Origin of the sequence: Pseudomonas laurentiana (assembly GCF_014648275.1) — a bacterium.
In the GTDB taxonomy this organism is placed as follows: Bacteria; Pseudomonadota; Gammaproteobacteria; order Pseudomonadales; family Pseudomonadaceae; genus Aquipseudomonas; species Aquipseudomonas laurentiana.
The window spans coordinates 115,088-172,758 of sequence record NZ_BMQU01000006.1; the positions used below are offsets into that span (position 1 = coordinate 115,088).

Annotated in this window: 51 protein-coding genes, 2 tRNA genes and 1 riboswitch (1 of these 54 cut by a window edge); of the genes, 16 read left to right on the top strand and 37 right to left on the bottom strand. The window is 60.5% G+C overall.

Annotated features, from left to right (window positions below; genetic code table 11):
* Positions 1-90: 90 nt before the first annotated feature.
* From dnaB to rnr, 7 genes are all read right to left on the bottom strand, one after another.
* A complete protein-coding gene (dnaB, locus tag IE038_RS08335) occupies positions 91-1,488 on the bottom strand; it encodes a replicative DNA helicase (RefSeq protein ID WP_065757973.1) in 1,398 nt (465 codons plus the stop codon).
* A 110-nt stretch (positions 1,489-1,598) separates the two neighbouring features.
* Positions 1,599-2,045, bottom strand: coding sequence for a 50S ribosomal protein L9 (gene rplI, locus IE038_RS08340; protein WP_065757894.1), 447 nt, complete (start codon positions 2,043-2,045; stop codon positions 1,599-1,601).
* A gap of 21 nt (positions 2,046-2,066) precedes the next feature.
* Complete coding sequence (locus IE038_RS08345) at positions 2,067-2,966, bottom strand: hypothetical protein (protein ID WP_163935992.1); 900 nt, start codon at positions 2,964-2,966, stop codon at positions 2,067-2,069.
* A 36-nt stretch (positions 2,967-3,002) separates the two neighbouring features.
* Positions 3,003-3,233, bottom strand: a complete 231-nt coding sequence (gene rpsR, locus IE038_RS08350) for a 30S ribosomal protein S18 (protein WP_065757892.1) — start codon at positions 3,231-3,233, stop codon at positions 3,003-3,005.
* A gap of 28 nt (positions 3,234-3,261) precedes the next feature.
* The gene (gene rpsF, locus IE038_RS08355; protein WP_065757891.1) at positions 3,262-3,687 is read right to left on the bottom strand and encodes a 30S ribosomal protein S6; all 426 of its coding nucleotides are present in this window, start codon (positions 3,685-3,687) and stop codon (positions 3,262-3,264) included.
* Between the two features lie 262 nt (positions 3,688-3,949).
* Positions 3,950-4,690, bottom strand: a complete 741-nt coding sequence (gene rlmB / locus IE038_RS08360) for a 23S rRNA (guanosine(2251)-2'-O)-methyltransferase RlmB (RefSeq protein ID WP_163935989.1) — start codon at positions 4,688-4,690, stop codon at positions 3,950-3,952.
* On the bottom strand, positions 4,687-7,257 hold the full coding sequence (rnr, locus tag IE038_RS08365; protein WP_189395452.1) for a ribonuclease R: 2,571 nt from the start codon (positions 7,255-7,257) through the stop codon (positions 4,687-4,689). Before rnr ends, rlmB begins: the two co-directional genes overlap by 4 nt.
* A gap of 266 nt (positions 7,258-7,523) precedes the next feature.
* Here rnr and IE038_RS08370 point away from each other — a divergent pair.
* From IE038_RS08370 to IE038_RS08385, 4 genes are all read left to right on the top strand, one after another.
* A tRNA-Leu gene (locus tag IE038_RS08370) sits at positions 7,524-7,610 on the top strand.
* 81 nt (positions 7,611-7,691) lie between these two features.
* A tRNA-Leu gene (locus tag IE038_RS08375) sits at positions 7,692-7,778 on the top strand.
* A gap of 204 nt (positions 7,779-7,982) precedes the next feature.
* Positions 7,983-8,996 carry an extracellular solute-binding protein gene (locus IE038_RS08380; RefSeq protein ID WP_163935986.1) on the top strand — a complete coding sequence of 338 codons (1,014 nt, stop codon included), beginning with the start codon at positions 7,983-7,985 and terminating at the stop codon, positions 8,994-8,996.
* Positions 8,996-10,561 (top strand): ABC transporter permease, encoded by a 1,566-nt coding sequence (locus tag IE038_RS08385; RefSeq protein ID WP_189395453.1) that lies wholly within the window; start codon positions 8,996-8,998, stop codon positions 10,559-10,561. Before IE038_RS08380 ends, IE038_RS08385 begins: the two co-directional genes overlap by 1 nt.
* A gap of 48 nt (positions 10,562-10,609) precedes the next feature.
* Here the strand turns inward: IE038_RS08385 and IE038_RS08390 are convergent, their stop codons facing one another.
* From IE038_RS08390 to IE038_RS08445, 12 genes are all read right to left on the bottom strand, one after another.
* Positions 10,610-12,544 (bottom strand): methyl-accepting chemotaxis protein, encoded by a 1,935-nt coding sequence (locus IE038_RS08390; RefSeq protein WP_163935984.1) that lies wholly within the window; start codon positions 12,542-12,544, stop codon positions 10,610-10,612.
* Between the two features lie 138 nt (positions 12,545-12,682).
* Positions 12,683-13,975 (bottom strand): adenylosuccinate synthase, encoded by a 1,293-nt coding sequence (locus tag IE038_RS08395; protein WP_163935982.1) that lies wholly within the window; start codon positions 13,973-13,975, stop codon positions 12,683-12,685.
* A gap of 54 nt (positions 13,976-14,029) precedes the next feature.
* Positions 14,030-15,217, bottom strand: coding sequence for an ATP phosphoribosyltransferase regulatory subunit (locus IE038_RS08400; RefSeq protein ID WP_163935980.1), 1,188 nt, complete (start codon positions 15,215-15,217; stop codon positions 14,030-14,032).
* 242 nt (positions 15,218-15,459) lie between these two features.
* Positions 15,460-16,329, bottom strand: a complete 870-nt coding sequence (gene hflC / locus IE038_RS08405) for a protease modulator HflC (RefSeq protein WP_163935977.1) — start codon at positions 16,327-16,329, stop codon at positions 15,460-15,462.
* The gene (gene hflK / locus IE038_RS08410) at positions 16,329-17,489 is read right to left on the bottom strand and encodes an FtsH protease activity modulator HflK (RefSeq protein WP_189395454.1); all 1,161 of its coding nucleotides are present in this window, start codon (positions 17,487-17,489) and stop codon (positions 16,329-16,331) included. Before hflK ends, hflC begins: the two co-directional genes overlap by 1 nt.
* Positions 17,490-17,585: 96 nt before the next feature.
* A complete protein-coding gene (gene hflX, locus IE038_RS08415) occupies positions 17,586-18,887 on the bottom strand; it encodes a ribosome rescue GTPase HflX (RefSeq protein ID WP_189395455.1) in 1,302 nt (433 codons plus the stop codon).
* 12 nt (positions 18,888-18,899) lie between these two features.
* Positions 18,900-19,160 (bottom strand): RNA chaperone Hfq, encoded by a 261-nt coding sequence (hfq, locus tag IE038_RS08420; RefSeq protein ID WP_065758756.1) that lies wholly within the window; start codon positions 19,158-19,160, stop codon positions 18,900-18,902.
* A 97-nt stretch (positions 19,161-19,257) separates the two neighbouring features.
* On the bottom strand, positions 19,258-20,232 hold the full coding sequence (gene miaA / locus IE038_RS08425) for a tRNA (adenosine(37)-N6)-dimethylallyltransferase MiaA (protein WP_163936845.1): 975 nt from the start codon (positions 20,230-20,232) through the stop codon (positions 19,258-19,260).
* 1 nt (position 20,233) lies between these two features.
* Entirely contained in the window at positions 20,234-22,129 is a 1,896-nt protein-coding gene (mutL, locus tag IE038_RS08430; RefSeq protein WP_189395456.1) for a DNA mismatch repair endonuclease MutL, read from the bottom strand.
* Positions 22,126-23,556 (bottom strand): N-acetylmuramoyl-L-alanine amidase, encoded by a 1,431-nt coding sequence (locus tag IE038_RS08435; RefSeq protein WP_229775642.1) that lies wholly within the window; start codon positions 23,554-23,556, stop codon positions 22,126-22,128. The genes mutL and IE038_RS08435 overlap by 4 nt, the downstream gene beginning before the upstream one ends.
* A 3-nt stretch (positions 23,557-23,559) precedes the next feature.
* Positions 23,560-24,030 carry a tRNA (adenosine(37)-N6)-threonylcarbamoyltransferase complex ATPase subunit type 1 TsaE gene (gene tsaE / locus IE038_RS08440; protein ID WP_163936840.1) on the bottom strand — a complete coding sequence of 157 codons (471 nt, stop codon included), beginning with the start codon at positions 24,028-24,030 and terminating at the stop codon, positions 23,560-23,562.
* Positions 24,018-24,878 (bottom strand): NAD(P)H-hydrate dehydratase, encoded by an 861-nt coding sequence (locus IE038_RS08445; RefSeq protein WP_189395457.1) that lies wholly within the window; start codon positions 24,876-24,878, stop codon positions 24,018-24,020. Before IE038_RS08445 ends, tsaE begins: the two co-directional genes overlap by 13 nt.
* A 63-nt stretch (positions 24,879-24,941) precedes the next feature.
* Here IE038_RS08445 and queG point away from each other — a divergent pair, with 63 nt between their 5' ends.
* Positions 24,942-26,018, top strand: coding sequence for a tRNA epoxyqueuosine(34) reductase QueG (queG, locus tag IE038_RS08450; RefSeq protein ID WP_189395458.1), 1,077 nt, complete (start codon positions 24,942-24,944; stop codon positions 26,016-26,018).
* Between the two features lie 8 nt (positions 26,019-26,026).
* Here queG and IE038_RS08455 read toward each other — a convergent pair whose 3' ends face one another.
* Entirely contained in the window at positions 26,027-26,638 is a 612-nt protein-coding gene (locus IE038_RS08455) for a trimeric intracellular cation channel family protein (protein ID WP_163936838.1), read from the bottom strand.
* Positions 26,639-26,739: 101 nt separating this feature from the next.
* A complete protein-coding gene (gene orn, locus IE038_RS08460; protein ID WP_163936836.1) occupies positions 26,740-27,282 on the bottom strand; it encodes an oligoribonuclease in 543 nt (180 codons plus the stop codon).
* Positions 27,283-27,375: 93 nt separating this feature from the next.
* Here orn and rsgA point away from each other — a divergent pair, with 93 nt between their 5' ends.
* Positions 27,376-28,407 carry a small ribosomal subunit biogenesis GTPase RsgA gene (gene rsgA / locus IE038_RS08465; RefSeq protein WP_189395459.1) on the top strand — a complete coding sequence of 344 codons (1,032 nt, stop codon included), beginning with the start codon at positions 27,376-27,378 and terminating at the stop codon, positions 28,405-28,407.
* 100 nt (positions 28,408-28,507) lie between these two features.
* On the opposite strand, the gene motB is transcribed toward rsgA, so the two are convergent.
* Together motB and motA are read right to left on the bottom strand one after the other, a co-directional pair.
* Positions 28,508-29,527 carry a flagellar motor protein MotB gene (motB, locus tag IE038_RS08470; RefSeq protein ID WP_163936834.1) on the bottom strand — a complete coding sequence of 340 codons (1,020 nt, stop codon included), beginning with the start codon at positions 29,525-29,527 and terminating at the stop codon, positions 28,508-28,510.
* A 3-nt stretch (positions 29,528-29,530) separates the two neighbouring features.
* Positions 29,531-30,382, bottom strand: coding sequence for a flagellar motor stator protein MotA (gene motA, locus IE038_RS08475; RefSeq protein ID WP_163936832.1), 852 nt, complete (start codon positions 30,380-30,382; stop codon positions 29,531-29,533).
* A 131-nt stretch (positions 30,383-30,513) separates the two neighbouring features.
* On the opposite strand from motA, the gene IE038_RS08480 reads away from it, so the two are divergent.
* From IE038_RS08480 to asd, 3 genes are read left to right on the top strand one after another with little or no spacing between them, the layout of a single operon-like run.
* Positions 30,514-32,049, top strand: coding sequence for an HDOD domain-containing protein (locus IE038_RS08480; RefSeq protein WP_163936829.1), 1,536 nt, complete (start codon positions 30,514-30,516; stop codon positions 32,047-32,049).
* A 46-nt stretch (positions 32,050-32,095) separates the two neighbouring features.
* Positions 32,096-32,911, top strand: a complete 816-nt coding sequence (locus IE038_RS08485) for a rhodanese-like domain-containing protein (RefSeq protein WP_163936828.1) — start codon at positions 32,096-32,098, stop codon at positions 32,909-32,911.
* Between the two features lie 9 nt (positions 32,912-32,920).
* Positions 32,921-33,784 (top strand): archaetidylserine decarboxylase, encoded by an 864-nt coding sequence (asd, locus tag IE038_RS08490; RefSeq protein ID WP_163936826.1) that lies wholly within the window; start codon positions 32,921-32,923, stop codon positions 33,782-33,784.
* Between the two features lie 67 nt (positions 33,785-33,851).
* Here the strand turns inward: asd and serB are convergent, their stop codons facing one another.
* Positions 33,852-35,066, bottom strand: coding sequence for a phosphoserine phosphatase SerB (gene serB / locus IE038_RS08495; RefSeq protein WP_163936824.1), 1,215 nt, complete (start codon positions 35,064-35,066; stop codon positions 33,852-33,854).
* Positions 35,067-35,201: 135 nt separating this feature from the next.
* Here serB and IE038_RS08500 point away from each other — a divergent pair, with 135 nt between their 5' ends.
* Entirely contained in the window at positions 35,202-36,707 is a 1,506-nt protein-coding gene (locus tag IE038_RS08500) for a histidine kinase (protein WP_163936822.1), read from the top strand.
* Between the two features lie 354 nt (positions 36,708-37,061).
* On the opposite strand, the gene IE038_RS08505 is transcribed toward IE038_RS08500, so the two are convergent.
* From IE038_RS08505 to IE038_RS08545, 9 genes are all read right to left on the bottom strand, one after another.
* Positions 37,062-37,772 carry a PqiC family protein gene (locus IE038_RS08505; protein ID WP_189395460.1) on the bottom strand — a complete coding sequence of 237 codons (711 nt, stop codon included), beginning with the start codon at positions 37,770-37,772 and terminating at the stop codon, positions 37,062-37,064.
* Positions 37,773-37,946: 174 nt separating this feature from the next.
* Complete coding sequence (gene parC / locus IE038_RS08510; RefSeq protein WP_189395461.1) at positions 37,947-40,205, bottom strand: DNA topoisomerase IV subunit A; 2,259 nt, start codon at positions 40,203-40,205, stop codon at positions 37,947-37,949.
* A gap of 10 nt (positions 40,206-40,215) precedes the next feature.
* Positions 40,216-40,734 (bottom strand): retropepsin-like aspartic protease family protein, encoded by a 519-nt coding sequence (locus IE038_RS08515; protein WP_163939637.1) that lies wholly within the window; start codon positions 40,732-40,734, stop codon positions 40,216-40,218.
* Entirely contained in the window at positions 40,731-41,717 is a 987-nt protein-coding gene (locus tag IE038_RS08520) for an esterase-like activity of phytase family protein (protein WP_189395462.1), read from the bottom strand. The genes IE038_RS08515 and IE038_RS08520 overlap by 4 nt, the downstream gene beginning before the upstream one ends.
* Positions 41,714-43,618: a DNA topoisomerase IV subunit B gene (parE, locus tag IE038_RS08525; protein ID WP_163939639.1), complete on the bottom strand. Its 1,905-nt coding sequence runs from the start codon at positions 43,616-43,618 to the stop codon at positions 41,714-41,716. The genes IE038_RS08520 and parE overlap by 4 nt, the downstream gene beginning before the upstream one ends.
* Before the next feature lie 36 nt (positions 43,619-43,654).
* Positions 43,655-44,263 (bottom strand): YqiA/YcfP family alpha/beta fold hydrolase, encoded by a 609-nt coding sequence (locus tag IE038_RS08530; RefSeq protein WP_163939641.1) that lies wholly within the window; start codon positions 44,261-44,263, stop codon positions 43,655-43,657.
* A 108-nt stretch (positions 44,264-44,371) separates the two neighbouring features.
* Positions 44,372-45,187, bottom strand: a complete 816-nt coding sequence (gene cpdA / locus IE038_RS08535) for a 3',5'-cyclic-AMP phosphodiesterase (protein WP_163939643.1) — start codon at positions 45,185-45,187, stop codon at positions 44,372-44,374.
* Between the two features lie 84 nt (positions 45,188-45,271).
* Positions 45,272-45,724 (bottom strand): DUF1249 domain-containing protein, encoded by a 453-nt coding sequence (locus tag IE038_RS08540; RefSeq protein WP_163939645.1) that lies wholly within the window; start codon positions 45,722-45,724, stop codon positions 45,272-45,274.
* Complete coding sequence (locus tag IE038_RS08545; RefSeq protein ID WP_163939647.1) at positions 45,715-46,332, bottom strand: NUDIX domain-containing protein; 618 nt, start codon at positions 46,330-46,332, stop codon at positions 45,715-45,717. Before IE038_RS08545 ends, IE038_RS08540 begins: the two co-directional genes overlap by 10 nt.
* 187 nt (positions 46,333-46,519) lie before the next feature.
* Between IE038_RS08545 and IE038_RS08550 the strand changes: the two genes are divergently transcribed.
* Complete coding sequence (locus tag IE038_RS08550) at positions 46,520-47,266, top strand: RsiV family protein (protein ID WP_163939649.1); 747 nt, start codon at positions 46,520-46,522, stop codon at positions 47,264-47,266.
* Here the strand turns inward: IE038_RS08550 and cytX are convergent.
* Together cytX and thiC are read right to left on the bottom strand one after the other, a co-directional pair.
* Entirely contained in the window at positions 47,235-48,524 is a 1,290-nt protein-coding gene (gene cytX / locus IE038_RS08555; protein WP_163939651.1) for a putative hydroxymethylpyrimidine transporter CytX, read from the bottom strand. The two genes, IE038_RS08550 and cytX, sit on opposite strands and share 32 nt — an antisense overlap.
* 148 nt (positions 48,525-48,672) lie before the next feature.
* Positions 48,673-50,559: a phosphomethylpyrimidine synthase ThiC gene (gene thiC, locus IE038_RS08560; protein ID WP_189395463.1), complete on the bottom strand. Its 1,887-nt coding sequence runs from the start codon at positions 50,557-50,559 to the stop codon at positions 48,673-48,675.
* Between the two features lie 154 nt (positions 50,560-50,713).
* Positions 50,714-50,819: riboswitch (TPP riboswitch) on the bottom strand.
* Between the two features lie 153 nt (positions 50,820-50,972).
* On the opposite strand from thiC, the gene IE038_RS08565 reads away from it, so the two are divergent.
* Entirely contained in the window at positions 50,973-52,403 is a 1,431-nt protein-coding gene (locus IE038_RS08565; protein ID WP_189395464.1) for a TolC family outer membrane protein, read from the top strand.
* A 65-nt stretch (positions 52,404-52,468) separates the two neighbouring features.
* Here IE038_RS08565 and waaA read toward each other — a convergent pair whose 3' ends face one another.
* Together waaA and IE038_RS08575 are read right to left on the bottom strand one after the other, a co-directional pair.
* A complete protein-coding gene (gene waaA, locus IE038_RS08570) occupies positions 52,469-53,737 on the bottom strand; it encodes a lipid IV(A) 3-deoxy-D-manno-octulosonic acid transferase (protein ID WP_189395465.1) in 1,269 nt (422 codons plus the stop codon).
* A 14-nt stretch (positions 53,738-53,751) separates the two neighbouring features.
* A complete protein-coding gene (locus IE038_RS08575; RefSeq protein ID WP_163935164.1) occupies positions 53,752-54,642 on the bottom strand; it encodes a LysR family transcriptional regulator in 891 nt (296 codons plus the stop codon).
* An 88-nt stretch (positions 54,643-54,730) separates the two neighbouring features.
* On the opposite strand from IE038_RS08575, the gene IE038_RS08580 reads away from it, so the two are divergent.
* The 4 genes from IE038_RS08580 to IE038_RS08595 all read left to right on the top strand — a co-directional run.
* A complete protein-coding gene (locus tag IE038_RS08580) occupies positions 54,731-55,063 on the top strand; it encodes a DMT family transporter (RefSeq protein WP_163935166.1) in 333 nt (110 codons plus the stop codon).
* Positions 55,064-55,131: 68 nt separating this feature from the next.
* Positions 55,132-56,307 carry an NAD(P)/FAD-dependent oxidoreductase gene (locus IE038_RS08585; RefSeq protein ID WP_189395466.1) on the top strand — a complete coding sequence of 392 codons (1,176 nt, stop codon included), beginning with the start codon at positions 55,132-55,134 and terminating at the stop codon, positions 56,305-56,307.
* Complete coding sequence (locus tag IE038_RS08590; protein ID WP_163935169.1) at positions 56,304-57,116, top strand: aldo/keto reductase; 813 nt, start codon at positions 56,304-56,306, stop codon at positions 57,114-57,116. Before IE038_RS08585 ends, IE038_RS08590 begins: the two co-directional genes overlap by 4 nt.
* 40 nt (positions 57,117-57,156) lie before the next feature.
* Positions 57,157-57,671: the 5' portion of a metal ABC transporter ATPase gene (locus IE038_RS08595; RefSeq protein WP_163935171.1), read on the top strand. 448 nt of this gene lie beyond the right edge of the window; the window shows 515 of its 963 coding nt (coding positions 1-515); its start codon is at positions 57,157-57,159; its stop codon lies off the right edge, out of view.

A 57,671-nucleotide genomic window follows, 5' to 3' on the forward strand; every position in this document is an offset into this window, starting at 1 on the left:
GTTCTGAAGTACAGGAAAATCGCGGGCGCGGACTATAGCACAAATTTTGACCAATTCCGACGCTGCAGCTCGGAATTGGCGCGGCGGAAATTACTCGTCGTCGTCGAAGTTGTAGCTACCTGGCGCCAGGTTCTCGAAGCGCGTGTATTTACCGATGAATGCAAGCCGGACAAAGCCGATAGGACCGTTCCGCTGCTTGCCGATAATGATTTCGGCGATGCCTTTGTGCTCGGTTTCCGGATGATAGACCTCATCGCGGTACACGAACATGATGACGTCGGCATCCTGCTCGATCGCTCCGGATTCCCGCAAGTCGGAGTTCACCGGGCGCTTGTTCGGCCGTTGCTCAAGGGAGCGGTTGAGCTGCGACAGGGCGATGACCGGGCAGTTGAACTCTTTGGCCAGTGCCTTGAGCGAGCGTGAGATCTCGGAAATTTCGTTGGTGCGGTTGTCACCACTGGAGCCCGGGATCTGCATCAACTGCAGGTAGTCGATCATGATCATGCCGATCTCGCCATGCTCACGCACCAGGCGACGGGTACGGGCACGCATTTCCGACGGGCTGATACCGGCCGTATCGTCGATGAACAGCTTGCGATCATTGAGCAGGTTGACTGCCGAGGTCAGGCGCGGCCAGTCATCGTCATCGAGCTGGCCGGAACGGATCTTGGTCTGGTCGATACGCCCGAGCGACGAGAGCATACGCATGATCAGCGATTCGCCTGGCATCTCGAGGGAATACACCAGTACCGCCTTGTCACTGCGCAGTACCGCGTTCTCCACCAGGTTCATGGCGAAGGTGGTCTTACCCATCGACGGACGGCCGGCGACGATGATCAGGTCAGCCGGCTGCAGACCGCTGGTCTTCTCGTCCAGGTCGGTATAGCCGGTTGAAATACCGGTGATATCGCTGTCGGAGTTGAACAGGGTGTCAATACGGTCAATGGCCTTGGTCAGCAGCTCGTTGACCCCAACCGGGCCACCGGTCTTCGGACGCGCTTCGGCGATCTGGAAGATCTGCCGTTCGGCTTCGTCAAGAATCTCTGCCGCGTTACGACCCTGCGGGTTGAAGGCGCTGTCGGCAATCTCGCTGCTGATACTGATCAGCTGACGCAGGGTCGCCCGCTCACGGATGATCTGGGCATAGGCCTTGATGTTGGCGACCGATGGCGTGTTCTTGGCCAGCTCGCCGAGGTAACCCAACCCACCCACTTGGGAGCTGAGACCTTCACGGTCCAGTTGCTCGTGCAGCGTCACCACATCGAACGGGGTGTTCTGATCGGCCAGCTTGTAGATTGCACGGAAGATCAGGCGGTGGTCATGCCGGTAGAAATCGCCATCCGAAACCTGATCCAGCACGCGCTCCCAGGCGTTGTTGTCCAGCATCAAGCCACCGAGCACGGCCTGTTCGGCCTCGATGGAATGTGGCGGCACCTTCAGGGCAGCGGTTTGCAGATCATATTGTTCGGGAGCGGATATCTCGTTCATGGCCACACGGAAATCAGGGGGACGAAAAAGACAAAGGGCACGACCTGCCTAGCAGGATCGTGCCCGATGTTAACCGGCTGACACGCGAGGTGCCAGCCGATTGGTACAGCTTAGGCTGCGACAACAACCACGCGAACGGTGGCTTCAACGTCGCTGTGCAGGTGCACGGCAACGTCGTATTCGCCAACATTACGGATGGTGCCGTTCGGCAGACGAACTTCAGCTTTAGCCACTTCAACGCCGGAGGCGGTCAGGGCGTCAGCGATGTCGTGGGTGCCGATCGAACCGAACAGCTTGCCTTCGTCGCCAGCGGTGGCAGTGATGGTCACTTCCAGCTCGGCCAGTTGGGCAGCGCGGGTTTCAGCAGAAGACTTCTTGTCTGCAGCCAGTTTTTCCAGCTCGGCGCGACGCTCCTCGAACGCAGCCAGGTTGGCAGCGTTGGCAACGGTGGCCTTGCCTTGCGGCAGCAGGTAGTTACGGCCGTAACCAGCCTTAACATTTACCTTATCGCCCAGGTTGCCCAGGTTGGCGATTTTTTCCAGCAGGATCAGTTCCATTTGGTAATAACCTCTTAACTTTTAACCTTCACCGTTCGCGGAACCGTTGTCGGCACCATTTTTGGGTGCCCCGCGGCCGCGAAAATCAATCAGGCTGTCGACAATGGCCAACACCACGAGCAACGGATAAATCAGCTGCATGAACAGCAGCAGTGTCACGTACAACCCAACCAGCCAGAACCTCGCCAGCCGGCCCTGCGCCACCAACCCATGCAACAGGGCAACCCCTGCAAACATCAGCGGTACACTGCAAATCGGCGTCAACATCGCCAACCCGGCCCCGAAATTGGGCCCGATCAGCATGCACGCCAGCAGCACCAGCGCCGGCACCAGCGGTAGTCTGACGGCGCGAAACTCGCGACCGAAACCACCCGGGTTATACAACACTGCCTGCCAGTAGCGGCCCAACATCAGGGCCAACAGACTGACGGCTTGCAACAACGCGGCGATCAGGCCGTAGAGGACTGGTGCGATAAGGCTACCCAGGTGCGCTCGCTCTTCTACCGTCAACTGCTGGTAGAGCCCGTCGAGCATCTGCGGCAAGGCTTTTTCAAGCGCTTGTGCCAATGCTTCAACCGGTTCGCGGAAAACCGACCCAAGAACCACACCGTACACCACCCCCAAGGCAGTGCTGATCAACAGCACCCTGTTCCAGGACTGCCCGGCGCGTAAAAACGCTGCCAGACCCAGGGTTCCCGCCAGCACCATCAAGATGCGGGGGTCGCCAAAGAACCACCAGGCCAACGCAGGCACCAAAGCCCAGGCGAGGACACCGGAGGCGTCACTGAAACCGCGCCGCAGGAACACCAGGCTCCCAGCGGCGGCACTCAACCAGAACAGCAGCGGCATTGCCGCACAACCAACCACCACTAGAGTGGCCTGCACGCGACCGCGCATGATGAAATCAGCCAAGGCGCGCATGCGTTCTATCCCTTGCTACTTGTCGACGACCCGGTCTCAGCGGCCGTGGCTGTCGGTGTAGGGCAGCAGGGCCAGGAAGCGGGCGCGCTTGATAGCGGTAGCCAGCTGACGCTGATAACGAGCTTTGGTACCGGTGATACGGCTTGGAACGATCTTGCCGGTTTCGGATACATAAGCTTTCAGGGTGTTGAGATCTTTGTAATCGATCTCTTTCACTTCTTCAGCAGTGAAGCGGCAGAATTTACGACGACGGAAGAAACGTGCCATGTAATTGGCTCCTCAAAAGGTCCGTGGATTACTCGTCAGCGTTATCGCTGTTGTCGCTGTTGTCGCTGTCATCGCCTTCGGCGCTGTCAGCATGCTCAGGACGGTCGCGACGCTCACGGCGCTCACTGCGGTTCTCTTCAGCCTTGAGCATCTCGGACTGGCCGGTAACGGCTTCGTCGCGACGGATGACCAGGTTACGGATCACGGCATCGTTGTAACGGAAGTTGTCTTCCAGCTCGGCCAGGGCCTTGCCAGTGCACTCAACGTTCAGCATCACGTAGTGAGCCTTGTGAACATTGTTGATTGCGTAGGCCAGTTGACGACGGCCCCAGTCTTCCAGACGGTGGATTTTGCCGCCGTCTTCTTCGATCAGCTTGGTGTAACGCTCAACCATGCCGCCGACTTGCTCGCTCTGGTCAGGGTGGACCAGAAAGATGATTTCGTAATGACGCATGAATGCTCCTTACGGGTTGTAGTCTGCCACCAGAGTGGTCAGACAAGGAGTGAATGACACTTGTATGTCCTGCCTTGGAAAGAGGCACATGCGCGCCTGCCAACACGACAAGGGCCGCAATTGTAGAGAAGCGCCCGCAGACAAGCAAGGTGATTGGTGATTATTTGAACAGCCTGATGCGCGAGAAGCACAACAGCCTCAAGCCCCTCGCGACGAGACCGGCGCCTACAGCAGCGCTGTAAGTGCCGGCCTTGAAGGACCGTCATGCGCGACGCTGGCGCACCGCTTCAAACAGGCAGACGCCTGTAGCCACCGAGACGTTCAGGCTGCTGACACTGCCAGCCATCGGCAATTTCACCAGAAAGTCGCAGTGCTCGCGGGTCAGGCGACGCATGCCTTTGCCTTCAGCCCCCATGATCAGCACGATCGGGCCAGTCATGTCCTGCTGGTACAGCTCCTGCTCGGCCTCGCCGGCCGTACCGACAACCCACAAGCCACGCTGCTGGAGTTTTTCCAGGGTTCGCGCCAGGTTGGTCACCGCGATCAACGGGATAACCTCGGCGGCACCGCAGGCCACCTTGCGCACGACAGGCGTCAGGGTCGCCGACTTGTCCTTGGGTACGATGACTGCTGTCGCACCGGCCGCATCGGCGGTACGCAGGCAGGCCCCCAGGTTGTGCGGGTCGGTAACGCCATCAAGCACCAGGATCAACGGCGAACCCTCGGTACGCTCAAGCAGCTCCTCGAGCATGTTCTCGCCCCAGACCTGGCTCGGGCTGACCTCGGCCACCACACCCTGGTGAACACCTTCGACCCAGGCATCCAGCTCACGCCGTTCAGCCTGACCAACCGCTACGCGGTTCTGCCCGGCCAACTCCAGCAGTGCCTGAATACGCGGCTCGCTGCGCCCCTCGGACAACCAGATCTGCTTGACCCGCTTGGGATGGTGACGCAACAGGGCTTCTACGGCATGTACACCGTAGATTTTTTCCAACTGACTCATGACTTGCCCTTCTTACGGGGAGCAGCACCAGACTTCGGCGGTCCCTTGCGGTGTTTGCTCGGCTTGGCCGCAGGCTTGCCCGAGGACGACTTGCCAGCGGCATGACTGCCCTTGGCATCAGCCATCAAGGCCTTTTTCATTTCGCGGCTCTTGCGCACTTCGGCATTCTTCGCCGCCGCATGGGACGGGAAGTAAGCCTCGGCGGTCTCGCTTTTCTTGCTGCGACGCGATGGCTCGGCGCTCGGCGCTGGCGCCGATGCCTTGTCGGCAGCAGGCTCGGAGGCCGACCGCTGCTTGCGACCGATCGGCGCACTAAGGGTTTTTTCGGCCATCTCGAAGTCGATCTTGCGCTCGTCGAGATCGACACGCATGACCCGCACTTCGACGGTATCGCCCAAGCGGAAAGTGCGCCCGGTGCGTTCACCAGACAACCGATGGTGAACCGGATCGAAGTGGTAGTAATCCCCCGGCAAGGCACTGACATGCACCAGACCTTCCACGTAGATGTCCGTCAGCTCGATGAACAGGCCGAAACCGGTCACGGCAGTGATCACACCCGGGAAGCTTTCGCCCACGCGGTCCTTCATGTACTCGCACTTGAGCCAGTTGACCACGTCGCGGGTCGCTTCATCGGCGCGCCGCTCGCTCATCGAGCACTGCTCGCCCAACTGCTCCAGGGTGTTTTCGTCGTACGGGTAGATCCGCGCCTTCGGAATGCTCATGGCCCCGGCGCGCTTGACGTGCGGAGTGTCCTGACGCGAACGGATCACGCTGCGGATGGCCCGATGGGTCAGCAGGTCGGGATAACGACGAATCGGCGAGGTGAAGTGGGTATACGCCTCATAATTCAGGCCGAAGTGACCATGATTGTCGGCGCTGTACACCGCCTGGCTCAGCGAGCGCAGCATTACCGTCTGGATCAGATGGAAATCCGGACGATCGGCGATTTGCGCCAGCAACGCCTGGTAATCCTTGGGCGACGGACCATCCTTGCCCTTGTGCAGCGACAGCCCCAGCTCGCCGAGGAACGCACGCAGCTTTTCCAGACGCTCCGGCGGCGGACCATCATGCACCCGGTACAGGGCCGGAATTTCGTGCTTCTTGAGGAACTCGGCAGTGGCAACGTTGGCCGCCAGCATGCACTCCTCGATCAGCTTGTGGGCATCGTTGCGCACAGTCGGCCGAATTTCCGCGATCTTGCGCTCGGAACCGAAGATGATCCGGGTTTCCTGGGTCTCGAAATCAATCGCACCACGGCTGTGACGAGCGGTCAGCAGCACCTTGTACAGCGCATAGAGCTGCTTGAGGTGCGGCAGCACTTCGTTGTACTCATCACGCAGGGCTTTGCCTTCGCGCGTCCGGGAATGCTCAAGCATGCTGCTGACCTTGTTGTAGGTCAGCCGCGCATGGGAGTGGATCACCGCTTCGTAGAACTGGTAATCGACCATCTGGCCGGACTTGTTGATGGTCATTTCACAGACCATGGCCAAGCGGTCGACATGCGGGTTCAGCGAGCACAGCCCGTTGGACAGCTCCTCCGGCAGCATGGGGACCACGCGCTCGGGGAAGTACACCGAGTTACCGCGGACCTGCGCTTCGGCATCCAGTGCCGAACCGAGACGAACATAGCTGGACACGTCGGCGATAGCCACATACAGGCGCCAGCCGCCGGAAAACACGCGCAGCTTGCCGAGGCTTTCGCAGTAGACCGCATCGTCGAAGTCGCGGGCGTCTTCGCCGTCAATGGTGACGAAAGGCAGGTGGCGCAGGTCAATGCGCTTTTCCTTGTCCTTCTCTTCGACGTCCGGCTTGAGCTTGCGCGCTTCCTTGATGACAGCTTCAGGCCAGACATGCGGGATGTCATAGCTACGCAGCGCGACATCGATCTCCATGCCCGGCGCCATGTAGTTGCCGATGACTTCGACAATATCGCCTTGAGGCTGGAAGCGTGGTGTCGGCCAATGGGTGATTTTCACCTCGACGAACTGACCGATCTTGGCATTGCCGCTGCGACCCGGGGTCACCAGCACTTCCTGCTGGATTTTCGGGTTGTCCGGTGTCACGAAGCCAATGCCGCCTTCTTCGAAATAACGACCGACAATACTTTCATGCGCACGGGAGATGACTTCGACCAGCACACCTTCGCGACGACCACGGCGGTCAAGACCGGAAACGCGAGCCAGGGCTCGGTCACCGTCGAACACCAGGCGCATCTGCGCCGGACTGAGGAACAGGTCTTCAGTACCGTCATCCGGGATCAGGAAGCCAAAGCCATCGCGATGACCGGAGATGCGACCGAGGATAAGGTCCAGTTTGTCTACCGGGGCATATGTGCCGCGCCGGGTATAGATCAACTGGGCATCACGCTCCATGGCACGCAAGCGGCGGCGCAGGGCTTCGATCTGGTCCTCGGTGGTCAGGCCAAACTCCTCCACCAACTGCTCTCGCGCAGCTGGCGAGCCTCGTTCGGCGAGGTGCTGCAGGATCAGCTCACGGCTAGGAATAGGGTTTTCGTATTTTTCCGCTTCACGAGCGGCCTCGGGATCGAGGGTCTGCCAATCGGCCATTAGGAGGGGTTCACCTTGTCTATATAAGGGTTAGTTTGGCATAGGCGTATTGAAACCGGAAATTTCGGCCTTGGACAGCCCCGCCAGAGCCCCTTGAAGCGCTATAAATGCTGTCATGGGACAACAACTTGAATTTTTTAAGATTTTTTCCAAACAGGGCTTTACAGCTGTTTTGAGCATCCGTATAGTGCGCACCACAGCGACGGACACCGTCGTTATAGTTGAGAAGCAACGTGATGTGAAGCATCATGTGACCTTAACGAAATGCCCAGATGGTGAAATTGGTAGACACGCCAGCTTCAGGTGCTGGTGACCTTACGGTCGTGGAAGTTCGAGTCTTCTTCTGGGCACCAATTTCAAATTTCAGATTAGCGTAATGCGTCTGGAATTTATGCAACACGCTACACCGTTTCTTGCTTCATCGCTTCACTTTTGCCCAGATGGTGAAATTGGTAGACACGCCAGCTTCAGGTGCTGGTGACCTTACGGTCGTGGAAGTTCGAGTCTTCTTCTGGGCACCATATTCTAAAGAAACCCGCGAAAGCGGGTTTTTTTATGCCTCGCGAAAACCATCCATCCCCCTACCCTTCGGCCAGGCTGCCCGTCAGCAGCGGACGAATGCCAACGGTAGCCTGCTCATGAATTTTTCCTCACAGGCGTACTTGAGAAACGATATCGTTTATTATTGTTTCCAGATTTGTACCCGTAAGCGAGGAAGTACCCGCATGACGATTCGTATCAAACCGATTTTTCGCGGCCTGGCCGCCACCTTGTTCACACTGGCATTGGGCGCACCTCAAGTCATGGCCGCCGACTCCGTGTCATTGACCCTGTACAACGGCCAGCACAAGGAAATCGGTGAAGCCATCGCCAAAGCCTACGAGGCCAAGACCGGCATTCACATCAACATCCGCAAGGGCAGCAGCAATCAGCTGGCCAGCCAGATCATCGAGGAAGGTGATCGCTCCCCCGCCGATGTCATCTACACCGAAGAGTCGCCTCCCCTGAACAACCTGGGCGAACTCGGCTTGCTGGCCAAGATCGACGATTCTACATTGCAGGTTCTACCCAAAGAGTACGTTGCCAACAATGGCACCTGGATGGGCGTGACCGCCCGTACTCGCGTCGTCGCCTTCAACCCCAAGGTGATCGACGAGAAGGCGCTGCCGCCTTCGGTCATGGATTTCGCCAACCCTGAATGGGACGGCAAGATCGGCTTCGTCCCCACCAGCGGCGCCTTCCAGGAACAGGCCGTTGCAATCCTCAAACTGCATGGCCGCGAAGCCGCAGAGGAATGGTTGACCGGCCTGAAGGCCTTCGGCAAGACCTACACCAACAACATGGTCGCCCTCAAGGCCGTGGAAAATGGTGAAGTCGCTGCCGTACTGGTGAACAACTACTACTGGTACGCCCTGAAAAAAGAGCGCGGCCAACTCGACTCGAAACTCTACTACCTCGCTGATGGCGATGCCGGTGGCCTGGTAACCATTTCCAGTGCTGCAGCCGTCAAGGCCAGCAAACACCCGCAGGAAGCCCAGGCGTTGCTGGCCTGGATGGCCAGCGAAGAAGGCCAGCGGGTGATCACCCAGACTACCGCCGAGTATCCACTGCACAAAGGCATGGTTTCCGACCAGGGCCTGAAGCCATTCGAAGACCTGCGCCCGCCGAAAATTACCCCGGCAGACCTGGGTAACGCCGAGGAAGCCCTGGAACTCGAACGCGAAGTCGGCCTGCTCTGATGAGTGCTGCCCTGCCCCTGGCGGCCTCGACCACCTATGTGCCACGACGAAAGCGCCCTTCGATCTGGGTGGTGCTGCCGGTCCTGCTACTGGTCGGGCTAAGCCTGCTGCCGTTGCTGTATGTCGGGCTCAAGGCCTGGCAGGCCGGGCTACACGAAGCCTTGCGCCTGCTCTGGCGCCCCTTTGTATGGGGCCTGATGCGCAACACCCTGCTGCTGATGGTCGGCGTTACGCTGGCTTGCGCGATACTCGGCCTGGCGCTGGCCTGGCTGCTGGAACGCAGCGACCTGCCGGGAAGGCGCCTATGGGGCGTCATACTGTGCCTGCCATTTGCCGTGCCAGCATTTGTCAGCGGCTTTACCTGGGTATCCTTGAGCCCGCGCTTCGAGGGGCTGGGTGGCGCAATTCTGGTCATGACCCTGTCGAAATACCCGTTGGTGTTCCTGCCGGTGGCCGCGACACTGCGCAACCTCGACACGTCCCTGGAGGAGTCGGCACGCACCTTGGGCCAGAATCGCTGGGGGGTATTCTTCAGGATCACCCTGCCACTGCTCTGGCCGTCGATTCTCGGCGGCTCCCTGCTGATTGCCCTGCATATGCTCGTGGAGTTCGGCGCCCTGTCGATCCTCGGCCTGCAAACCTTCACCACCGCGATCTACCAGCAATTTGAACTGGAGTTCAGCAACGCCAACGCCGCCATGCTTTCGGCCGTACTGTTGTTCATGTGCCTGCTGATGCTGTGGCTGGAGTTGAGGGTACGCGGCAAGGCGCGCCATGTACGTATCGGCCAGGGCGTGGCACGCCGAGCCGCCCCCGTGCGCCTGCGCGCCTGGACACCCATGGCGCAGGTGTTCTGTCTGTCATTGATGCTACTGGGTAGCGGCATTCCGCTGGGTATGCTCGTGTACTGGCTGAGCGTCGGCTCTTCGGCGGCCTTCCCGGTCGCCGACATCAGCCGGGCGCTGTTGTCATCCTTGTCGCTATCACTGGGTGGTGCCGGGGTGAGCCTATTACTGGCACTGCCGGTGAGCTTCCTGGTGGTGCGCTACAAAGGCCGCCTGGCACTCTGGGCTGAACGCCTGCCATACCTGCTGCATGCCCTGCCGGGGCTGGTGATTGCCCTGACGCTGGTGTACTTCGCCCTGCACTACGTGCCCGTGCTGTACCAGACCACCGGGCTGCTGCTGTTGGCCTACGCCCTGCTGTTCCTGCCACTGGCCCAGGCACCGGTAAGAACGGCACTGAACAAAGCCTCGCCACAACTGGAAGAAGCGGCACGCACCCTTGGCGCAACGTCGTTCGGCGCATTCTGCAGGGTCACCCTGCCAATCATCTTCCCGGCACTGGCAGCGGCTTTTGCGCTGGTCTTTCTGGATGCCATGAAAGAGCTCACCGCGACCCTCCTGCTCAGCCCGACCGGCATGACCACCCTGGCCACCGAGGTCTGGGCGCACACGGCCAACGTCGAGTTCGCAGCAGCAGCACCTTATGCAGCCCTGTTGATCCTTGTCTCGGGCCTGCCGGTGTACCTGCTGACCACCCGCATGTATCTGAACCGGGCCTGATGCAGACGACAGCCGCTGATCGACGATCAGCGGCTGTCGATCAGGTGCTCAAGCACGGAACTGCCCCAGGCTGGCCTTGAGTTGAGCCGCCAGATCGTCCAGCACCTTGCTGCTGGCCGTCGTTTGCTGAACCACCCTGGCAGCGCGCTCAGCCTGCTCATGAATGGTTTCTACCCGCCCACGTACCGCCTGCGCACCCTTGGCCTGCTCCTCAGCCGCACGGGTCGCCATACCGATGGCGGCATGCACCTGCTCGACCGATGCTTGTACGGCCTGCTGCACCCGCGCATTGTCACGCAGCACCAGCAACCCCTCGCTGGCTTGACGCCCTGCTTGGCTGATCGCTGCAACCGCCTCCCGCGCGCCCTGCTGCAAGGCGCCGATATGCGCCTGAATATCACCCGTCGAGCTCTGGGTCTTGCTGGCCAGCGCACGCACCTCATCTGCGACCACGGCAAAGCCCCGACCGGTTTCACCGGCACGCGCCGCCTCAATGGCCGCATTAAGTGCAAGCAGGTTGGTCTGCTCGGCAATGCCATGAATCACCGTCAATACCACCTCGATCTGCTCGCTCTGCTCGGCCAGCCGTTCGATCACTTTCGAGCCAGTCTGCACCTGCCCGGCCAGGGCCTCGATCAGGCCCGCCACTTGCGCCGAAGTCCGACTGCCTTCATCCGTGGCCTGGCGAATATCCACAACCTGCTGCAGGGCAGACTGCATTACCTGGCTTTCGTTCTGCGCCTCATCAGCCATTGTCGACAAGGCTCGGAGGCTTTCAGCCACTTCATCGCGCTGCAATTCGGCTGCTGCATCGGCACCGGCATTGTGTTGGGCCATGACACCGATTTCGATGCCAGTACGCTGCGCCACTTCACCCGCTTCGCGAACAATCGGCTGCAACTTGTCGACAAAGCGATTGACCGCCGTCGCCATGTCACCAATTTCATCGCGACTATCAATCGGCACACGCTTGGTCAGGTCGCCTTCGCCAGCAGCCAGGTCGTTGAGCGCAGCAATGAGCAGGCGCAACTTGTTGACGACCCGATGCCCCAGTACCACCGCCACAACCAAGAGCACACCAAAACCGACCAACGCCAGCCCCAGACCGATATTCCAACGCAGCGTCGCAGCCGCTTCCTGAACGCTCTGCGCGGTATTCGCCTGCATGCCGGCGGCACTGGCCTGAGCTGCCTCCAATCGCGCACGCAGCGCTTTGGTGCTGTCGGCTGCCGCGCCCATCAGGCTCTCGCCCACCAACTGGTCACCACTGGCGATCAACGCCGCGAAGCGCTGGTCCAAGGCCTGAAGCTGCTGTTCAACCGCTGCCGTGGAAACCCCCATGAGCACCTTGCCGATCTCGACACCGTTAGGGTTGATCGGCGCCTCGACGAAGTACACCGACGAATCATGGCGCGCAGCATTGACCACTTTGTCCAATGCCCGCTCACCCTCACCCTTTTCCAGCAAGGCCTGATTGATCGGGTTCTGCCGGTTCAAGTAACGGGTAAGGTGCTGGCCCTGAGCATCGTCGTACACCACAAAGAGCACATTGGGATTACGCTGGGCACGTCGCGAGAACTCGGACAAGGTCGGCACATCGTTATCCCACATCGCCCTTGGCGCCACGGAGGCCAGCAACTCGGCCATGTCATTGGCCGAGTCCTTGAGGTTTTTCTCCAGACTGGCACGTAGCTGCGCCTGCTCGCTTTGCAGGCGAGCCGACAGCCCGGCAGTCAGACGCTGACGGGTGCTGGCCGAGAGACTATCCAGACCGGCGCTGACCTCCTGTTCTGCACGCTCCAATTCCGCCGACAATTTCTGACTGTCGACACCCAAACGATTACCCAAATCCGCTTCAAGCGTGGTCACCGTGCTCCGGGTAAGCGCTACCGCTACCAGCACTTGCACCAAAAGAGCGATACCAAGGGCAACAAAGACAGGCCGCAATAGGCGGCTTCGTAACAGTGAGAGAACGGCTGACACGAAAGAACCCTCTACTTTCTGGCGCCATTAAAATGATGGCTCACCTTGAGCAGTTCTTACAGCAAGGCTCGTGCCGTAAAGACACAGAAACAACAAAGGCCCCTGAATAGGGGCCTTTGTGTTTACCGCAAACGTGTATCAGGCAAACGGATGACGCAGCACGATGGTCTCGTTGCGGTCCGGGCCGGTGGAGATGATGTCGATCGGCGCGCCGACCAGCTCTTCCACACGCTTGATGTAGGCACGGGCATTGGCCGGCAGTTCTTCCAGGGTCTTGGCACCCAGGGTCGACTCGCTCCAGCCCGGCATTTCTTCGTAGACCGGCTCCAGGCCGATGTAGCTGTCGGCATCGGTCGGGGCATCGATAACGGCACCGTTCTCGTTCTTGTAGCCAACGCAGATACGGATGGTTTCCAGACCGTCGAGGACGTCCAGCTTGGTCAGGCACAGGCCGGAGATGCTGTTGATCTCGATAGCGCGACGCAGGATCACGGCATCGAACCAGCCACAACGGCGGGCACGGCCTGTGGTCGCACCGAACTCATGGCCACGCTTGGCCAGGAAAGCACCTACGTCGTCGAACAGTTCGGTCGGGAACGGACCGGAGCCAACGCGAGTGGTGTAGGCCTTGGTGATACCCAGGATGTAGTCCAGGTACATAGGGCCAAAACCGGAACCGGTGGCGATACCGCCAGCAGTGGTGTTCGAGCTGGTGACATACGGGTAGGTACCGTGGTCGATATCCAGCAGCGAACCCTGGGCACCTTCGAACATGATGTCCTTGCCGTCACGACGCAGTGCGTGCAGTTCGGCAGTGACGTCGAGCATCATCGGCTTCAGCTCTTCTGCAAAGGCCATGCACTCGTCCAGGGTCTTCTGGAAGTCGATCGCAGGCTCTTTGTAGTAATTGGCCAGCACAAAGTTGTGGTAGTCCAGCAGTTCGCCGAGCTTGGCAGCGAAACGCTCACGGTGGAACAGGTCACCGATACGCAGGCCGCGACGCGCAACCTTGTCTTCGTAGGCCGGGCCGATACCACGACCGGTGGTGCCGATCTTCAGCTCGCCACGGGCCTTTTCACGGGCCTGGTCCAGCGCTACGTGGTAGGACAGGATCAGCGGGCAGGATGGGCTGATGCGCAGGCGCTCACGCACCGGTACGCCTTTCTCTTCCAGCTTGGTGATTTCACGCAGCAGGGCGTCTGGTGCAACTACCACACCGTTGCCGATCAGGCACTGCACGCCTTCGCGCAGCACGCCCGATGGAATCAGGTGCAGCACGGTCTTCTCGCCGTCGATCACCAAGGTGTGACCGGCGTTGTGACCGCCTTGGTAGCGCACTACGGCGGCAGCATGTTCGGTCAGCAGATCGACGATCTTGCCTTTGCCCTCATCACCCCACTGGGTGCCCAGGACTACGACATTCTTACCCATAACACTTGTCCTCATTCGCGCAAACTTGGCGCCGGGCATCGCCGGCGGGAAAACTCAAATGGCCAGTGGCAGAACCTGCCAAAGCCCGTTTTGCTGAATCAATTGCCGATCACAATCTGCCTCGCGGGCGGCGGACAACGGTTGCCCAGGCAATGCCTGAACCACACGCTGGCCCTCGCTGCGCAGCTGGCAGACCTGTTGCCAAAGCGCGGTATCGCTGCTGTCGGGCATCCAGATCCCGCCAGACGGCAACACGACTTCAGCTCGCCCCAGTGTGACCAGGGTCTTCAAATCCGTAGAGAAACCGGTGGCCGGGCGCGCACGACCGAAATCCGCACCGATGTCGTCGTAGCGACCGCCCTGAGCGATCGACTGACCGACACCTGGGACGAACACCGCGAACACCACGCCGGTGTGGTAGTGATAACCACGCAGCTCACCCAGGTCGAAATACAGCGGCAGGTCTGGATAACGTGCAGAGAGACGCTCGGCAATTGCCAACAGATCGTCCAGCGCAGCCAGGACTGCTGCCGGCGCACGACCCAGGCGCACCCGCGCCGCCTCCAGCACCTCTCGCCCACCGCACAGCTCGGTCAGGGCACGCAGCATACCGCCCAGCTCTGCCGGGAGATTGGCCGTGAGTGCTTCAACTTCGTCGACGGCCTTGCGCTGCAGGGCGTCGAACAACTGCTGTTCAACCGCTCCGGACAACCCGGCGGCACGCGCCAGGCCGCGGTAGATACCGACATGCCCAAGGTCCATGTGGACATCCGCCACGTCGGCCAACTGCAGCGTCGCGAGCATCAGGCTGATTACTTCGACGTCGCTGACCGGACTCGCATCGCCATACAACTCGGCACCGAGCTGAATCGGGCTGCGCGAAGTCGAAAGGGCCCGAGGCTGCGCGTGCAACACGCTGCCGGCATAGCACAGGCGGCTAGGGCCTTCACGACGCAGGGTATGCGCATCGATGCGCGCTACCTGTGGCGTGATGTCGGCACGGAAGCCCATCTGCCGACCGGATTGCGGGTCGACGACCTTGAAGGTACGCAGGTCCAGGTCCTGGCCGGCACCGGTAAGCAGCGATTCCAGGTACTCGATATGAGGGGTTACGACAAACTCGTAGCCCCAGCTCTGGAACAGATCCAACACCTGACGACGCGCGATTTCGATGCGCGCCGCTTCCGGTGGCAGTACTTCTTCGATGCCATCTGGCAGCAGCCAGCGGTCTACCGTTGCCATTACGCCATTCCCCTTGGGTCCCGACGGCCTGTCCGCAGGCCCGCCTTGAGTGAAGCAGGTATCGCCTGACGCCGCCTGTACAGGCGCTTCAAGCCGGGGCGATACCCTCGAAAACCTTGCTGCCCTGCCGATCAAACATGCAGACGCAAAAAAGCCGGGAATTTCCCGGCTGCCGCATCATACACCCGTTTTCGCGCAGGATCACCCCGCCAGAGGTATTAGCCGCCCGGCGGGGTACATCATCAAGGCTTGGTCTTGCCCATGAAGCGGAAGAAATCGCTGCTTGGGTCGAGTACCAGCACATCGCTCTTGTTCGCGAAGCTCTCACGGTAGGCCCTGAGACTACGGTAGAACGCGTAGAACTCCTGGTCCTGGCCATAGGCCTTGGCATAGATGGACGCTGCCTGAGCATCGCCATCACCACGCACCTCTTCCGACTCGCGATAGGCTTCAGCCAGCAGAACGCGGCGCTGACGGTCAGCATCGGCACGAATACCTTCAGCCAACTCGTTACCCTTGGCGCGGTGCTCACGGGCTTCACGCTCACGCTCAGTGCTCATACGCTCGAACACGCTGCGGTTCACTTCCTTCGGCAAGTCGATGGCCTTGACCCGGACATCGACCACTTCGATACCCAGCTCTTTGTTGGCCATGCGGTTCAGCGAAGCGGTGATGTCTGCCATCAAGGCGTCACGCTCACCCGATACCACTTCATGCAGGGTACGCTTGCCGAACTGGTCGCGCAGGCCGCTTTCCAGACGACGCGACAGACGCTCGTCAGCGATCTGCTTCAGGCCAGAGGTCGCGGTGTAGAAGCGCTCTGCATCCTTGACCCGCCATTTGGCGTAGGCATCGACCATCACGGCTTTCTTCTCCAGCGTCAGGAAACGCTGGGTCGGAGCATCGAGGGTCATCAGGCGAGCATCGAACCTGCGCACCTGGTTAACGTACGGTACCTTCACATGCAGGCCAGGTTGTACGTCGGTTTTCACCACACGACCGAATTGCAGCAATACGGCGCGCTCGGTCTGGGCAACGATGTAGAAGCTGTTCCAGGCCACGATCGCCAGCACTACGCCAACGATCAGGGCGATCAGCGATTTATTGCTCATCAGCGGCTCTCCCTAGAACGCGACTCACGTTGCTGCTGTTGCAGATCAGCGGCAGCACGGTTGGCTGCTTCGTTGACCGAAACCGGCGCGCTGCTGACAGGCGCGCTAGTGCGCGTGTTGTCGATCATCTTGTCCAGCGGCAGGTAGAGCAGGTTGCTCTGGCCGTCTTTGCCGGAGACCAGCACCTTGCTGGTGTTGCTATAGACTTCCTGCATGGTTTCCAGGTACAGACGCTGACGGGTCACTTCAGGCGCCTTGCGGTACTCGGCCACCAGCTTGGTAAAGCGGTCCGCCTCACCCTTGGCACGGGAAACCACTTCGTCGCGATAACCGTTGGCATCCTCGATGATCCGCTGCGCCTGACCGCGAGCTTCCGGCACCACGCCGTTGGCGTAGGTTTCAGCCTGGTTACGGGCACGCTGCTCGTCTTCACGAGCACGAATCACGTCATCAAAGGCTTCCTGCACTTCACGCGGGGCTGCCGCGCTCTGCACGTTCACCTGGGTAACGGTGATACCGGTACGGTAGGTGTCGAGGAAACGCTGCAGGCGATCCTTGATCTCGACCGCCATCTGCTCACGACCTTCGGTCAGCACCTGGTCCATCGCGGTAGAACCCACCACGTGGCGCAAGGCGCTGTCGGTCGCGTGCTGCAGGCTGACTTCAGGCTGATCGACGTTCAGCACGAAGTCCTGCAGGTTGGTGATCTTGTACTGCACGGTCAACGGTACTTCGACGATGTTCTCGTCTTCCGTCAGCATTTGCCCCTGCTTGGTATAGGCACGCTCGCGAGTGACGTTTTCCATGTACTTGCGATCGATCGGCGGGAAGTAGATGTTCAGGCCCGCGCCAACCGTTTCGTAGTATTTGCCAAAGCGCAGGACGACTGCCTGTTCCTGCTCGTCAACCACATAGACGGCACTGTAAAGCCAGATAGCCGCCAAGACGGCAAGGCCGACACCCAGCAGGCCAAAACCACCGCCCTTGCTGGTGCCGCTGTCGCCGCCACGTTTCTTGCCACTGCCGAACATACCGTTCAGGCTGTCCTGCAGCTTGCGGAAGGCTTCGTCGAGATCCGGTGGCCCTTTCTTGTCGCCACCACGGCGTCCACCCCAAGGGTCCTGATTGTTCGAGTTGCCACCCGGCTCATTCCAAGCCATAGCGCTCTCCATCTGATAAAGCAAAGACGCGCTCACGGCGCGCCGTCCAATGCTACAGAATGCCTGTCACGGCTGCCTGACCGCTAGGCCTGGCATTTATTGCAAAGTGTGTTGCTCGATGAACTCCAGCGGCTTCATCCCTTCACGACTGACCAGTCGATTGAACTCGATTCGAGACAACCTGACCGCCAGCACGCTGTTGCCTTCCTCATCGTGTTCTTCGCTCTGCACCGCACCCAGCGCAAAAAACTGCGCACGCAATCGCGCATAGCGCTGCTCAAGGCGCAAAGTACCGATGAACAGGTCATCCCCCAGCAACTCGGCAATCGCTTGCCCGACCAGCTCCAGACCGCGCCCGTCACGTGCCGACACCCATACACGTTGCGGCTTGCCTTCCTCGTTGCGCTGAATCTGAGGCTCTACCCCTTCAAGCAGGTCGAGTTTGTTATACACCTCAAGTATCGGCAAGCCTTCGGCACCGATCTCACTGAGCACCGCCATGACCTGCTCGATCTGCGCCATGCGCTCCGGCTCATGGGCGTCGATCACATGCAACAGCAAGTCAGAGTTGCTCGACTCTTCGAGCGTAGCTCGAAAAGCCTCAACCAGCTTGTGCGGCAGGTGACGAATGAAACCCACGGTATCGGCAAGCACAATCGGCCCGACATCGTCGAGCTCAAGGCGGCGCAGGGTTGGGTCGAGGGTGGCGAACAGCTGGTCGGCTGCATACACCTCGGAGGCGGTCAGGGCATTGAAGAGGGTCGACTTGCCGGCGTTGGTATACCCCACCAGCGAGACAGACGGAATATCTGCACGCTTACGGCCGCGACGCGCCTGCTCACGCTGGCTGCGTACCTTTTCGAGGCGTGCCTTGATTTGCCGCAGACGTACTCGCAACAGGCGACGGTCGGTTTCCAGCTGGGTTTCACCCGGCCCTCGCAGGCCAATCCCGCCCTTTTGCCGCTCAAGGTGGGTCCAGCCGCGTACCAGACGCGTGCTCATGTGCTCAAGCTGAGCAAGCTCGACCTGAAGCTTGCCTTCGTGGGTACGTGCGCGCTGAGCGAAAATATCGAGAATCAACCCGGTACGGTCAAGCACGCGACACTCGAAAACACGTTCGAGGTTGCGCTCCTGACTGGGCGTAAGGGTGTGATTGAAAATCACCAGGTCCGCTTCTTCGGCTTTGACCAGGTCGCGCAATTCCTCGACCTTGCCAGTACCGATCAGGAATTTGGCAGAAGGCTGATGTCGCGTCACAGTGACGAACGCGACAATATCGGCACCCGCCGACACTGCCAGCTCCTGAAACTCCTGCGGGTCTTCGCGCGCCTCAGGGTCCTGACCTTCCAAGTGAACGAGGATCGCCCGCTCACCACCACCGTGGCGCTCAAAGAACAAAGCAGACTCCTATCAGGCGTTACCTGGCTCAGCGTCACCGTGTTCGGCATCAGCTGCGCTTGGCAGACGGATTGGACGCACTGGAACCACTGTCGAGATAGCGTGCTTGTAAACCATTTGGCTGACGGTGTTCTTCAGCAGAATCACGAATTGGTCAAACGATTCGATCGTGCCTTGCAGTTTGATGCCGTTGACCAGATAGATCGAGACCCCGACCTTCTCTTTTCTCAAAGTATTCAAGTAAGGGTCTTGTAGCGAATGCCCTTTTGACATGTGCCGCACTCCTGTAAGGATCAATAGTAAGAAAATTCAAAAAAAACTGATGGCTCAAGCCGCCCCACCCCCAAGGATAGACGGCAATTGCAAGGACTCAGCTCAATATGGAGACCGATCCCAGGTATTTCAAGGTGCGAGACAGATTGTCGCAAGCCAGGCTATCCAACCAGTGCAGATCAGCCCAACTACGCAACCAAGTAAACTGCCGCTTCGCCAACTGGCGAGTGGCAATAATGCCGCGCTCCTGCATTTCAACTGAAGTCAACTTGCCATCGAGATGATCCCAGACCTGGCGATAACCGACTGCTCGTATAGACGGCAATCCGGCATGCAAGTCACTTCTGGCCCGCAGCAATCGGACCTCTTCAACGAAGCCCTGTTCCAGCATTTGACCAAAGCGCAGCGCAATTCGCTCATGCAAAACCTGCCGGTCCTTCGGTGCTATCGCCAAACTGGCGACAGTATAGGGCAATTGCCCCTGTCCCGACGCGCCTAGTGCGCTACTTTGCGCAGATTGACGCTCACGATGGGCCGTCATGCTCAGGCCACTGACCCGATAGACCTCAAGGGCACGCATCAACCGTTGCGGGTCATTCGGATGGATACGTGCCGCCGAAACCGGATCAATGAGCGCCAGTTGATCGTGCAAGGCTTGCCATCCGAGGCGCTGGGCCTCGTCTTCGATTTCAGCGCGCACCTGCGGATCGGCAGGCGGCATATCGGCCAAGCCCTCGAGTAGCGCCTTGTAGTACAACATGGTCCCGCCCACCAGCAGCGGGATATTGCCCCGCGCAGTGATTTCGGCCATGGCTTGCAGGGCGTCGCGCCGGAAGTCGGCGGCAGAGTAGCTTTCGGCGGGGTCGAGAATGTCGATCAAGCGATGCGGGTGCGCCGCCAGAATATCCTTGGATGGCTTGGCCGTACCGATATCCATGCCGCGATAGACCAGCGCAGAATCGACACTGATCAGCTCGCAGGGCAATACCTTGGTCAACTCGATGGCCAGGTCGGTTTTACCCGCGGCAGTCGGGCCCATCAAAAAAATCGCCGGCGGTCTGGAACCAGGCATATCAACGACCACGCAAGAACAGTTTGTCCAGATCATCCAGACCCAGTTGGGTCCAGGTCGGACGACCATGGTTACATTGGCCGCTACGCTCCGTACTTTCCATGTCGCGCAGCAAGCCATTCATTTCTGCCACCGCCAGGCGGCGGTTGGCACGCACTGCGCCATGGCAGGCCATGGTACCCAGCAGTTCATTCAAGTGCGCCTGAATTCGGTCACTGGTGCCGTATTCCATCAGGTCGGCCAACACGTCCTGAACCAGGCGATTGGCTTCAGCCTGCTTGAGCAAGGCCGGAATTTGCCGGATCGCCAGGGTTTCCGGGCCCAGGCGTTGCAATTCAAAGCCCAGGCGCTGGAACCACTGGGCATGCTCTTCGGCACAATCTGCCTCACGCTGACTCAACGCCAGCGACTCTGGCACCAGCAGCGGTTGGCCGCTGAGCCCTTCACTGGCCATGGCAATCTTCAGGCGCTCATACATGATTCGCTCATGGGCCGCATGCATGTCCACCAGCACCAACCCCTGGGCGTTCTCGGCCAGGATATAGATGCCCTTGAGCTGGGCCAGGGCATAGCCCAGCGGCGGAATGTCGCCCTGGCTTTCCGGCAAGGCACTCGCTGCCGCGTCAGGTAGCGGGGCAAAGAACTCACGATAGACATTCTGTGTCTCAGCCGTTGGCATCGGCGAGGCAGGACGCGGGGTGTACTGATACCCATAACCGGCGCCCGAACCACTGCTTGCCGGGCGAGACGCCGGCTCGGCCGGAGGCTGCTCAAGCAGGTTGGCCGCCAGGCGCATCTCCCCTTGAGGGCCAAACTCACCTGCCGCCAGCCCACTCGGCCGAATCGCTTCGGGCACCGCTGCTGGTGCCGCTACCTGATCTTCCGGGCGAACATCGGCCAGCGCCCGGTGCAGGGTGCCATAGAGGAAGTCATGCACCATCCGGCCATCACGGAAGCGTACTTCGTGCTTGGTTGGGTGCACATTGACATCGACGCCCGTCGGGTCGACCTCGAAGAACAGCACAAAGGTCGGATGCCGACCGTTGAACAATACGTCGCGGTAGGCCTGGCGCACCGCATGGGCCACCAGTTTGTCGCGCACCGCCCGACCGTTGACGAAGAAATATTGCAAATCCGCCTGACTGCGGGAAAACGTCGGCAAGCCGACCCATCCCCACAGGTGCAAGCCATTACGCTCGATCTCGATCGGCAACGCCTGCTCAAGGAACGCCGGGCCGCAAACAGCGGCAACACGCCGTGCCCGCGCCACATCGTCATTGGCCTCATGCAGGCTCAGGAGGGTCTTGCCGTTGTGGCGCAAGTGAAAGGCCACGTCGAAACGTGCCAGTGCAAGGCGCTTGATGACTTCCTGCAGGTGGTCGAATTCGGTCTTTTCAGTCTTGAGGAACTTGCGTCGGGCCGGCGTGTTGAAAAACAGGTCGCGGACTTCCACCGACGTCCCCACCGGATGCGCTGCGGGCTGCACCCGAGGTGCCATGTCACGCCCCTCTGTCTCGACCTGCCAGGCCTGGTCGGCATCACGGGTGCGCGAGGTCAGGGTCAGACGCGCCACGGAGCTGATCGACGCCAGCGCCTCACCGCGAAAACCCAGGCTCATCACCCGCTCCAGGTCCTCGAGGTCGCGAATCTTGCTGGTAGCGTGGCGCGCCAGAGCCAGCGGCAGGTCATCGGCAGAGATACCACTACCGTCATCACGCACCCGCAACAGTTTGACGCCGCCCTGCTCCACTTCCACATCGATACGCCGGGCGCCGGAATCAAGGCTGTTCTCCAACAGTTCCTTGATCACCGAGGCGGGACGTTCAACAACTTCACCGGCCGCAATCTGGTTGGCCAGCCTCGGGCTAAGCAGCTCGATTCGAGCGCTGGTACTCATTGCTGGGCCGCCAGGGTGGCACCCGGAATATCCAGATTCTGACCTACCTTCAGCTCATCGGTCTTGAGGCTGTTGGCACTGCGCAGGGTCGCCACACTGACCTGATAACGCACGGCAATCATCGCCAGCGTCTCGCCCGGGCGCACCACATGTTCACGAGGTCCTTGGGCGATCTTGCCGCTGTCACGCAGCCAGGCAACATAGGTACCCGGTGGAGGGTTCTGCTGGAAGAACTGCCGCACGCCACTGTGGATAGAACGCGCCAGCGATTGCTGATGGCTAGGCGTTGCCAGCTTGGTCGCCTCGTTGGCGTTAGAGATAAACCCGGTTTCCACGAGGATCGATGGAATATCTGGCGATTTCAGCACCATGAAACCTGCCTGCTCAACCCGACGCTTGTGCAACGGGGTGATCCGGCCAATGTTACCCAGTACTTTTTGCCCAACGTTCAGACTGGAACTCAGCGAGGCGGTCATCGACAGGTCGAGCAGCACACCCGCCAGCATGCGGTCCTTGTCGTCCAGGCTGACGTTACCGGCACCACCAATCAGGTCGGAACGGTTCTCGCTGTCCGCCAGCCAGCGCGCGGTTTCCGAGGTAGCACCGCGATCGGACAAGGCAAACACCGAAGCACCAAAGGCCGCGGTGGAAGGTGCCGCGTCGGCATGGATCGAGATGAACAGGTCGGCGCCTTTCTTGCGGGCGATCTCGGTACGCTTACGCAACGGAATAAAGTAGTCGCCGGTACGGGTCAGCTCGGCGCGAAAGCCCTTCTCGGTATTGATCTGACGCTGCAGTTCCTTGGCGATCGCCAGGACAATGTCTTTCTCATGCTGACCACGCGAACCAGAGGCGCCCGGGTCTTCACCACCATGCCCCGCATCGATCGCGATGACGATATCGCGCTTGCCATTCGGCACCGGCGGCAACTTGATTGCAGGTTGCGCAGGGGTGACCGGCACCGCAGGCGCGGTCGCCGTTGTCGGCGGTGGCGCAGGCGTAGAGGGCGAGGTATCGGCCTCCTGATCGAACAGGTCCACCACCAGACGGTTACCGTACTGCTGATTCGGCGCCAGAATGAAACTTTTCGGGTTGACCGCCTTGCTCAGGTCGATCACCACACGCAGGTCTGTCGGTGTACGTTGCGCCGAACGCACACTGGTAATGGGGGTATTGGCAGTAGAAAGCGACAACGGCGCAGCCATCGTGGCACCGTTGATGTCGATCACCAGACGATCAGGCGCACTCAGCGTGAACACGCTGTGCTGCACGGGCCCCGACAGGTCGAACACCAGCCGGGTGTTGTCCGGAGCCCGCCACAAACGCACGCTTTTGACTTGAGTGATGGCCAAAGCGTCAACGGTCACGACCGTAAGCAATAGTCCTACGACGGCAACCAGTGCGCGAATGCGCATACCTATCCCCATTTTCTATTTGAATTCCAAGGCCAGAGCGACACACCAGGCTTCGCCGCGCGAGCCCTGCGGCAACAGGTTCAGCGAACGACCGCTCGCTTGGGGGCTTATGGTAATGGTCAGGTCAGGCTTTGGCAAAATACCCGCCCCCTTTTGGGGCCACTCCAACAGACACAAGGCATCCCCATCAAAATAGTCTCGAATCCCCATGTATTCGAGCTCTTCGGGATCAACCAGGCGATACAGGTCAAAGTGGAAGGCGCGCTTGTCACCTATCTCATAGGGTTCGACCAGGGTAAACGTCGGGCTTTTCACCGCACCACGATGCCCAAGCCCACGGATAATGCCGCGCGACAGGGTGGTCTTGCCCGCCCCGAGATCTCCTTCAAGAAAGATCACGCCGCGACCTTCAGTCACCTCGGCAATACGTGCGCCGAAATCGACCATGGCCTGCTCATCGGCCATAAACAGGGTTACACCTGACACGCTGAATGCTCCTCCAACAACTGACGAATCTCTGGAATCAGGTCACTGGCCGCCAGGCCACGCCCTTTCTCACCCTGCCGTTCTCCGGCACGGGCATGCAACCAAACGCCAAGACAGGCTGCCTGCCAGGGCGACATTCCCTGCGCCAGCAGTGCCCCCAGCACACCACTGAGCACATCGCCCAAGCCCGCTGTTGCCATGGCCGGATGCCCATGCTGACAGATGGCCAGATGGCCATCCGGGGACGCGACCAGGCTGCCCGCCCCCTTGAGGATGCACACCGCCGCATACTTACGCGCCAGCTTGCGTGCAGCACCCGCTCGATCCGCCTGCACCGCCTCGGTGGCGATCCCCAGCAAACGCGCTGCTTCACCCGGATGCGGCGTCAGGATGCTGTGGGCCGGAACCGCCAAGGGCGAGCGCGCCAACAAGTTCAACGCATCGGCATCCCACACCTGCGCAAGCTCTACCTCGACGAGGGCCGACAGCAGGCTGCGCCCCCATGCCGACTGCCCCAGGCCAGGCCCCACCACCAACACGGAGGCTCGCGACAGCGGTGCCATCAATTGGTTGGCAGACTGCACCCCCATGCTCATCACCTCAGGGAGCCGGGCCTGCGCTGCCGCCAGGTGCTCACCACGGGTCGCCAGCGAAACCAGCCCGGCGCCGCAGCGCAGGGCGGCCTCTGCCGCCAGAAACCCGGCACCGCCGGTGCCGCGATCTCCACCAATCACCAGAACATGACCGAACTGGCCCTTATGCGCATCGACAGGCCGCGCCGCCAGCAATGGCAGGCTATCGCCCTCAAGCATCAACAGGTCTTTTGCGATGTGTTTGGTATGCGGCATGCGTACTGGGCTCCGATGTCTGGCAGAATTATACGCACCTGAGTCCTGATTGCCTTGTTTAGCATGCCTGTTCCCGTCACTGATCTTCCCGCCCTGGCCCAATCCATCAAGGAATGGGGTCGCGAGCTTGGCTTTGCCCATGTCGGCATTGCCGGGGTGGCACTTGGCGAGCATGAAAAACACCTGGACCGCTGGCTTGAAGCCGGCTACCACGGCGAAATGGAGTACATGGGCGCACATGGCAGCAAACGCTCGCACCCTGAAGAGCTGGTACCCGGCACGCTACGGGTGGTGTCGCTGCGCATGGACTACCTGCCCGGCGACACCCACATGGCACAGCGCCTGGCACAACCCGAAAAAGCGTACATTTCTCGCTACGCGCTGGGCCGCGACTATCACAAACTGGTTCGCAAGCGCGTTCAGCAACTGGCAGAGCGCGTGCAGCAGGCCATTGGCCCCTTTGGCTTTCGTGCCTTTGTCGACAGCGCGCCGGTACTGGAGAAGGCCATCGCCGAGCAGGCCGGGCTCGGCTGGATCGGCAAAAACACCCTGCTCTTGAATCGCAAGGCTGGCAGCTATTTCTTCCTCGCCGAACTGTTCGTCGATATTCCACTGCCAGTCGACCCACCCCAGGCCAGCGAACATTGCGGTCGCTGCAGTGCCTGCCTGGACATCTGCCCGACCAAGGCCTTCGTCGGCCCCTATGTACTGGATGCCCGCCGCTGCATTTCCTACCTGACCATCGAGCTGAAGAACGCCATCCCCGAAGACCTGCGCCCACTCATCGGCAACCGGGTCTTCGGTTGCGACGACTGCCAGATTGTCTGCCCCTGGAACCGCTTTGCTCGCCACACCGAAGAGCGCGACTTCAAGCCTCGGCACAACCTGGACAATGCCGAATTGGCCGAACTGTTTCTCTGGGATGAAGAAACGTTCCTGGCCAACACCGAGGGCTCCCCGCTACGTCGGGCCGGCTATGAGCGCTGGTTGCGTAACCTCGCCGTGGGCTTGGGCAACGCCCCCTCGAGCATTCCCGTGCTCGAAGCCCTCAAGGCGCGGCGCGACTACCCTTCCGATCTGGTACGCGAACACGTCGAGTGGGCGTTAAAGCAGCATGCCGAGCGGTTGTCGCCCCTATAGCGCGTCGATCAGGGCTCGTCGTTGTAATGGAACTTGGGCATTTCCCAGTGGAAGCGGATTGCCAATAGCCGTAACAGGAAGCCGCCGAACAAGGTCAGCAGAATGGCCTGCTCGCTTGGCAACTCCAGTGCAACACACGCCAGGTAGCACCAGGCCGCCGCGAAAGAGACGCTGGCATAAAGCTCTCGACGGAAAATCAATGGGATGTCGTTGCAGAAGATGTCGCGCAGGATACCCCCGAAGACGCCGGTGATAACCCCACTGATGGATGCGACCAGAAAGCTCTGCCCCATTTCCAGCGCGGTCATGCAGCCAATCAGGGTAAAGGCCACCAGCCCCAGCGCATCAAGCACCAGGAACAACGAACGCAGATGACGCATCAAGGGCGCGATGAAAATGGTGACCAGCGCCGCGACACTGGTGAGCACAAGATACTCAGGGTGTTTGACCCAGGTCAGCGGGTAATGCCCCAACAGCACATCGCGCACCGAACCGCCACCCAGCGCCGTGATGCAGGCGATCAGCACCACGCCAAACCAATCCATGCCGCGACGGCCGGCCGACAGCGCACCCGTCATGGCTTCAGCGGTGATTGCAATCAAATAGAGCATCAACAACATGGTGCAGATCCGAGCAAAGGGGCGCGCAGTCTACCCAGTTGCCCGCAGCACCAAAAGGGGGCGCGCGGAGGATAATCCGCACGCCCTGGGTGCTTATCACATCAGAACTTGATGAAGTGTTCGCGATAGTGGCGCAGTTCAGCAATGGATTCACGAATATCGTCCAGCGCCAGATGGGTTCCACCCTTCTTGAAGCTGTCACGGACCTCAGGCGCCCAACGTGCTGCCAGCTCCTTGAGGGTCGATACGTCCAGGTTGCGGTAGTGGAAGTAGTTTTCCAACCCACGCATGTGGCGATAAAGGAAACGGCGGTCCTGACAAATACTGTTGCCGCAAATCGGCGACTTGCCCTTCGGCACCCACTGCTCAAGGAAGGCCAGGGTCTGGGCTTCGGCGGTGGCCATGTCGACCTTGCTCTCCCGTACACGCTGGGTCAGGCCCGAAGCGCCGTGGGTACGGGTATTCCACTCATCCATGCGCGCCAGCACTTCATCGCTGTGATGGATCGCAATGACTGGACCTTCAGCCAAGGTATTCAGATCGCTATCGGTGACGATCGTGGCCATCTCGATAATGACATCGTGATCCGGGTCCAGACCGGTCATTTCCAGATCGATCCAGATCAGGTTCTGTGGGTTCTGCATGCGGTGTGCTCCTCAACGTAGCTGCGCAGTTTAGCCTAGTGGAGCATGCTAAACTCCAGACCGATTTAATATTGCCTCCTGCACGGAACCTTCATGGCCAAACGCCAGCTCAATCGTCGCCAAAACTGGCGTATCGAAAAAATTCAGGGCGAACGCGCTGCACGCGCCGCCAAACGTGAACAACAGGCCATGGAAGTACTCGAAGGTGGCGACTTGGGGCCCGAGCAGCTTGGCCTGGTAATCGCCCACTTTGGCGTGCAAGTCGAAGTCGAGGCCCATGAGGGCGAACAGGCTGGTCAGGTCTTTCGTTGCCACCTGCGCGCAAACCTGCCGGCACTGGTAACCGGCGACCGCGTCGTCTGGCGCGCAGGCAACCAGGGCATCGGGGTCATCGTTGCCCAGATGCCACGCAGCACGGAGCTGTGTCGCCCGGACTCACGCGGCCAGTTGAAGCCGGTGGCGGCTAACGTCGACCTGATCGTAATCGTCTTCGCGCCGATGCCCGAGCCCCATGCCAACCTGATCGACCGCTACCTGGTTGCGGCCGAACATGCCGGCATCCGCCCTCTGCTACTGCTGAACAAGGCCGACCTGATCGACGAGCAGAACGCTCCGGCACTCAATGCGCTGCTGGCGGTGTACCGGCAATTGGGCTACCCGCTGCTGGAGGTTTCGGCCCACCACGGCGACGGCATGCAACAGTTGCAGTCTCAACTCGACGGCCATATCAGTGTCTTCGTCGGTCAGTCCGGGGTCGGTAAATCATCGCTGGTCAACAGCCTGCTGCCCGACGTACAAACCCGTGTTGGCGCCCTGTCCGAGTGGTCTGGCCAAGGCACCCACACCACGACGACCGCACGCCTCTTCCACTTCCCGGGCGGCGGCGAACTGATCGACTCGCCAGGTATCCGTGAATTCGGCCTGGGCCATGTCAGCCGCGCCGATGTCGAGTCGGGCTTCATTGAGTTCAATGACCTGCTGGGCACTTGTCGCTTCCGCGACTGCAAGCATGATCGTGAACCCGGCTGCGCGCTGCTCAAGGCACTGGAAGACGGGCGTATCCAGCAGCAACGCATGAACAGCTACCGCTCGATCATTGCCAGCTTGCCGCAAGACAGCTACTGAGCAAACCGGATCCCGGCCAACGACGGCGGGACAACCCCGTCAGCACACAGCAAAACGCCCGCACAGATCACTCTGTGCGGGCGCTTCTAGTGGCTTGAGCTTAACGCTTGCCAGGCTCGTCCATCTTCAACACACCATCCTCGAAAATGTTCAGCTTCTGGCGCAGTTCGTGTGGCTGCAGTGGCTCGGGCTCCGGTGCAGTTGCTCCGCTGGAACCGCTCGGCGAAGCCGGTGCGCCACCTGGCTGAGTGCTATCCGGCGCGGCCGGCGCCTGCTCACCTTCCATCGCCCGCTGGGCCTTCTTGGTCAGCACGATAATATCGATACGACGGTTAACCGGGTTGAACGGGTTAGCGCGATCAAACAGCGACGACGACGCATAACCCACGACGCGTGCAACCTGGGTGTCGGGGTAACCGCCCGCCACCAGCGCACGCCGTGCGGCGTTGGCACGGTTGGCGGAAAGCTCCCAGTTACCAAAGTCACCAGTGCCGGCGAACGGCTTGGCATCGGTGTGGCCGCTGATGCTGATCTTGTTCGGCACAGCCTTGATGGTATCGGCCATGGCCAACAGGATATCTTCGAAATACGGCTGCAGGCGCGCACTGCCCAAATCGAACATCGGCCGATTCTCGGCATCCATGATCTGGATACGCAAGCCGTCCTGAGTGATCTCGAAGAGAATCTGATCCTTGAACTTCTGCAACTGCGGATTTTCTTCGACCTTGTTCTGAAGCTCCTGCAGCAGCAGCTCCAGACGCTCGCGCTCAACCTGCTCGGCCATGGTCTCGACCTTGTCCTTGTCCAGCTGAAGGCTGGTGTCAGGCGTAGGTTCGGATTTCACCTCGGGGTTGATGGTCTTTTCTGGCGCTAGCTGGGGCGAACCACCCAGATCAATGATGTACGGCGTGCCACTTTCAGAAAACCCGATCGGGTCTTTGAAGTAGCCGGCGATAGCAAGCTTCTGTTCTGGTGTGGCCGTAGACAGCAGCCAGAGCACCAGAAAGAACGCCATCATCGCCGTCGCGAAGTCGGCGAAAGCAATCTTCCAGGCGCCGCCGTGATGGCCAGCGTCAAAGCGCTTGACGCGCTTGACGATAATGGGCTGATTGTTCTCCATGGCTTAGCGACCGCGAACCGCTTGTTCCAGCTCAGCGAAGCTTGGACGATGCGACGGGAACAGCACCTTGCGACCGAATTCGACAGCCAGCGAGGGTGGCATGCCCGACGCCGAAGCCACCAGCGAAGCCTTGATGGCCTCGTAGACATTAAGCTCTTCACGGGCGTCATGGCGCAGCGTGTTGGCCAGTGGGCCGAAGAAGCCATAGGCCGCGAGAATACCGAAGAAGGTACCGACCAGTGCCGCCCCCACGTGCAGACCGATAGACTTCTGGTCGCCGTCACCCAACGAGGCCATGGTTACCACGATCCCGAGTACCGCCGCCACGATACCGAACCCCGGCATACCGTCGGCAATGCCCGTTACAGCGTGCGACGGGTGCTCCAGCTCTTCCTTCAGGCTCAACAACTCCATGTCGAACAAGCCTTCCAGCTCATGGGGAGCCATGTTGCCGGTGGACATGATGCGCAGGTAGTCACAGATGTACGCGGTCATGCGTTCATCCTTGAGCACTGCAGGGTACTTGGCAAAAATCGGGCTGGCCGCCGCGTCTTCGATATCGGCTTCAATGGCCATCATGCCTTCACGACGGCTCTTGTTGAGAATCTCGTAGACCAGGCCCAACACTTCGATATAGAAGGTGTGGGTGAAGCGCGAGCTGAACATCTGCAGCGACTTCTTGACCACGTGCATGGTCATATGGCCAGGGTTGGCCTGCAAAAACGCACCGAATGCAGCACCCCCGATGATCAGCACTTCGAAAGGCTGGATCAACGCAGCGATTTTGCCGTGAGAAAGCACATATCCGCCAAGCACACTCGCGAATACGACGATGATGCCGATAATTTTAGCCATAGTTTAAAGCACTTACTGTCGTGGTCAGGGTCGGGGGGGCGGAAGCTCGAAAACTCTTCTTCTACTTATCGGCACTTCTGCGCCAGACTATAGCCAGTCAAGGCGAAAAGCCAGTTCAGGCGCCCTACAGCATGCCTAATGAAACTATCGTGCCAAATAAAACCCCAAAAACACTCGATGCCTGGGTCAGGCTCCTCGACAGCGTTCGCCTTCCGGTACCCCGCGACAGCCATGCGCGGGTCCGTGCCGCGATCAGTGACAGCCGCAGTTCATTGCGTGACATCGCCGAGCTTATGCAGAACAGTCCGGCATTGGTACTGAGCGTGATTCGCGAGGCCAATACCCACTCCCATGCGAGCATAAGTGAACCGGCCGAGAGCCTGGAAATCGCCCTGAACCGGCTAGGCCTCAAGCGCACCGAGGAACTGCTTGAGCGCCTACCCTCCCTGGATCAGGCGCAGATCCCACAACCGCTGCGGCAGCTGCAAATGGTCAGCCAGCATGCCTGTACGCAAGCCAACGGCCTGTTCGCCAACCGACTGGCGCGGCTGTGGCAGGAAATCCACTGGGGCAGCCTGCTGTTCCTTTCGCCACTCTGGCCACTGGCAATTACCCACCCCAAGTTGCTGGAAGAGTGGGAAGTGCGGGTTGTCCACAAGAGCGAGTCGTCAACGGCTGTTGAGCACGAGCTGTTCGGTGTTCGCCTGCTCGCCATCTTCCAGGCACTGGCCAATTATTGGCGCCTGCCAAACTGGGTCACTCAGGGCTATCACTTGCTGCAGGAAGAGCGCGAGCTGCTGGCCAACGTCACGCATATTGCGCGTGACCACGACCCACTGCACCAGCAACAACAACTGGACGAGGATCCCGGCTTGCGACGCTGGTTCAACCAGCCGGCCAACACCGTACTGCTGGCCAATGGCTTGGCACTATCCGCCCAAGTCGCCTGGACCAGCCCACACAACGTTCGCTGGGAGTACCTGATCAGCCTGTATCTGCAGGAGCCACTCGACGCGGTGCAGCAACAGATTCACCAACACGCCGTCAGCAGTGCCCGTAGCCATGCGGCCGCCGACCTGTACCACCCGGCAGAATCGTTGATCTGGCCATGGGAGGTACGCCGCATTCCGCGAGGCCTGCTGCCAGCCGCCCCGCCATCAACCGAGTCGCTGGGTGCCTGGCGCAAGTATTGCGCCGAACTACTGGCCGAGCCCAGCCCCTTCACCAACGCAATGCACCTGACGACTCAGGCGCGAGACGCTCTGGTGGCATGCGGCATGCAGCGAGTCATGCTGCTGATGACCGACAAAAACCTCACCCACCTGCGCGTTCATCAAATCGCCGGCCTGCCCAAAGAAGCCGCCAGCCTGAACCTGCAGATCGATCAAAGCAAAGTGCTGCAGCGCCTGTTGGCGCAGACAGCCCAACTGCGCCTGACCCCGGAAAACAACGCACCGTTTTCCGCACTGATGCCCGCCAGTCTGCGCGGCCTGTTCAAGGGCAACAACCTGCTGCTGCGCTCGCTGTCGAGCCATGGTCGGGTCGTCATGCTGCTGGTGGCCGACCAGGGCGGCGCGCCCTTCTCGGAAATCAGCGTGCAGGCCTTTGGCAAGACCGCGCAATGCATCGAGCGCGCCCTGAACAACTTCAGCAATCGCAGTGCCTGACCCATGCGCTACAATCGCCCCCTCTCTTTCGACGTGGAGACCCTGGATGACTGACTTTTCTGGCTTGCCCCTGGTGATCGAACCCGCAGACCTGCAGGCTCGCCTTGAGGCCCCGGAGCTGATTCTGGTCGATCTGACCAGCGTCAATCGCTATGGCAGCGGGCATATCCCGGGGGCGCGCTTCGTTGATCCCAAACGCACGCAACTGGGTCAGCCACCGGCGCCGGGCCTGCTGCCGGCCAAAGCCGACCTCGAAAAACTGTTCGGTGAACTGGGGCACACCCCGGACTCCGTCTATGTCGTGTACGACGACGAAGGTGGCGGCTGGGCCGGGCGCTTCATCTGGCTGCTGGACGTGATCGGCCACACTCGCTACCACTACCTGGATGGTGGCCTGCATGCCTGGCATGCAGCCGGCCTGGCACTGTCCACTGATGTCCCGGCCAGTGCCGGCGGCCCGGTCAGCCTGAGCCTGAATGACGCCCCTACGGCCACCCGCGAATACCTGCAAAGCCGCATTGGTGCAGCCGATCTGGCGATCTGGGATGCCCGAAGCCACCTGGAATACACCGGTGAGAAAGTCCTTGCAGCCAAGGGCGGGCATATTCCGGGCGCGGTCAACTTCGAGTGGACCAAGGGCATGGACACCGACAACGCCCTGCGTATCCGCAAAGACATGCCGCAGATTCTCGAACAACTGGGCATCAGCAAAGACAAGGAAGTGGTTACCCACTGCCAGACACACCACCGTTCCGGCTTTACCTACCTGGTGGCCAAGGCCCTCGGCTACCCACGGGTCAAGGCGTATGCCGGCTCCTGGGGCGAGTGGGGCAACCATCCGGACACGCCTGTAGAAGTTTAAGGAAACCCAATGAAATCCCGCTTGTTCATCATCAGCCAGTACCTGCTGCCGCATCACCTGCTCTCGCGCCTGGCCGGCTGTATTGCCGAGTGCCGCGTGCGCTGGTTCAAGAACGCCTTTACCCAATGGTTCGCCAAGCGCTATCAGGTCAACATGAGTGAAGCGCTGGTCGAAGACGTTACCGCCTACGAGCACTTCAACGCGTTCTTCACCCGTGCACTGAAACCGGATGCTCGCACACTGGACACTACTCCCGGGGCGATCCTCTGCCCTGCCGACGGCGCCGTGAGCCAGCTCGGCCCTATTGAGCACGGGCGTATTTTCCAGGCCAAGGGCCACAGCTTCAGCGCCCTGGAACTACTGGGCGGCGACCCTGCCCTTGCCGCGCCGTTCATGGGTGGCCAGTTCGCCACCATCTACCTGTCGCCGAAAGACTACCACCGCGTCCACATGCCGCTGGCCGGTACACTGCGCGAGATGGTCTACGTCCCGGGTCGCCTGTTCTCGGTCAACCAGACGACTGCCGAGAACGTACCGGAACTGTTTGCCCGTAACGAACGCGTAGTCTGCCTGTTCGATACCGAACGCGGCCCGATGGCCGTGGTGCTGGTGGGCGCGATGATCGTCGCGTCGATCGAAACGGTTTGGGCTGGCCTGGTGACACCACCGAAGCGCGAGCTGAAAACTTTCCGCTACGACGATGCCGCCCGTGCGCCGATCCACCTGGAGAAGGGTGCGGAGCTGGGACGTTTCAAACTGGGTTCGACCGCTATCGTGCTGTTCGGTCAGGATCAGGTGAAATGGGCTGAAGAGCTGACAGCAGGCTCTGCTGTACGAATGGGCCAAGGCCTGGCACTGCCCGCCCAAGCCTGACACCACACGACAGACATGCGCCCCCAGCCGGGGGGCGGCATGTCATGTGGCGCTAATGGGCAGCGTATCAGCCCCGACCGTGGCGATCACGCATGCCCAGCAGGTACAACACACCATCCAGGCCCAGTGTTGAAATCGCCTGCTTGGCCGACTGTTTAACCAGCGGTTTGGCGCGGAACGCAACCCCCAGGCCAGCAATTGCCAGCATCGGCAAGTCGTTGGCACCATCGCCCACAGCAATGGTCTGCTCCATCTGCAAGCCTTCCTTGCGGGCCAACTCGGTGAGCAGATCAGCCTTGCGCTGAGCATCGACAATCGGCTCTACCGCCACGCCGGTGACCTTGCCATCCACCACTTCCAGCTCGTTGGCATAGACATAGTCGATACCCAGACGCGCCTGCAACTGCTTGGCGAAGTAGGTAAAACCACCGGACAGGATGGCGGTTTTGTAGCCCAGCCGCTTGAGTTCTGCAAACAGGATCTCGGCGCCTTCGGTCAGGCGCAGCGAGGCACCGATTTCATCCAGCACGCTGACATCCAGCCCTTTGAGCAAGGCCAGACGCTCCTTGAAGCTGGCACGGAAATCCAGCTCACCGCGCATGGCGCGTTCAGTAATCTCCGATACCTGTTCACCCACACCAGCGGCCTTGGCCAGCTCATCGATGACTTCGGCTTCGATCAGGGTAGAGTCCATGTCAAACACCGCCAAACGGCGGTTACGACGGAACAGCGAGTCCTGCTGGAAGGCGATGTCGACGTTCAGTTCCTGGGCCACGCTGAGAAACTCGGCGCGCAGCGCCTGAGGATCGGCGGGTTCGCCGCGCACCGAAAACTCGATGCAGCCCTTGGCCTTGTCTGCCGGAGTATCCAGCGCGACACGACCGGAGAGGCGGTCGATGTGGTCAATGTTCAGGCCGTACTGGGCGGTAATCGAGCTCACTCGCTGCAGTTGCTCGGCGGTTACCTTGCGGGTCAACAGCGTGACAATGTGCCGCGGCTTGCCCTGACCCTCTACCCAGGTCTGGTAATCGGCTTCGGAAACTGGCGTAAAACGCACCTGCTGATCAAGCTCATAGCCCGCGAACAGAATGTCCTTGAGGACCGAAGAAGCGTGCTCGCTTTCTGGAATTTCGACCAGAATGCCGAAGGACAGGGTGTCATGAATCACTGCCTGACCGATATCGAGGATGTTCACACCGCTCCTCGCCAGGACACCGGTGATGGCAGCGGTGAGGCCCGGACGGTCCTCACCAGTGATGTTGATCAGGACGATTTCGCGCAAGACAGGCTCCGGGTCGTTGAAAAAAAACGCATTCTACCGACTTTCACTGACTATCGGGCACCGCCGATACTTTGCCACCCTGTAGCCGCTCGCTATACTGCGCAGCAACTTAACCGACATAAAGAGCCGCGCTCTGTGAACCGGCCTACGCCTGTAAAAACCGACAACTTCTTCCTGCTGATCTTCCGTGCCCTGCGCCAGCGCCGAGTACCGTTGGCCCTGCGGATCGCCTGCCACAACGTTTTCCTGGTCGCCCTGGCGCTGGTGATCTATGCCGTGGTCATGGGCCTGCAGTTCAAGGAAGCCATGCATGAACAGGCTGACGCCCTGGGCCAGAGCCTGACGACCCAGACAGCGACCTCGGCGACCGAGCTGCTGGTGTCCAACGACATCCTCAGCCTCAACGTGCTGCTGGGCAACCTGGTGAAAAACCCGCTGGTGGCCCACGCCGCCATCTACAGCGTCGATAACCGGATCCTGGCCGAGGCTGGTCAGCGCCCGAAAAACGGCCTGCTGGGCGAAGCGGAAGGCCTCTACCAAACCAAGATCACCTTCCAGGACGTGACGGCGGGCCAACTGCGCATCAGCCTGGACATGAGTCAGTTCCAGCAACCACTGACCATCAGTTTGCAGAGCATGGGCATTCTGGCCGGCATCCTGCTGGCGCTGGCGCTGGCCTTGAGCCTTCGCCTGGGGCGCTTCATCTCCACACCGCTGCTGCAACTGCGCGTATGGCTGCGTGACCTGAATGAGTTCACCCCGGCCACCGAGCGCCAGGACGAGATTGGTGACCTGGCCCGACAACTGCACGCACGCTTCGCACCGCCGCCGCGCGAGGTGGAGCCCGAAGCAGAGGATGATGACTCACTGGAAATCGAGGCAGACGAACCGACATTTGAAGTTCGTAACTTGCGCGACCCAAGCTTTGACGAAGCCCCTGCCATTGCTCGCCCGACCGCCCGCCCAGTCGTTGACGATGAGGACGAGGATGACGAAGCGTTCGCCGACCTGCATGACGAGGCCGAGGTTACCCGACCGACCCCGCAGGCAGTTGCACGCCAGCCACAAGCCAGTGCAGTACTGGCCATTCAACTGGGCTCACAGGAACAACTGCGACGCTTGCCACGCACACGCCTGACCGAACTGCTGGAACGCTACCGCGACTGCCTTGATCAGGCTGCCTCGCTGTATGAAGGCGAGGTACAAACGCTCAACGACGGCAGCACCCTGATGCTGTTCCACCGCCAGGACAGCGGTGACGACTACCTGACCAACGCCATCTGCTGCGGCGAACTGCTGCGCGCCCTCGGCCACGCACTGCAGATTGAAGTCGCGGACAGCGGCATCACCCTGCAACTGCAGTTGGGACTGGTGTTGGGTGACGATCTGCAGGGCTTGAGCCAGATCGACCTGCTGCTGACCGAGAAGGCCCAGGATGCACTGGCCCTGTCCCAGCACAGCCGTAACCTGTTGCTGGTCGAACGCAAGATCAGCGACGACGCACTGATTCGCCAACGCGCTCGTATCCGTCCAATCGCCAGCCCTGAAGGGGCATGCTGTGTAGAGCGGCTGATGGAACCTTATCCATCGATGCTGGAACGCCAACTAGCTCGCATGCACGAAAGCCGCGTCAAGAGCTAATCGACAGGCGTAGGCGCGGTGTCAGTAAGCACGCGGCGCCTGCAATCGTTGGCAAGCCAACTCCCACAGGGACCCGCGTAGCGCCCTGCTTTTCTGAGGGAGGAGGCTTGCCTGCGATGGCGTCGGCGCGGTGTCAGTGAGTGCGCGGCGCCTGTATCGTTGGCAAGCCAACTCCCACAGGGACCCGCGTAGCGCCCTGCTTTTCTGAGGGAGCAGGCTTGCCTGCGATGGCGTCGGCGCGGCGCCTGCACGTTGGCAAGCCAACGCCCTCAGGAGTCAATGTCGAAAGCGCTGGGCGTAAAAAAGCGAATCCCCGCTAAAAAGCAGGGATTCGTCGACAACCTGGTTTTTTCTTTAGAAGCGGAACACTTCCATTTCGGTACGTATCGGTGAGGCCAGCGGAATCTTCGGCTTTTCCGGCCCTTCCTTGCGCACCTGCACAGGAGCAGCTTTTCGCGGCGTTTCCTCGACCACTGGCGGCTGGTTGGCCAATGGTTTGAGCGCAACGCTCAGCTCTTCGGACAATCGCTGCAACAACACACCCTGAGCCTTGACCTGATCGGCAGAACTGCCCAGATGCCGCTCTTCGAGGTGGATGATCCGGTTGTCGCGAACCTTGCCACGACGGTCAATCAGACGCCACTGGGCATCCAGGATGGCGGGCTGATGCACACCGGAGTCCAGACGCGTGATCGACAACAGCACTTGCACGTCAGGGCTGAAACCCGACGTAGCCGGGGCCAGCACCACACGATGACTGTCCAGGCGCCAGGCCAATTGGCGTACCAGCAATTGATCAATGTCAGCCGACAGGCTGCCTGCCCAACGACCATCGGTGGCCGCGGTCAGGCTGCCATCCGCCTGACGCTGCAGGAAGGTTTCACGTTGCAGATAATCAGCAACCGACACCGGCCCGAGCACGACGGCCATGCCGCCAGTCTGGTTAGGCTGCTCAGGCTGACCGTCGTCGAGCTGATACAGCGCAACCGGTTGATGCATGCTACAACCAGCCAGGCCCAACACCCCTGTCAGCAGTAAAACAAATGGAAGGCGCAGAAAAGTCATCATCCCATCCAGGCGGTTGCCACTCGGCTCACCGCAGTGATACACATAAATTCACTCGGGCACCCAGCTACATGGGCACCACAAGGGGCCTATCATCCGCGAATATGCGGCGCGACTCCAGCGTTTGTGCCGTATACCCGACCAAAAAAGCCGGGTATACGGCCCACAAGCGCACTAGCCAAGGCTCTCGACCAGCAATGCGTCAACCCGCTGGAAACCACGTGGCAGCTTGCTACCGCGCCGCCCTCGCTCACCCTTGTAATGCTCCAGATCATCTGCCTTGAGAGACAGGGTACGCTTGCCGGCCTGCAATACAAGGGTTGAACCCTCAGGAATCACCGCCAAATCCGTGACGTACTCTTCGCGGCTAGCGACGCGCTCACCTGGAATACCGATGATTTTATTGCCCTTTCCTTTCCCCAGCTGCGGCAAGTCACTGACCTTGAACACCAGCAACCGACCTTCGGTCGTGACCGCCGCCAGCCAATCCTGCTCACGGTCGGCCAACGCACGCGGTGCCATGACCTTGGCACCATTCGGCAAGCTGAGCAGTGCCTTGCCCGCCTTGTTTTTGGCCTGCAGGTCTTCACCCTTGGCCACAAAGCCGTAACCGGCATCGGATGCAATCACATAGAGCGCATCATCGTCAGGTAACAGTACGCACTCAAAAGAAGCCCCCGGCGGCGGCGTCAGGCGGCCGGTCAGCGGTTCGCCCTGCCCCCGCGCCGATGGCAGGGTATGGGCCGCCACCGAATAGCTGCGACCCGTCGAATCAATGAACACGGCAAACTGGTTGGAGCGCCCTGCAGCGGCGGTCTTGAATCCATCGCCAGCTTTGTAGGAAAGCCCTGTTGCATCGATGTCATGGCCTTTGGCACAACGCACCCAGCCCTTTTCCGAGAGCACCACGGTGACCGGCTCGGTCGGCATCAACTCGTTTTCCGACAGCGCCTTGGCCTCGGCACGCTCAATAATCGGCGAGCGGCGATTATCGCCGTAGGTCTCGGCATCGTTGATCAGCTCAGTACGCACCAGCTTGCGCAGCTTGGACTCGCTTCCCAGCAAGGCAACCAGGCGCGCCTGTTCCTTGGCCAACTCGTCCTGTTCATTACGAATCTTCATTTCTTCCAGCCGCGCCAATTGGCGCAGGCGGGTTTCGAGAATGTACTCAGCCTGGGTTTCGGTCAGGCCGAAACGGGCGATCAACGCAGCCTTTGGCTGGTCCTCGGTCCGAATGATATGAATCACTTCATCCAGGTTGAGGAACGCTACCAGCAAGCCTTCCAACAGATGCAAACGCCGCTCCACCTTGTCCAGGCGGAACTGCAGGCGCCGACGCACCGTACCGACCCGGAACTCCAGCCACTCGCTGAGCAGCGCCCGCAGGTTCTTGAGCTGCGGACGCCCGTCGAGGCCGATGATGTTCATATTGACCCGGTAGCTGGACTCCAGGTCCGTGGTCGCGAACAGGTGCTGCATCAACTCGTCGAGGTCGACCCGATTGGAACGGGCGATGATCACGATACGGCACGGGTTTTCATGGTCCGACTCGTCGCGCAGGTCGGCCACCATCGGCAGCTTCTTGGCTTGCATCTGCGCGGCGATCTGCTCCAGCACCTTGGCGCCGGAAACCTGATGCGGCAGCGACGTCACAACAATATCGCCATCCTCGATGCGGTAGACCGCACGCATGCGTACCGAGCCACGACCCGTTTCGTAGATTTTCAGCAGGTCTGCCCGCGGCGTAATGATTTCCGCCTCGGTCGGATAATCCGGGCCCTGGATATGCTCACACAGCTGCTCGACGGTCGCTTTCGGCTCATCGAGCAGGCGCACGCAGGCACTGGCCACTTCGCGCAGGTTGTGTGGCGGCACATCAGTCGCCATGCCCACAGCGATACCGGTGGTACCGTTGAGCAGAATGTTCGGCAGACGCGCTGGCAGCACGGCGGGTTCGTCGAGGGTACCGTCGAAGTTTGGTACCCAGTCGGCAGTCCCCTGGCCCAGTTCACTGAGCAGCACTTCGGAGTAACGCGACAGGCGTGCTTCGGTGTAACGCATGGCGGCAAAAGATTTCGGATCATCCGGTGCCCCCCAGTTACCCTGGCCATCGACCAACGTGTAGCGGTAACTGAACGGTTGCGCCATCAACACCATGGCTTCATAGCAGGCCGAATCGCCATGGGGGTGGAACTTGCCGAGCACATCACCAACGGTACGTGCCGACTTCTTGTGCTTAGAGTCGGCATCCAGCCCCAGCTCGCTCATGGCATAGACGATACGTCGCTGCACCGGCTTCAGGCCATCGCCGATATGCGGCAGCGCACGGTCCATGATCACGTACATGGAATAGTTGAGGTAGGCCTGTTCGGTGAAGTCAGCCAGTGACCGGCGCTCTACGCCATCGAGGCTGAGATCAAGGGAATCGCTCATGCGGGCCTCATCATTTCAAGGTCTGGCGCAGCAGCAAGGTGCCGCTGCGCTGGGTAAATTCAAGTCGTTTCAGGGCACTCATGCCCAACAGCACCTGCTCGCCGCCGAGCCCCGGAACCACCAGGGCGCGCACATCGCGCAGGAGAATATCGCCCAACTGCAGCGCGTCCAGCCGTGTACGGTAGCCCTCTGCACGGCCATTGGCAGTACTCAGGGTGACCGGGGCACCGCGTTCAAGGCCGAGCCGGGTTGCAAGGCTCTCGGGGATGGCCACATCGGTCGCCCCGGTATCCAGTAGAAAATGCACCGGCTGACCATTGATCTGACCATCCGCCACAAAGTGACCCTGGCCATTACCGGCCAGTTGCACCTCAATGTAATCCTCACCATGCACCGAACTGACCACCTTGTTCGGGTTTTCCTGACGCTGCTCCCACTGACCAAAAAAACGCGTCGCCAGAAACAGACCGGCCGCCCAGGCCAGTATCAGAAACACCCGCCCGGCACGCTTGCCCGGTGCCTGGCTCATGGCTTGGCACTCCAGCCGTCCTTGGGCGCAGCAAAGCGCCAGACGATCGGACGGCTTTCGCCGTCGGCACGGCTGCCACCGTTGTTATCCACCCCGACCCAGGCACCTTCAGCGTCGATCACCAAGGCTTCAGCCAGGCCAAAAGGCTGGGAATAGCGGCGCGGTTCCGTCAAGGCTTCGGCAGCAAACGACCAGCAGCGCTCGACCACCGCCGTGGCGGGATCTCGGCGACAGATCCGAAACGCATTACGCTCCAGGGTAAACAGTTTGTCATTGAACAGCGCCAGGTCGGCAAAATCACGCTCCCTTTCTTGCGCATTGGGCATCTGCTCCGGCTGAGGCTCGGTGCCGCCTTCACTGAGCAAGACACACCCGCCATTGCAGGCCCAGGTTGTCTGCTGTCGCTTTATCAACAACAAGCCACGTCGCTCGCGCTCGGCGGCGAGCCAGATACGGTCACCGGACGGGTTGACGGCAAGCCCCTCGAACAAGGCATTGAAGTGCAGCAACATGCCACTGCCCCGTGCCTGACGAACCAGGCCCGGGTCAATTTTCAACCAGTGCGGTGCGCCTTCGACAGGCACCTGAAGCACGGCTGCAAGGGCTTCACTGACCAGGTACTTGTTGCCAGCAGCGTCACAGCTCACCGCTTCGAAATCAATCGAGCCACCCCGAACCCAGGAGGCTGCCCAGGTTCGCACACGCAACCCCCAGGGCAAACCGGTGGCCGGCGCGTCAGGCAGCACCAAGGTGCTGCCAATGGCCTGCCAGACTGCCCCTGTAGTATCCAGGCGGTACAGCAGGTCATCGTCACGGTCAGAGACGGCCCACAGGTCCTTGCCACACAGCGCCAGGCCCGAAAGGTTGCCACCGAGCATGCCGTCGATCGGATGCTCGGCCTGGAGCGTCAGCTCCGGCCAGGGAGCCGCCAGTGCTGGCAAGGCGAAAAGCAGCAACAGACTCGCCAGCAGCGAACGGATCAAGCCATGACCTCAGCCAGGTTCCCCTTGGTTTCCAGCCAGTTCTTGCGGTCGCCCGCACGCTTCTTGGCCAGCAACATGTCCATGATCTCGCTGGTTTGTGCAAAATCATCCAGGGTCAGTTGGACCAGACGCCGAGTGTTCGGGTCCATGGTGGTTTCGCGCAGCTGCGGCGGGTTCATCTCGCCCAGCCCCTTGAACCGTGTGACCTGAGGCTTGCCCCGTTTCTTCTCCGCCACCAGGCGGTCGAGAATCCCATCGCGCTCGGCCTCGTCAAGGGCATAGTAGATCTCCTTGCCCAGGTCGATCCGGTACAACGGCGGCATGGCAACGTAAACATGGCCGGCCTCAACCAGCGGGCGGAAGTGCTGGACGAACAGCGCGCACAGCAAGGTAGCGATGTGCAGGCCGTCGGAGTCGGCGTCGGCAAGGATGCAGATCTTGCCGTAACGCAGTTGGCTCATGTCGCTGGCGCCCGGATCGACACCGATGGCCACAGCGATGTTATGCACTTCCTGGCTGGCCAGGACTTCACCACCATCGACTTCCCAGGTATTGAGGATCTTCCCGCGCAACGGCAGGATGGCCTGGAACTCCTTGTCCCGCGCCTGCTTGGCTGAACCGCCTGCCGAGTCACCCTCGACCAGGAACAGTTCGGCGCGCATCGGATCCTGCCCGGCGCAGTCAGCGAGCTTGCCCGGCAAAGCCGGCCCCTGCGTTACGCGCTTGCGCTCAACCTTCTTGCTCGCCTTGAGACGACGCCCGGCGTTACTGATTGCCAGTTCGGCCAACTGCATGCCCAGCTCTGGATGGGCGTTGAGCCACAGGCTGAAGGCATCCTTGACCACGCCAGAGACAAACGCAGCCGCCTCACGGGAAGACAGGCGTTCCTTGGTCTGCCCGGAGAACTGCGGCTCCTGCATTTTCATCGAGAGTACGAAGGTAATGCGTTCCCAGACATCCTCAGGGGCCAGCTTGACCCCGCGCGGCAGCAGGTTGCGGAACTCGCAGAACTCACGCATCGCGTCCAGCAGGCCCTGGCGCAGGCCATTGACGTGGGTACCACCCTGAGCAGTCGGGATCAGGTTGACGTAGCTTTCCTGAACGCTGTCGCCGCCTTCAGGCAGCCACAGCAAAGCCCAGTCCACGGCTTCCTTGTTGCCGGCCAGGCTGCCGCAGAACGGCTCGTCCGGCAGGCGCAGGTAGTCACTGACCGAGTCGACGAGATAGGAACGCAGGCCGTCTTCATAGTGCCACTCGACCTTCTCACCGCTGGCCTTGTCCTCGAAGCTGACCAGCAACCCCGGGCACAGCACGGCCTTGGCCTTGAGCACATGCTTGAGACGGCTGATGGAGAATTTCGGTGAGTCGAAATACTTCGGATCGGGCGCAAAATACACGCTGGTACCGGTGTTGCGCTTGCCGACCGTACCGATCACTTCCAGCTCGCTGGCCTTGTAGCCGTCGGCGAAGGTCATCTGGTATTCGTTGCCATCACGCTTGACCTTGACCCTAACCTGACTGGACAGGGCGTTGACCACCGAAATACCAACACCATGCAAACCGCCGGAGAACTGGTAGTTCTTGTTGGAAAACTTACCGCCAGCGTGCAGCTTGGTCAGGATCAGCTCAACCCCGGAGACGCCTTCTTCAGGGTGGATGTCCACCGGCATGCCGCGACCGTCGTCAGAGACTTCCAGAGAGTGGTCAGCGTGCAGGATCACCTGAACCGACTTGGCATGCCCGGCCAGGGCTTCGTCGACACTGTTGTCGATGACTTCCTGAGCAAGATGGTTCGGCCGGCTGGTATCGGTATACATGCCCGGGCGCTTACGCACCGGGTCAAGGCCGGAGAGGACTTCGATGGCGTCTGCGTTATAGGCGCTAGCGCTGGGATTGGCCATGGGTTCTCGTCGTCATTCGTAGGTAAAAATAAGCAATCAAAATACAGAAAAATCGAGCGCTTGATACTGTTGGGGCGCAATACCGGCAAAGTTCAGCAGGGCTGGCAAACGTTCGGCAAAGCCCTGGAAGCTGTGGTCGCCCCCGGCCTGAATACGCAAGGCGCATGCCCGGTAGAAGGTTTCGGCACGGCGATAGTCCAGGGTTTCATCGGCCGTCTGCAACCAGACCTGGAAGCGCTCGGCATCACACGGCGGGGCTGTTTCCAGCTCAGCCAGTGCGTGTACATGATCGACCGTCAACTCCCATGTTTCACCGGTGTAGAGGTTCTGCTGGCTACCCAGGTAGCCGTCGAACATCTGGTGCGGATTGACTGCCGGGTTGATCAGCAGGGCCTTCAGGCCATGGCGCTCGGCCAGGTAGGTCGCATAGTAGCCGCCGAGTGAGCTGCCGACCAGTAATGGCGCACCGAGTTCGGCGATGGCGCGCTCCAGTTGTGCAATCGCTTCACGCGGATGGTGGTGCAACGCCGGCACCCGCAGTTGTTCGTTTTTGCCCAACTGCTGCATTACGGCCACCAGTTGGGTGGCCTTTTTCGATGACGGTGCGCTATTGAAACCGTGGATATAAAGAATCGAACCCGACATACCACCCCCCGCGCATCGGCATGGCCCGCACGGCGGGCGCAAAAGCATGCAGTTTAGCCTGTCCGGCCAGCGTTGGATCAGCTTTGGAGAATTCGCAACACTTTGTATTCAGTAACCATTGCTGCCGTAGTCAACGGTATAGGCAAAATCGCTGACGCGGGACACGCCGGTATCGATCTGACCATTGGCGTAAAGCCTTAACCAGCGGTAACCCGGCGCCTGTTCGCCTACGGTGAAATCTTCGCTGCCCGGCTCGAACTGAATGCAGGTGGACGGTGAAGCAAGCAGGCGAATGTCACCACGCTGCTCATCCCACTCCTGATGAACATGCCCCCAGAGCACCGCCCTGACCTGTGGATAACGTTCAAGCACTGCAAACAGGGCATCGCCATTACGCAGGCCGATTGGCGCCATCCAGGCACAGGCAATCGAGACGGGATGATGATGCAGGCAGACAAGATGATGCCGCTCGGGCGCCGTGGCCAGCGCCCACTCAAGCAGTTGCAGTTGATCATCGGCCAGCAGCCCGGGCACTGCACCCGACACCGCCGAATTGAGCAAAATAACCCGCCAGGCGCCGATATCCATGACCGGTTCAAGCACGTCCGAGCCTTGCGCGGCCTGCGCCATCGGCAACGGCTCGTCATGATTGCCCGCCAACCAGCGTACAGGCGCGGGAATTCGCTCACTCATCTGGCGAAACCGCTCATAGGACGCCTGCGTACCATCCTGGGACAGATCACCTGTTGCCAGCACCAGATCGATACGCGGCTGCTCATCCAGCACCTGCCCGATCACCCGCTGCAGGCTGTCTCCGGTGTTCATGCCAAGCAGTGTGCTGCCTTCATCGGCAAACAAGTGGCTGTCAGAAAGCTGTACCAGCAGCACTGGGGCATCACTGGCTGGAGTCGATAGAGGCAACAAGGCTGGCTCCCGGGGCGGATTCAGCACGATTATGGTGGTGAAAAAACCTCGGGGCAAACCCGCGACAAGACCGTCTTCACATTTTTAACGCACCGTCGCCAACTCGTGCCCACAGGCCAGGCAGTGGCTCAGCCACTCGCCGAGGAACAGGTTGAGCTGAGCCTTTTCATCAGGCTGATGCATCTGCGTGTTCGGATAGGGGTAGATACTGCGAAAGCGTCGGGCATGCTCGGCACTGACCACTTCGGCCATGCGCGCATCATGATAGACCTGCACCTCCAGCTGAGGCACCGGCAACCAAGGCAGGCTGTGCTCCTGGCGAACACGTAGCGTGGTGGTGTAGGGACAGGCAAGGACAACATCGAGCACCAGAACGCCAAGCATCTGGTCACCCTGGGTCATACCGATACGGCGCGAGCTTTGGGTGTTGCGCATGTCCGGCAACAGCCGCATCAGGCGCGCATAGTTGGCCTCGCAGGCAGCCTGCAAGCCCACCAGATCGACCCGATAGCGCTCACGCAACAGATTCACGACCATAGCCCCCTGACTTCATCGCGGTTCAACGCCAACCATTGCAAGGCAATGATGCTTGCCGCGTTGATGATATGTCCATCGCGCACGGCCTGCAGGGCATCCTCGAATGACCAGACCTTCACGCGAATATCTTCACCCTCTTCTTCCAAACCGTGCAGGCCACCCACCCCCACGCTGCTGCAACGGCCCAAGTACAAATGAACGTACTCATCACTGCCACCAGGCGACGGAAAGTAACGCGTCATCGGCCATAGCGCAGTCAGCTTCAGGCCAGCTTCCTCCTCAGCCTCACGGTGTGCAACTTCTTCCGGTTGTTCGTCCTTGTCGATCAGACCAGCGACCAGTTCTATCAGCCAAGGGCTTGCAACCTTGCCGATGGCGCCGACACGAAACTGCTCGATCAGCACCACTTCATCACGCTGAGCGTCATAAGGCAGCACGCACACCGCATCGTGACGTACAAACAGCTCACGGCTTATCTCCCGCCCCATGCCGCCCGCGAACAGCTCATGGCGCAGACGCACTTTATCGAGCCGGTAAAAGCCCTTGTAGCAGTTGTCCCGCTGAACAATGTCAACGGCGCTGGGCACAGCGTTAGCCTTGTCTGTCATGAAAATCCTCGTTGCTTCGATGTACCGCTTGGCGCCATCCTAACGCGCACTCAGCCAGCTTTCACCTCTTTAAAGATACCGGCGAGACTGCGAGGATAGGCAGCCCGCTGGTCTATTCAGCTTAGTGGCGAACCGACGGCGCCGCCGACGGTCAAAGCCCGATTACCTTAGCCTTACAGGGACCATCATGACGCTTGCGAAACTGACTTCCGTGGCCGTACTGGCACTGGCACTGGGCGCTTGCCAAAGCGTGTTCCAGCCCAATATGCGTACGCCACTGGAAGTCAAACGCGAGGCCTGGGAGCACATCAAACCAGGCTGCAACAATACCGACTGCCCACTGGTGAACATCGACACGATTCACTTCCCGGCACAGCCAAAGCTGGATGCGCTGGTCGAGCGGCGCCTGCTGCAAATGACTCAGGACAACAACCGCACAGCACCACCCACCTCACTCAAAGCCTACGAAGATCAGTTCCTGCGTGACGCCGAAAGCCGCAATAGCAGCTACTTGCAAGCCAAGGTACGCGAACAGCATGACGGACTGGTGATCATTGAGCTGTCCAGCTACCTGGACACGGGTGGTGCCCACGGCATGCCGGGGCGTGGCTTCATCAACTACTCTCGCCAGCAGGACAAGGTGCTGACCCTGCAGGACATGCTCCTGCCAGGCCAGGAGGAAGCCTTCTGGCAGCAGGCGCAACTGGCACACAAGAGCTGGTTGGCGAGCACCAAGATGGATCAGGACCCGGACTTCGTAAAAACCTGGCCCTTCCGCAAGACCCCGCACATTGCCCTGACGTACGGCGCGCTGGTGCTCAAGTATGAGGTCTACACCATCGCGCCCTACTCCATGGGCCATACCGAGCTGAAGATCCCTTACCCGCGCCTGAATGGTATCCTCAAGCCGGAGCTTTTTCCTGGCCGCGGCTGAACATGCTGGCTGAGAACCCGTACAACAACCCTGCCGACAGCAATGCTGGCAGGGTTGCACCAACCTCGGGGTAGTAGTTCGCCAACACGTGATAGATCAGCACACCCCCACACCAGGCCAGCAACGCCCCCCAGTGCAGTGCCCGTATGCTGATGTCCGCACGACGGCGGCGCCAGATGAAGTGGTCCACCAGCACGACACCGAACAGCGGTGCAAACACCGAGCCGATCAGCAGCAAGAAATTCTGGTACTGCGCCAACGGCGCAAAGCATGCGATCAGCGTGCACACAAGACCAATGACCAAGGCCAGATGCTCGACTTTCAAGCGCAACAACAGGCCTGTGGAAACAGCAGCCGAATGAATGTCGGCAAAGGCGTTTTCCGACTCGTCCAATAGAATCAACAACAGCGGAATCCCCAGGCCGGCACCTGCCAAGGCCAACAGCAATGCATTGGTTTCACCACTCGGCGCAAATGCCAGGGTGTACGCCACGCCCAGGCTCATCAGCCAGAAGTTACCGATGAAAAAGCCGAGTGCCGTGCCACCGAAAACCCGTGAGGCACGTTGGCCAAAACGCGAGTAGTCGGCAATCAGCGGCAGCCAGGACAAGGGCATCGCAATGGCGATATCAAAGCCCAGTGCAAATGACAGCGAACCGTCACCCGTACGCTGCCAGAGGCCTACCAGATCCGCCTTGGCGAACAGGTTCCAGGTCAGCCACAGGCAGGCACCCAGCAGCAGCCAGATACCCCACTTGCGCAGGATCCGCCGCACGAAGGTCAACGGACCACTGACCGCCAGCAAGGTCGCCAGGCCACCAAAGAACAGCGTCCAGAGCACTGGCATCGCCCATGCACTGCCCTCACCAAACGCCCGCGCGCCCAGCAAACTGGCGGCATCGCGCATCACAATGATCTCGAATGCGCCCCAACCGATCAGTTGCAGCAGGTTCAATAGCGCAGGCAACGCTGCACCGTGTCGCCCCAGGCTCAGTCGCAAAGCGGCCATGGCCGACAGGCCGGTATCGCTGCCAATGACGCCAACCGCCGCCAGCAGCAACACCCCCACAGCGGTGCCCAGGACAATTGCCAGCAGCGCACCGGCAAGCCCCAGCCCCGGACCGAGCAAGGCGCCGGTCTGTAGCACCATCAGGCCAATACCGAGGGAAAACCAAAGGGAAAACAGGTCACGGGCACCAAACGTGCGCTGATGGCTGGGCACAGGATGGTCGGGGGAGTAGTGGCTGGGTGTGCTCACAGGAATGGTCTCGACAAGGAGATAGCGGGTAATGGTTTGAACCCCATTGCAGGCAAGCCAGCCCCCACAGGCACCGGCCTATGCAGTGCTTGTGGGGGCTGGCTTGCCTGCAGAGGCGGTGCGCATTGCACACCGCCCATGAGCGTCCTCAGACCTTTTTGTACAACTGGCTGCCTTCCTGGCGGAACCGTTCGGCCTGCTCACGCATGCCCTCTTCGACCGACACATCCAGCGTTTCGATACGCTGGTTAGCCGCGTATTCGCGAACTTCCTGGGTGATTTTCATCGAGCAGAACTTCGGCCCGCACATGGAGCAGAAGTGAGCGACCTTGGCCGAATCCTTCGGTAGCGTTTCGTCATGGAAACTGCGTGCGGTATCCGGGTCAAGACCGAGGTTGAACTGGTCTTCCCAACGGAACTCGAAACGCGCCTTGGACAAGGCATTGTCACGGATTTGCGCCCCCGGATGGCCCTTGGCAAGGTCGGCAGCATGCGCGGCGATCTTGTAGGTAATGATGCCGGTCTTGACGTCATCCTTGTTCGGCAGGCCCAAGTGTTCCTTCGGCGTCACATAGCAGAGCATGGCACAGCCGAACCAGCCGATCATCGCCGCACCGATACCGGAGGTGATGTGGTCATAGCCAGGTGCGATGTCCGTGGTCAGTGGGCCGAGGGTATAGAACGGTGCCTCGTCACAGCACTCCAACTGCTTGTCCATGTTCTCTTTGATCAACTGCATCGGCACGTGGCCAGGGCCTTCGATCATGCACTGAACGTCGTGTTTCCAGGCGATCTTGGTCAGCTCACCGAGGGTTTCCAGTTCACCGAACTGCGCTTCGTCGTTGGCGTCGGCAATCGACCCCGGACGCAGGCCATCGCCCAGCGAGAAGCTGACGTCGTAGGCCTTCATGATTTCGCAAATTTCGTCGAAATGAGTGTAAAGGAAGTTTTCCTTGTGGTGCGCCAGGCACCACTTGGCCATGATCGAACCACCACGGCTGACGATACCGGTCACACGCTTGGCGGTCAGTGGCACGTAACGCAGCAGCACACCGGCATGGATGGTGAAGTAGTCCACGCCCTGCTCGGCCTGCTCGATCAAGGTGTCACGGAACAGTTCCCAGGTCAGGTCCTCGGCGACACCGTTGACCTTTTCCAATGCCTGGTAGATCGGCACGGTACCGATCGGAACCGGCGAGTTACGGATGATCCACTCGCGGGTTTCATGGATATGCTTGCCGGTGGACAGGTCCATGACGGTGTCCGAACCCCAGCGGATACCCCAGGTCAGCTTGGCCACTTCTTCTTCAATGGACGAGCCCAGGGCGCTGTTGCCGATGTTGCCGTTGATCTTCACCAGGAAGTTACGGCCGATGATCATCGGCTCCAGTTCAACGTGGTTGATGTTGGCCGGGATGATCGCACGGCCACGGGCGATTTCCTCGCGCACGAACTCTGGGGTGATCTCTTTCGGAATGCTGGCACCGAAGCTGTGACCGGCGTGCTGCTGATTGAGCAGGCCTGCGGCACGGGCTTCTTGCAGCTTCATGTTTTCGCGAAGGGCAACGTACTCCATCTCGGCAGTGATGATGCCCTGGCGGGCATAGTGCATCTGGCTGACGTTGGCACCGGCCTTGGCCCGACGCGGGTTTTTGACGTGGGCAAAACGCAGCGCAGTCAGTTCCGGGTCGCTCAGGCGCTGCTGGCCAAAATGGGAGCTGAGGCCGTCAAGGCGCTCGGTATCGCCACGGGCCTCGATCCAGGCCGAACGCACGTCGCCCAGGCCTTTACGCACATCGATCACCACATTCGGGTCGGTGTAAGGACCCGAGGTGTCGTAGACCAGTACCGGGGCATTAGGCTCGCCACCGAAGTCGGTAGGCGTGTCGTCCAGGCTGATTTCACGCATCGGCACACGAATGTCAGGGCGCGAGCCTTCGACATAAATTTTTCGCGAGCGGGTAAACGGTTGCACGGACTGCTGATCGACCTGAGCCGATTCACTCAGGTTGGCGTATTTTTCTTGTTTACTCATCACAGGCTCTCCAGACGGCATCCAGCGGTGGAATGTCGGAGTGAACCTGAAAGGCACGAACGCACCGGGGCTGGTGCTGTGCCATAGTCGGCGATGCCTGGCAGCCTGAAGCTGACTCGACATTCCCGGACCCTGGCACAAGAGGGCTCGCGGGAAAGCGAGCAATCTTGTTCCCTACGCAGGCGCTAACCTGATCAGGTTCAACGGGATCCGGAATTATCCGATCTCAGCCTCAACACAAGGCACCCCGACAAGAACGAGGCCAGTCTAGACTGGAGTGACACGTAAAGCCACCACTGTAAAACTGCGTACGATCAATGGCGGATATGGCAGATTGTTGCAATATGCCAGCGCAACTACACTGCACTACGCTCTGAACTAAGCGATTATCTCACCCGTTCAAGGATTGCCTTATGCTGCGCAAACTTTCACTGGCCCTAGCCGTGTCTTGTGCTACCAACGGAATGGCCTGGGCAGCAGAAGCGCCCTTGTCCGCAAAGACCGACCTGGTCAGCGTCTATCAAGAAGCGGTAAACAATAACGCCGACCTGGCGGCGGCCCAGGCCAACTACGGTGCTCGCCGCGAAGTGGTACCCCAGGCGCGCGCCGGGCTACTGCCAAACCTCTCGGCCGGGGCCGAGATGCAAAGCACCCGCACCCAGTTCGATGAGCCTTCGACCACAAACAACCGCAGTGGCAACTCGTGGCAGGCCACCCTGTCGCAGCCCATATTCCGCGCCGACCGCTGGTTCCAGTTGCAAGCGGCACAGGCCGTCAATGAACAAGCGGCACTCGAGCTGTCCGCCACCGAGCAAAATTTGATCCTGCAGAGTGCAGACAGCTATTTCAGCGTGCTGCGAGCCCAGGACAACCTGGCAGCAACCAAGGCCGAGGAAGCCGCGTTCAAGCGCCAGCTGGACCAGTCCAACGAGCGTTTTGACGTTGGCTTGTCGGACAAGACCGACGTACTGCAGTCCCAGGCCAGCTACGACACGGCACGGGCCAACCGGATACTTGCCCAGCGCCAGGTCGAGGACGCCTTCCAGGCCCTGATCACGTTGACCAACCGTGAATACAACGCCATTCAAGGCATCGTTCATACCCTGCCCGTGCAGGTGCCGGTTCCGAATGACGCCACTGCCTGGGTCGATACCGCCGCACGGCAGAACCTGACCTTGCAAGCGACCAACTATGCCGTCAGCGCCGCCGAAGAAACCCTGCGCCAACGCAAGGCCGGGCATGCTCCGACACTCGATGCCGTGGCCAACTACCAGAAAGGCGACAACGACAACCTGGGGTTCAGTAACCCGACCCCGGGCGTCCATTACGGTGGCGATGTCGAACAACGCAGCATTGGCCTGCAACTGAACATCCCGATCTACAGCGGTGGGCTGACCAGCTCGCAAGTGCGCGAGGCCTATCAGCGCCTGAACCAGACCGAACAGCAACGCGAAAGCCTGCGCCGCCAGGTGGTGGAGAACACCCGCAACCTGCACCGTGCGGTGAACACTGACGTGGAGCAGGTGCAAGCGCGCAAACAGTCGATCATCTCCAACCAGAGCGCACTGGAAGCGACCGAGATCGGCTATCAGGTCGGCACACGCAACATCGTCGACGTACTCGATGCCCAACGTCAGCTGTACACCTCAGTGCGGGACTACAACAACACCCGCTACGACTACATCCTCGACAACCTGCGCCTGAAGCAGGCCGCGGGCACACTGAGCCCTCAGGACCTGCAAGACCTGACCCGCTACCTGAAGGCCGATTACAACCCGGACAAGGACTTCCTGCCGCCGGACCTGGCCAAGGCTGCGCAGGCGAACTTCGAGCGTCGTCCCTGACAGCCTCGTCGGCAAGCCACCCACTGGACCGCAAGGGACCGTAGTGGCTTGCCGCTGTCGAGGTCTCAGAACAACCGCGCCAGCCCATCCAGCAAGCGCTGCAATGCCCCCTGGTTGGCGCGCATCACTGACCGCCCTGCATCACCCATGCGCTGAGCGTCGATTGGCAATTCAATCAAGCGGCGCACGTGCGCAGCCAGGCCTTGTGCGTCGTCCACTTCCTGCAAAGCCCCCGCTTCGCGCAACATCGCCGCGATTTCCAGAAAGTTGAACAGATGTGGTCCGCTGAGCACCGGTTTGGACAAGGCAGCCGGCTCCAGGACGTTGTGCCCGCCATTGGGAACCAGGCTACCGCCGACGAAGGCAATGTCTGCCAACGCATACAGAAACAGCAACTCGCCCATGGTGTCACCGAGCAGTACCTGGGTCTGCTCAGTGACCGCTTCGCCACTGGAGCGGCGCTGCGTCACAAACTGCGGCTGACAGAGCTCGAACACGGCATTGAAACGCTCTGGATGACGTGGCACGAGAATCAGCAAGGCGTCGGCGTGGTGTTCCAACAGTTGCCGGTGCGCCTGCAAAATGATCGAGTCTTCGCCCTCATGGGTGCTCGCCGCGATCCATACTGGACGTCGATCCGCCTGCCACTGTGCACGTAACTGACCGGCACGGACCAACAACTGAGGATCGACGCTCAGGTCGAACTTGATCGAACCGGTGACCTCAACGCACTCGGGACGAGCGCCCAACTGGCGGAAACGCTCGGCCTCAGCCTCGGTCTGAACCGCAATCAGGCTCATCTGCGCCAGCATCGGCTGGGTCAGCTTGGCAAATCGTCCATAGCCACGCGCCGACCGCTCAGACAACCGGGCATTGGCCAAGGCGACCGGTATGCCTCGTTTGGCGCACTGGTTGATATGGTTGGGCCAGAGTTCGGTTTCCATGATCACCGCCAGGCGCGGTTGTACATGGTCAAGGAAACGTGCCGCCGCCCAAGGCAGATCATAGGGCAGGTAGCAGTGCTGAACCCGCGGCTCATCGGCAAACATCGCCCTGACACGCTCGGAGCCGGTCGGGGTCATGCAGGTGATGGTAATGGGCAGCTGTGGATAACGTTTGAGCAAGGCCCGCACCATCGGCGCCGCGGCAATACTCTCGCCGACCGACACCGCATGCACCCAGATACCACCGGTCTGCATCGGCGCAAGGCCCTTGGCAAAGCGCTCGCCGATACGCTTCGCATAGGCCGGCGCCTTACGCGAACGCAGGTACAGGCGCAGCGCGACCAGCGGCAGGCCCAAGTGAAACAACAGGGTATAAAGGGATCTGTTCATGGCGCCGCAGTGTACTAGCCAATGGCGCGCAAGTGCAGTGCGAAGCGCTCAGCCAACCACTGCGCGGCCGGTCCCAGGGGCTCATCTCGCCGCCATGCCAGCTCGACCACCAACGCTGGCGGTGTCCATTCGCTGGCCAACTCGACCATCTGCGTCTGGTAGGTTGGGTACTGCACCACATGCCGGGGCAACCATGCCCAGCCGAGCCCACGCATCAGCAGTTCAGCCATGGCGTAGAAACTGTCTGCGCGCCAGATCTGGGGGCTGATCGGCTCACCACCGGGGTAACCACTCTCCTGAGGGGTGATCAACAACTGACGGTGCTGCGCCAATTGCTGTCGACTGACCCATGGCAGTTGCGCCAGCGGGTGATGGACAGCGCAGACGGTGACCATCTCGACACTGCCCAGCGCCCGACGCTCCAGAGCAACGGGCATCCGATCATGATGGAACAACAACCCCAGGTCAGCTCGACGCTCGACCAGTTTACGCGCCACATCCCCCTGTGCGCCGCTGGCCAATTGCACTTCAAGCAGTGGAAAGCGCTGGGCCAGCTCATCCAGGCTGTCGATCACCGGCTGGTAGGGCATGGCCTCATCCTGAGCCACGCGCAATTGCGCCTCCTGGCCACGCATCAGCGCCAGGGCCCGACCATCAAGACGCTCGCATTGGCGCAACAGCTCGCGGGCATCTTCCAGCAACGCCGCACCCGCGCCAGTCAGACGCGGCTGGCGACCACTGCTGCGCTCGAAGAGGACAACCCCAAGGTCTTCCTCCAGCAGGGCAATACCGCTGCTGATCGCCGACTGCGCTTTACGCTGCTCACGGGCAACAGCGGAAAACGAGCGCAGCTCAGCCACGCGCACGAACAGCCTTACTTGCTCAAGATTCCACTGCTCACTCACGGCAACCTATCTCCAATACAGATAGCTAATGACTTTACCGCACTCGTGCGTCCTCTAGAATGCCCACCAACTACAGAGGACACCCACCATGAATGCCTACACCTACCTGGCCATTGCCATCTGCGCGGAAGTCATCGCCACCGCCTCCATGAAAGCGGTCAAGGGCCTGAGCACACCCCTGCCACTGCTGCTGATGGTTTGTGGCTATGCCGTGGCATTCTGGATGCTGACCCTGGTGGTGCGCAGCATTCCGGTAGGTATCGCCTACGCGATCTGGTCAGGGCTGGGTATCGTCCTGATCAGCGTTGCAGCGCTGTTCATCTATGGCCAAAAACTCGATACCCCAGCCATCCTCGGCATGGCGATGATTGTCGGAGGCGTGGTGGTGATCCAGTTGTTTTCAAAAACCGCCGGGCACTGATGCCAGGCAAGGTGCAATCCGCCACAGGCTGTATACTGCGCTCCTATCCCAGCTTGTGAGGTTTGTACATGCCATCGGCTATTTCTACCGACGTCCTGATTGTCGGCGCAGGGGTTGCAGGCCTCTGGCTCAATGCCCGCCTGCGTCGCCAGGGTTTTTCGACAGTTCTGGTAGAGCGCGACAGCCTCGGTGGCGGGCAGACCCTGAAATCCCAAGGCATCATCCATGGCGGCGCCAAGTACGCCCTGCATGGCGCCCTGACCGGAGCATCGGAAGCGATTGCCGACATGCCACGACGCTGGCGCGAAGCCCTGGCCGGTAGCGGCGAGCTGGACCTGTCCGGTGTACGCCTGCTGTCAGACGCTCACTACCTCTGGTCTCCGGGCACCCTGGCCGGCAATCTCACCAGTTTCTTTGCCAGCAAGGCCGTGCGCGGCCGAGTCGATCAGGTCAAGGGCGAGCAATTGCCACCTGCGCTGCAAGACCGCGCCTTCAAAGGCAAAGTCTACCGCCTGGCCGAACTGGTCATCGATGTACCCAGCCTGCTTGATCGCCTGGCAGCCCTGGCCGGTGAAAGCCTGCTCGCGGGCCAGCAGATCGAACCGTTGCGTGAAGCCGATGAGCTGGTCGGCCTGCGGGTCGATGGCCGTGAAATCCGCGCACAGCGCGTGGTGCTCAGCGCCGGTGCCGGTAACGCCGAACTGCTCAAGGCGCTCGGCCTGAGCCAACCGGCCATGCAAACCCGTCCCCTGCACATGGTGCTGGCCAAAGGGCCAAGCCTGAAGCCGCTCTATGCGCATTGCCTCGGTGGCGGCCCCAAACCGCGCATCACCGTCACCACCCATCCGGCGGCCGATGGTCAGTGGGTGTGGTACCTGGGTGGCGACCTGGCCGAAGCCGAAGGCGTCGCACGTGAACCAGACGCACAGATTGCTGCGGCAAAGAAGGAAGTGGCCAGCCTGCTCCCTTGGGTCGATCTCAGCCAGGTGCAATGGGCAACCCTGCGGGTTGACCGGGCAGAGCCGGCGCAGTCGGGCCTGGTACGCCCCGACAACGCCTTCCTGGCCGAACAACAACGCTTGCTGGTCGGCTGGCCAACCAAACTGGCACTGGCACCGGACTTCGCAGATCGCGTAATGGCCAGCCTGGCGCGTGACGGCATTACGCCGGGGACCTGCACCACACTGCCGGACCTGCCAAGACCGCCGATTGCACCGTCTGTCTGGGAACAGTTGCTGCCATGAGCCAAGCCACCCTGCATGACCTGCACCGCCCGCTGGGCAGCCTGGGGCTGATGGTCTCGCCGCTAGGCCTGGGCACCGTCAAACTGGGCCGCGACCAGGGCGTGAAGTACCCCAACGGCTTCACCATCCCGGATGACCGAGCAGCACGTCAGTTGCTCGATCAAGCCCGTGACCTGGGCATCAACCTGATAGACACTGCGCCTGCCTATGGCCGCAGTGAGGAACGCCTTGGCCCGCTGCTGCGTGGGCAACGCCACGAGTGGGTGATCGTCAGCAAAGTCGGGGAAGAGTTCGACAACGGCCTGTCGAGCTTCAACTTCAGCGCAGCCCATACCCGCCTCTCGGTCGAGCGCAGCCTCAAGCGCCTGGAAACCGACTGCATTGACCTGGTACTGGTGCACTCTGACGGCAACGACCTGCATATCCTCGAACACGAAGGCGTCTATGAAGCCCTCGCGCAGCTCAAGCAGGAAGGCAAGATCCGTGGTTTTGGCCTCTCCGGAAAAACCGTCGCAGGTGGTTTGAAGGCTCTGGAACAAGGCGATTGCGCCATGGTCACCTACAATCTCAACGAGCAGGGCGAACGACCGGTACTGGACTATGCTGCCGCACATGGCAAAGCCATTCTGGTGAAGAAGGCGCTGGCCAGCGGCCACGCTTGCCTGAGGCCCGATGAAGACCCGGTGCGTGCAAGCTTTGAGCTACTGTTTGGCCATCCCGGTGTGAGCAGTGCTATTGTCGGCACCATCAACCCCGTACACCTGGCCCATAACGTGGCCACCGTTGCCCAGGTTTTAAGCAAGCGCTGAGCCGCCGTCGCGGCCGACCCCAACGCAAGAAGGAGCCGACATGCCGCGAACGCTGATCCGCAAGAACCCCAGCAACTTCAAGACCCTGCCACTGCATGTCGAAGCCAGCCCGGAAGGGCTGAGCTACCAGAGCATCGGCAAACCGCTGAACTTTGCCCAGACCCTGCAGCGGCGCAAGCCTATCCAGTTGAGCGATCACCAACACTTCGTAGCCGAACTGGCCAACCTCGGGGTGTCAGTGCGACTGACGCTGCAATGGCAGAATCGTGACTATTGGGTGTTGGTACGCCAGCGCCGTCAGGACCGTGGCGATGTGGTGCTCAAGCTGATCTCAGGCTACGTCCCCGCCCAGGAGCTCAACCTGCCGCTGCACACAGCGATTCAGGAAGTGGCCGAGGAATGCCTGCTGGAGACGCCCGAAGGTTGGCTGGGTGGACGCTTCAACGAAACCTGGCTACCAGCGCCCTATGCTGAAGCCCTGCACTACCGTGACGCCATGCCCTTTGTCGTGACGCCACTTTCAGGCGCTGCACGGCCTGTACGCTGCGCCAATCT

Bases quoted from the DNA above. Each gene is read 5' to 3' on its own strand.
- asd (WP_163936826.1), top strand. From the start codon at position 32,921: ATGAAATCCCGCTTGTTCATCATCAGCCAGTACCTGCTGCCGCATCAC.
- hfq (WP_065758756.1), bottom strand. From the start codon at position 19,160: ATGTCAAAAGGGCATTCGCTACAAGACCCTTACTTGAATACTTTGAGA.
- IE038_RS08345 (WP_163935992.1), bottom strand. From the start codon at position 2,966: ATGCGCGCCTTGGCTGATTTCATCATGCGCGGTCGCGTGCAGGCCACT.
- IE038_RS08550 (WP_163939649.1), top strand. From the start codon at position 46,520: ATGACGCTTGCGAAACTGACTTCCGTGGCCGTACTGGCACTGGCACTG.
- parE (WP_163939639.1), bottom strand. From the start codon at position 43,618: ATGGCCAATCCCAGCGCTAGCGCCTATAACGCAGACGCCATCGAAGTC.
- IE038_RS08590 (WP_163935169.1), top strand. From the start codon at position 56,304: ATGAGCCAAGCCACCCTGCATGACCTGCACCGCCCGCTGGGCAGCCTG.
- mutL (WP_189395456.1), bottom strand. From the start codon at position 22,129: ATGAGTACCAGCGCTCGAATCGAGCTGCTTAGCCCGAGGCTGGCCAAC.
- IE038_RS08505 (WP_189395460.1), bottom strand. From the start codon at position 37,772: ATGACTTTTCTGCGCCTTCCATTTGTTTTACTGCTGACAGGGGTGTTG.
- IE038_RS08380 (WP_163935986.1), top strand. From the start codon at position 7,983: ATGACGATTCGTATCAAACCGATTTTTCGCGGCCTGGCCGCCACCTTG.
- IE038_RS08395 (WP_163935982.1), bottom strand. From the start codon at position 13,975: ATGGGTAAGAATGTCGTAGTCCTGGGCACCCAGTGGGGTGATGAGGGC.
- IE038_RS08385 (WP_189395453.1), top strand. From the start codon at position 8,996: ATGAGTGCTGCCCTGCCCCTGGCGGCCTCGACCACCTATGTGCCACGA.
- waaA (WP_189395465.1), bottom strand. From the start codon at position 53,737: ATGAACAGATCCCTTTATACCCTGTTGTTTCACTTGGGCCTGCCGCTG.
- IE038_RS08480 (WP_163936829.1), top strand. From the start codon at position 30,514: ATGCCTAATGAAACTATCGTGCCAAATAAAACCCCAAAAACACTCGAT.
- IE038_RS08585 (WP_189395466.1), top strand. From the start codon at position 55,132: ATGCCATCGGCTATTTCTACCGACGTCCTGATTGTCGGCGCAGGGGTT.
- motB (WP_163936834.1), bottom strand. From the start codon at position 29,527: ATGGAGAACAATCAGCCCATTATCGTCAAGCGCGTCAAGCGCTTTGAC.
- IE038_RS08515 (WP_163939637.1), bottom strand. From the start codon at position 40,734: ATGAGCCAGGCACCGGGCAAGCGTGCCGGGCGGGTGTTTCTGATACTG.
- IE038_RS08565 (WP_189395464.1), top strand. From the start codon at position 50,973: ATGCTGCGCAAACTTTCACTGGCCCTAGCCGTGTCTTGTGCTACCAAC.
- rnr (WP_189395452.1), bottom strand. From the start codon at position 7,257: ATGGCCGATTGGCAGACCCTCGATCCCGAGGCCGCTCGTGAAGCGGAA.
- IE038_RS08455 (WP_163936838.1), bottom strand. From the start codon at position 26,638: ATGTTGTTGATGCTCTATTTGATTGCAATCACCGCTGAAGCCATGACG.
- thiC (WP_189395463.1), bottom strand. From the start codon at position 50,559: ATGAGTAAACAAGAAAAATACGCCAACCTGAGTGAATCGGCTCAGGTC.
- IE038_RS08400 (WP_163935980.1), bottom strand. From the start codon at position 15,217: ATGGCAACGGTAGACCGCTGGCTGCTGCCAGATGGCATCGAAGAAGTA.
- miaA (WP_163936845.1), bottom strand. From the start codon at position 20,232: ATGCCTGGTTCCAGACCGCCGGCGATTTTTTTGATGGGCCCGACTGCC.
- IE038_RS08545 (WP_163939647.1), bottom strand. From the start codon at position 46,332: ATGACAGACAAGGCTAACGCTGTGCCCAGCGCCGTTGACATTGTTCAG.
- hflC (WP_163935977.1), bottom strand. From the start codon at position 16,329: ATGAGCAATAAATCGCTGATCGCCCTGATCGTTGGCGTAGTGCTGGCG.
- queG (WP_189395458.1), top strand. From the start codon at position 24,942: ATGCCTGTTCCCGTCACTGATCTTCCCGCCCTGGCCCAATCCATCAAG.
- rpsF (WP_065757891.1), bottom strand. From the start codon at position 3,687: ATGCGTCATTACGAAATCATCTTTCTGGTCCACCCTGACCAGAGCGAG.
- IE038_RS08530 (WP_163939641.1), bottom strand. From the start codon at position 44,263: ATGTCGGGTTCGATTCTTTATATCCACGGTTTCAATAGCGCACCGTCA.
- rpsR (WP_065757892.1), bottom strand. From the start codon at position 3,233: ATGGCACGTTTCTTCCGTCGTCGTAAATTCTGCCGCTTCACTGCTGAA.
- rplI (WP_065757894.1), bottom strand. From the start codon at position 2,045: ATGGAACTGATCCTGCTGGAAAAAATCGCCAACCTGGGCAACCTGGGC.
- rsgA (WP_189395459.1), top strand. From the start codon at position 27,376: ATGGCCAAACGCCAGCTCAATCGTCGCCAAAACTGGCGTATCGAAAAA.
- IE038_RS08540 (WP_163939645.1), bottom strand. From the start codon at position 45,724: ATGGTCGTGAATCTGTTGCGTGAGCGCTATCGGGTCGATCTGGTGGGC.
- orn (WP_163936836.1), bottom strand. From the start codon at position 27,282: ATGCAGAACCCACAGAACCTGATCTGGATCGATCTGGAAATGACCGGT.
- IE038_RS08580 (WP_163935166.1), top strand. From the start codon at position 54,731: ATGAATGCCTACACCTACCTGGCCATTGCCATCTGCGCGGAAGTCATC.
- dnaB (WP_065757973.1), bottom strand. From the start codon at position 1,488: ATGAACGAGATATCCGCTCCCGAACAATATGATCTGCAAACCGCTGCC.
- rlmB (WP_163935989.1), bottom strand. From the start codon at position 4,690: ATGAGTCAGTTGGAAAAAATCTACGGTGTACATGCCGTAGAAGCCCTG.
- IE038_RS08485 (WP_163936828.1), top strand. From the start codon at position 32,096: ATGACTGACTTTTCTGGCTTGCCCCTGGTGATCGAACCCGCAGACCTG.
- IE038_RS08445 (WP_189395457.1), bottom strand. From the start codon at position 24,878: ATGCCGCATACCAAACACATCGCAAAAGACCTGTTGATGCTTGAGGGC.
- hflK (WP_189395454.1), bottom strand. From the start codon at position 17,489: ATGGCTTGGAATGAGCCGGGTGGCAACTCGAACAATCAGGACCCTTGG.
- parC (WP_189395461.1), bottom strand. From the start codon at position 40,205: ATGAGCGATTCCCTTGATCTCAGCCTCGATGGCGTAGAGCGCCGGTCA.
- IE038_RS08435 (WP_229775642.1), bottom strand. From the start codon at position 23,556: ATGGGGATAGGTATGCGCATTCGCGCACTGGTTGCCGTCGTAGGACTA.
- motA (WP_163936832.1), bottom strand. From the start codon at position 30,382: ATGGCTAAAATTATCGGCATCATCGTCGTATTCGCGAGTGTGCTTGGC.